Source organism: Caballeronia calidae, from assembly GCF_900044055.2.
In the GTDB taxonomy this organism is placed as follows: Bacteria; Pseudomonadota; Gammaproteobacteria; order Burkholderiales; family Burkholderiaceae; genus Caballeronia; species Caballeronia calidae.
In genome coordinates this window covers 1-57,671 of the sequence record NZ_FCOX02000044.1, presented here as the reverse complement: position 1 = coordinate 57,671, position 57,671 = coordinate 1, and the positions used below count along the sequence as shown (strand labels likewise).

Genomic DNA, 57,671 nt, shown 5'->3' with positions numbered 1-57,671 from the left:
CGGGCGCGACTTTCGATCTCCGTGGCTTCGACCAGCGCGTCAACGACCTCGACGGCGCCGGCAGCATCGCGCTCGGCGGCGCGGCGCTGACGGTGCACAGCGACGCCGATTCGGTGTTCGGCGGCGTCATCGGCGGCGCGGGCGGCCTGGGCAAGACGGGCACGGCCGCGTTGACGCTCGTCGGCGACAACACCTTCACCGGCCCGACGACGATCGCCGCGGGCACGCTGCGTCTGGGCGCGGGCGGCACGACGGGCAGCGTGCCGGGCGATATCGCCGACGATGGCGTGCTCGTCTTCGATCGCGCCGATGCGCTCGTGTACCGCGGCACGATCAGCGGCGCGGGCGATGTCGTGCAGCAAGGCGGCGGCAGCGTGACGTTGACGGGCGCGCACACCTACCGCGGCGCGACATCGGTCGATGCGGGCGCGCTCTTGCTCGCCGAGGGCGCGTCGCTCGCGAACTCGCGGCTCGTGACGGTCGCGCCGGGCGCGACTTTCGGCGGCTACGGCGCGGTGGGCGGCGCGGTCGTCAACAACGGCCTCTTCGCCGTCGCCGACGCGGCGCCGGGGTTCGCGAGCGGTCCTGCGGGCCAGTTCCGCGTGGGCGGTGCGTTCACGAACAACGGCGAGATCCGCATGAGCAGCCCGACGCCCGCGAGCACCCTCACCGTGGGCGGCAACTACACGAGCAACAACGGCCGCCTGACCTTGTCGACGGTGCTCGCCGGCGACGGGTCCGCAACCGACCGGCTCGTCGTGCACGGCGACACGGCGGGCCAGACGCGCGTGAAGGTCGAAAACGCCGGCGGCGCGGGCGCGCAGACCAGCAACGGCATCCAGATCGTGCAGGTCGACGGCCAGTCGAACGGCGTCTTCACGCTGGACGGGCGCGCGGTCGCGGGCGCCTACGAATATCGGCTGCAACAAGGCGGCGTGACGACGCCCGGCGACGGCGACTGGTATCTGCGCTCGTCATCGAACGCGCCCGGGCCCGTGCCGCGCCCCGAGCCGGGCGCTTATCTCGGTAATCAGCAGGCGGCCGCGAACATGTTCGCGATGACCTGGCACGACCGCGCGGGCTTCGCCGATCCGTTCGTCGTAGAGCCGCAGGGAAACGGCGAATCGACGGCGTGGGCGCGCACGCGCGGCGAGCACACCGACGGCAACGCGGCGGGCGGCCGCATCGGCGAGTCGACCGACATGGCGCTCGTGCAGGCGGGCATCGACGTGCTGAATCGCGTATCGAACGGACAGCGCTGGCAGGCGGGCGTGATGGCGGGCTACGGCTCCGCGACCACCGATGCGGCCGCGCAGGGCAACGGCGCGGGCGCGCGCGGCAATACCAACGGCGCGAGCGCGGGCGTCTACGCGACCTGGCGCCGCAACGCCCGGTCGGCCGAAGGCCCTTACGTCGATGGCTGGCTGCAGTACGCGCACTTCGACAACACCGTGAAAGGCGACGCGCTCAGCGGCGAGAGCTACGCGAGCCGCGTGTGGGCGGGATCGATCGAAGGCGGCTTTGCGTTCGCGCTCGGACGGACATCGACGGGAACGGTCCTGCTGGAACCCGAGCTTCAGCTGATCTACACGAACTATCACGCCGGCGACCATACCGAAAGCAACGGCACCGTCGTGCAGAGCGATAACGGCGGCAACCTTTCGACGCGCGTCGGCGTGCGGCTCTTTCACGCGGGCGCGTCGCCGCTGTCGCCGGGATGGTTGCCGTTCGTCGAGCTGAACTGGTGGCACGACACGCGCGTCGCGTCGGTCGCGTTCAATGGCGTGACGGTGTCGCAGGACGGGCCGAGGAATCGCATGGAGGTGAAACTCGGCGCGCAGGGGCAGATCGCGCAGCATTGGCGCGTCTGGGGCGATCTCGGATATCAGCAAGGCTTGGGCGGTTATCGCAGCTATCAGGGATTGCTGGGCGCGCGGTACATCTGGTGAGCCTCGCGGGCCCATGAAAAACGGGTGCGCCAGCCTGCGCGCACCCGTTTTTTGTTTCCCGCTTGACGACTGGCCGATCAGCCCGTCACCGCCCCCTTGTTGGCCGGCTGCGCGAGCGCCGCGAACTTCGCCAGCACGCCGCGGGTGTATTTCGGCGCGGGCTTCTTCCAGGCGGCGCGGCGGCGCGCGAGCTCGCCGTCATCGACGTTGAGTTGCAGCAGCAGCTTGTGCGCGTCGATGGTGATCGAATCGCCTTCCTGCACGAGCGCGATGGTCCCGCCAGCGAACGCTTCCGGCGCGACGTGGCCGACCACCATGCCCCACGTGCCGCCTGAGAAGCGCCCATCGGTGATGAACCCGACCGATTCGCCCAGCCCCTTGCCGATGATTGCCGATGTCGGCGCGAGCATCTCCGGCATGCCGGGGCCGCCTTGCGGGCCGAGATAGCGCAGCACGAGAATATCGCCGGGCTTGATCTTGTCGGCGAGAATGGCTTCCATCGCGCTCTGCTCGTCCTCGAACACGCGCGCCGGGCCGGTGATGACCGGATTCTTGAGACCCGTGATTTTCGCGACCGCGCCGTCTTCCGCGAGATTGCCGCGCAGGATCGCGAGGTGGCCTTCCTTGTAGAGCGCCTGATCGATCGGGAAGATGACCTTCTGGTCCGCGCGCGGCTTGCCCGGCACGTCCTTCAGTTCTTCCGCGATGGTGCGCCCGGTGATCGTCATGCAATCGCCGTGCAACAGGCCCGCGTCGAGCAGGATCTTCAACACCTGCGGAATGCCGCCGGCCTTGTGCAGATCCGTCGCCACATATTGACCCGACGGCTTCAGATCGCAGATGACCGGCACTTTCTTGCGCATGCGCTCGAAGTCGTCGATGCTCCATTCCACTTCCGCCGCGTGCGCGATGGCCAGATAGTGCAGCACGGCGTTGGTCGAGCCGCCCGTCGCCATGATGAGCGCGACCGCGTTCTCGATCGACTTCTTCGTGATGATGTCGCGCGGCTTCAGGTCCTTCTTCACCGCCTCGACGAGCACGCGCGCCGACTCCGCGGCGGAGTCGACCTTCTCCTGATCGGGATTGGCCATCGTCGACGAATACATCAGCGACATGCCGAGCGCCTCGAACGACGAGCTCATCGTGTTCGCCGTGTACATGCCGCCGCACGAGCCCGTGGACGGGCACGCGTTCTTCTCGACGCCCTTGAAATCCTCTTCCGACATGCGGCCCGCCGTGAACTCGCCGACCGCCTCGAACGACGACACGATCGTCAGATCCTTGCCCTTCCAGTTGCCGGGGCGGATGGTGCCGCCATACACGTAGATCGACGGCACGTTCATGCGCGCCATGCCGATCATGCCGCCGGGCATGTTCTTGTCGCAGCCGCCGATCACGACGACGCCATCCATCCATTGGCCCTGCACCGCGGTCTCGATGCAGTCCGCGATCACTTCGCGCGACACGAGCGAGTACTTCATGCCTTCCGTGCCCATCGACATGCCGTCGGAGATCGTCGGCGTGCCGAAGATCTGCGGATTCGCGTCGGACTTTTTGATCGATTCGATGGCGGCGTCGGCAAGGCGCTGCAGGCCCGCGTTGCACGGCGTGATGGTCGAGTGTCCGTTCGCGACGCCGATCATCGGCTTGTCGAAGTCTTCCTCCTTGTAGCCGAGGGCGTAATACATCGAACGGTTGGGCGAGCGCGCGACGCCCTGGGTGATGTTCTTCGAGCGGCGATTGAAGGCCATGGTGTGCTCCTTGAGGGGATGTTTTTGCTCTAGTGCAGCAAGAATGCAGCGCGCACGATATGCCTGTCCAATATATTATTCAGGGCTTACTAGGTCGCAAAACATATCAATGGAGCAGAGAAGTCCGCCCATCGAGCTGCGTCTCTTGCGCTACTTCGTGACGGTCGCCGAGGAGATGCACTTCGGCCGCGCCGCCGCGCGTCTCGCGATGACGCAGCCGCCGCTCTCGCAGGCGATCCGCGCGCTGGAAGACGCGCTCGGCGTCGCGCTCTTCGTGCGCACGAAACGGACCGTGGAGCTCACGCCCGTCGGCAAGGACCTGCTGCCGGAAGTGCGGCGCCTGCTCGCGTCCGCCGATGCGCTGCGTCCGCTCGCGCAATCGCTCGCGCGCGGCGAGGCGGGCGTGCTGTCGCTCGCGTTCGTCTCCACGGCCGATTACGGGCTCTTGCCCGCGCTGCTGCGCGATTTCGGCGCACGTTATCCCGGCGTGCGGCTGCAACTGACCGAGGCGACGAGCGACGTGCAGATCGAGGAGCTCGTCGCCGGGCGCGTCGACGCCGGCCTCGTGATTCCGCCGCTGCCGCCGCGTTATGCGACGTCGCTGTCGTATGTGGCTGTGGCGCGCGAGCCGCTCGTCATCGCGATGTCCGCCGATGCCGCGCAAGAACTGGGGCAGGGCGCGGAAGAATGGGCCGATACGCCCGTCGATCTCCACGATCTCGCCGCGGCGCCGCTCGTCGTGTTCCCGAGACGGCTCGCGCCCGGTTTGTATGACATCATCATGGGCTGCTACGGCGCGGCGGGACTCACGCCGCGCATCGGCCAGGAGGCGATCCAGATGCAGACCATCGTGAGCCTCGTGTCCGCCGGCATGGGCGTCGCGCTCGTGCCGCAGTCGCTGCGTCATCTGCGGCGCACGGGCGTCGTGTATCGTCCTCTGCGGCCGTCGGGCGGGTCGGAAACGCTCGTCGAAACCGGGCTCGTGTGGCGCGCGGCGGAAGTGAGCCCGGTGCTCGCCGGGTTCATCGACATCGTCCGTTCGCGGACTGAAAGCACCGGTTCTGTATGATTCGCCCCTGTAGTTCGCTTAAAGATCCTCCACATCAGAATGCTCATACATCCCAATTTCGATCCCGTCGCGATTCATCTCGGACCGCTCGCCGTGCGCTGGTACGGCCTCATGTACCTGGTGGCGTTCGTGTCGGCCATCGTCATCGGCCGGCTGCGTCTGCGCCTGCCCTACGTGGCTGCGCAAGGCTGGACCGTGAAGGACATCGACGACATGCTGTTCTACGGCGTCCTCGGCACGATTCTCGGCGGGCGCATCGGCTACGTGGTCTTTTACAAGGCGAGCTATTACGCGGCGCATCCGCTCGATATCTTCAAGGTCTGGGAAGGCGGCATGTCGTTTCATGGCGGCTTTCTCGGCGTGACGCTCGCGATGGTGCTGTTCGCGTATCACCGCAAGCGCACGTGGCTGCAGGTGACGGATTTCGTCGCGCCCATGGTGCCGCTCGGCCTCGCGGCGGGGCGTCTCGGCAACTTCATCAATGGCGAGCTGTGGGGCCGCGTGACGGACCCGAACGCGCCGTGGGCGATGCTCTTCCAGAGCTCGACGAACGACGATGCGATCTGGCTCTCGAAGAATCCGCAACTCGACGCGCAGTACCATCTCACGGAAATCTTCCAGCGCTATCACATGCTGCCGCGCCATCCGTCGCAGTTGTACGAGATCGCGCTCGAAGGGCTCGTGCTCTTCATCGTGATCTGGACGTTCTCGCGCAAGCAGCGGCCCGTGGGCGCGATCTCCGCGCTGTTCCTGATCGGCTATGGACTTGCGCGCTTCACGGTGGAATTCGCGCGTGAGCCGGACGATTATCTCGGCCTGCTCGCGCTCAATCTCTCGATGGGCCAATGGCTCTCGCTGCCGATGATCATCGCGGGCGTGCTGATGATGGTGTGGGCGTACAAGCGCAATCTGCGTTTGCCGCCGGAATCCGCAAAGGCCTGAGGACGTGCAGGGCGGTCGCATGCCGCCCTGCGATCTAAACGCTTAACGCCCCATCTGCACCGAACCCGACACGTCGACGGTCACGGTCGTCGTGCCGGCTTCCATCGCGATCGGCGCGGCTACCTTCGCATCGGCGCTCAGCGCGCGCGCCTGCATCATCATGACCGGGCGCGGCTGCGCGCCGCTGCGTCCGACGTTCACTTCCCGAATCGTGAAATTGCTGTAGCCGAACGCCTGCGCGGCGGTTTGCGCCTGCTTGCGGTACGAATCGATGGCTTGCGAGACGAGCTTCTGCTCGGCCGCGCGCTGCGCTTCGGGCGACAGCGAGAACGCGACGCTGCCTACTTGCATCGACGAGCTCATCTTGCCCGCGAGCTTCGACGCCGCCGCGAAATCATGCGACTCGAGCACGACTTCCGTGCGTCCGCGCCACGCGGAAATCTTGCCGTCACGATCGGTGGACGGATAAACGGTGAACGAGCCGCTCTTCGCGGTCACGCCCTCGACGCCCTTCGCCTCGCGCAACGCGGCCTCGGCGCGCTGATTGAGCGTGTTGGTGAGCGTAGAAGGATCGGCCGCTTCCTGCTCGTAGAAGAGCGTGATGTTGACGACATCCTGCGGCACTTGCGCGCTCGCCTGTGCCGATAGCGAGAGCACGCCCGATGGCTGCGGCTGCGTGATCACCGTTTGCGCGGTGGCTGCCTGAGAGAAGGTGAGCGCGGCGCCCGACATCGCGAGAAGGGCGAGTGCGGCGGCGGTTTTCTTGTTGATCATCGAAGGACTCCGAACGCCTCATGGCGTAATGCCGTCGCGTGATTCGCGACCGGATTTAGGCGGTGCCTTCGTGTCGTAAGTTCCGTGTTAGACGAGGTGCTCGGTAATAAATCGCCACTGCGCTTCGGTCACCGGCGTGATCGACAAACGATTGCCGCGCGCGAGCACCTGCATGTCCGCGAGTGCTTCATGCTCACGCAACGTCGCGAGCGCTATGAGCGGCGTCTTCCTGACGAACTTCACGTCGACCAGCATCCAGCGCGGCGTTTCCTGCGTGGACTTCGGATCGTAGTAATCGCTCTTCGGATCGAACTGCGTGGGATCGGGGTAGGCCGTCGAGCACACGCTCGCGATACCCGCGATGCCCGGCTCCGGGCAGCTCGAATGATAGAAGAGCACGCCGTCACCGATCTGCATCTGATCGCGCATGAAGTTGCGCGCCTGATAGTTGCGCACGCCCGTCCACGGCAGGGTTTTTTTCGGCGCGTGCGCGAGATGATCGATGCTCGCTTCGTCCGGTTCGGACTTCATCAGCCAGTAGCGCATGATTGTTCGCTATGCAGGATCGACGATGCTGAATCGACGATGCAAATGAAAACGGCACCGGAAAATCCGATGCCGTTTCTTGAATGAGGTCCCCGCCACGGCCGCTAGGCCGGCATCCTGAACCTGGGTTCAAGATTGGTCGCGGTAAGCAACACTTCGGGTACATCGGACTAGCGACGCGCGCGCCCATGTTGCAAGGTTCCGCAACCGTGCCAATGTAGCATTGGTTCAAGGAATATATGACCTTGGCGTACCAGGCAGGGAACCGTCACTTTACACCAATCGTTTGCCTTATGCAGCTTCTCGGCAGTGTTCGCGCGGTTTCTTTTTTCGATTGACATCGGGCCTGCGATTGACTGTTGCCCGGTGCCGTTCGCGCATCACTTACTGCGCTTCATATTGCGCGATGACCGCGCTCAACTGCTCGTTCATCGAGTGCATCGTGTGACGGATTTCCTCGGCGGGAAAGGCCTCGCCGTGACGCACGCTGTCCTGCAGCTTAAGCAATTCCGACGCCAGCGAGAGCGCCGCCATCACCGCGATGCGATCCGTGCCGCGCACGTTGCTTGCATTGCGCACCTTGTTCATCTCGGCATCGACGCGCGCGACGGCTTCGCGCAGCGCGCCTTCCGTTGCCGGCGAGCACGCGAGACGATAGGGCTGCCCGAGAATGGATACTTCGATCTGCGTGGTCGTCATGCCTTCTCTCCTTGATGATGCTCGCCGTGCAATTCCGCTTCATGCGCTTCCTGGGAATCGGCTTCGAGGAGATCGAGTTGATTGTCGGATTCGGCGTGTTGCTCCGACTTCGCACGCGGCAGCTTTTCGAGGATCGCGTTCAGGCGCACTTGTGCGTCGTCGATCTTCGCGGAGAGTGAGTCGCGTTCGGACTGCAGCGCATCGCGTTCTTCGCGCACTTGCACGAGTTCGGCCTGCACGTTTGCATAGTCGGCACGCAGCTGTTCGAGTTGTTCCTGCAGCGCCTGATGCGCCTGCTTGTGGCGCTCGCTGATCTGGATCAGCCGGCCGATATTTCCTGACAGTGATTCGAGTTCGTTGAGCATGTGCTGCGTCCTCTAAAGACCTCGCATTTTAGCGCGGTTCAACGGAGCTTCCGATAATTGTCTCGTTTCGAGACGTAACAGCATGCGATCTCGCGCTTAAACCATCGATTAAGCGCATGTCGCCTTGCATTCGTGTGCAGAAAACGCGAGCGCTGGTCATCGCTCGCGTAAGGACAGGCCGGCCGATTCTCGTTCGATTCGTGATGCGCCGCGCCAATCCGTCCGTGCCGCTTTCTTGACGGCCCCCACCCGCGCTCCTACACTTGCCGCACTTTTTGGTGCTCGCATTCGCGAATCTCGCGGATGCAGTCAAACGGGAAACAGGGAGCGAAGTCTCGAAGTCCGACCGGGACGAGCCAACCTGTGCTGCCCCCGCAACGGTAAGCGACCGCAACGCAAGTTGCAAGTCGTCTCATGCGCGTTTTTGCAGCGCGAGCGTGTCGAATTTCATCGCACGGACTCGACTGCAAGAAACGTGTCGACGCCACTGCGCACGATGCGCGGGAAGGCGAGACGATCCGTCGCCAGCCCGGATACCGGCCAAAGCTCGACGCATCGGCGCTCATCGCGCGATGCGTTCGTCGCGCATCGACCTCGCGGGGAGCGGGGCCGCGCTCATGCTCCACGGGAACGCTTCACACCATGTTTTTGTCTCTGGCCGCCATCGAAGACGGCCGCTTTCTTCGTCGCACGCTCGTTGCGGCGATCGCCGGTTTGCCGCTCGCAAGCACCGCATACGCCGCCGACGATACATCGCAAACGCTTGCGCCCATCGTCGTCACCGCGACGCGCGCGCCGCAGCCGCTCGCGGACTCCATTCCGCAGACATCGGTCTTCGACGAACAGGACATCGCCGATGCCAACGCCGACGACGCGCTCGGCCTCGTCGCGCTCGCGCCCGGCGTGCAGATCACGCGCAATGGCGGACCGGGCGCGAACTCGGGACTCTTCATACGCGGCGCGGCGTCGTCGCAATCGCTCGTGCTGATCGACGGCGTGCGGGTCGAATCGGCGTCGCTCGGCGCGGCGCAGCTGTCGCAACTGATGCTCGATCAGATCGGGCGCGTCGAGGTCGTGAACGGCAATGTGTCGGCGCTGTATGGATCGAATGCGATCGGCGGCGTCGTGCAGATCTTCACGAAGGAGGGCGGGGCGCATCCGCCGCGCTTCAATGTCGAGGCCGAATACGGCAGCTATCACACGCAGCGTCAATCGGCGGGCGTGAACGGCGCGCTCGACAAGGACGGCCGCACGACCTTCAGCCTCAACGTGTCGCGCGAGAAAACCGACGGCTTCTCGTCGATCGATCCGGATATCGCGCCCAATGCGAACCCGAACGCGAACGGCTATCTGAACGAGAGCGTCGCCGCGACGCTGCGCCACACGTTCAGCGACAAGTGGGACGCGGGCGTGCGCTTCCTGCAATCGAACGGCATCAACAGCTTCGACGATGCCTACGGCCTGCCCACCGATATCAACGAAACGCACGATCGCGTGCGTTCGGCTTCGGTGTTCGCGAACGGCAGGATCACCGACAACTGGACCACGCACTTCACGATCGCGCAGGGACAGGACCGCGCGAACATCGAGCAGAACGGCGTCTATACGAGCCGCTTCGACTCGGAGAATCATCAATACATGTGGCAGAACGATGTCCGGATCAGCGACGCGCACAAGCTGCTCTTCGGTTATGAGCATCTCGACCAGACGCTCGACTCCGATCAGTTCAGCGCGCCCGATCGTCACGTGAACTCGGTGTTCGCGGGCTATGTCGGGCGCATCGGCGCGAGCGAGTTGCAGGCGAATCTGCGTCACGACCAGTATTCCGATTTCGGCGGCGCGAACAGCTACTATCTGGGCTACGCGTACAACTTCGACGCGCACTGGAAGGCGAGCGCGAGCTATGCGGCGGCGTTCCGCGCGCCGAGCTTCGACGACCTCTACTATCCGTTCAGCGGCAATCCGTCGATCCAGCCGGAGCGCAGTCATTCGGTGGAAGCGGCGCTGCAGTACGCATCGAACGCGCTCGGCGTGATGCGCGTGACGCTCTTTCAGACGCGCTATTCGAATCTGATCGACTATGTGTCCGATGGCGGCTTCTACTATGTCGCGCAGAACGTCGGGCGCGCGAAGGTGCAGGGCATCGAGGGATCGTGGGCGGGGCATGTCGGCGCAACGGATGTGCGCGCGGGCGTGACGTTCCAGAATCCCGTCGACGAAACGAATAACGAGGAACTCACGCGCCGCGCGCGGCATTTCGCGACGTTGACGGCGCATCGCACGATCGGGCGCTGGCGCGTCGGCGGCGAATGGATCGTGAGCGGCCAGCGCAGCGATTACGATTCGACGCTCGCGGGTTATGGCATTGTGAATCTGTCGGCGCGCTATGACATCTCTAAGTCGTGGTACGCCACGGCGCGCATCGACAATCTGTTCGACAAGGACTATGAACTTGCGTACTCGTACAACACGCCACGGCGCGGCGCCTATGTCACGCTGGGCTGGCATCCGTCGTGAGCCGCGTCGTTGAGCGTCCGCGCGCGATGAACGCGAGCCGCGCCGCCGCGATCTGGATCGCGCTCGGTGTCGCCGCGTTCGTCGTGCTCGCCGCATCGCTCGCGATGGGCAGCGTCGCGGTGCCGGTATCGCGCGCGATCGGCGCGCTCTTTCGCGCGCATGCCGCGACGCCCGATCTGGCCGATGAGATCGTGCTCACCCTGCGTCTGCCGCGCGCGCTGGCCGGCTTCGCATCGGGCGCATTGCTCGCGATGGCGGGCGCGCTGCTGCAAGTGCTGTTGCGCAATCCGCTTGCCGAGCCCTACGTGCTCGGCGTGTCCGGCGGGGCCGCGACGTTCGCGCTCGCGGCGATGCTCGCATCGCTGCCGTGGTGGGGCGTCGATATCGCCGCCTGCGTGGGCGCCTTTGCATCGATCGTGCTGGTGCTCGGACTCGCGCGCGAAGACCTGTGGCAAAGCGGACAGGATGCGTCGCCCCGGCTCTTGCTGACGGGCGTCGTGATCGCATCGGGATGGGGCGCGCTGATCACGCTGATCCTGAGCATCGCGCCCGAGAACCGGCTGCGCGGCATGATCTTCTGGCTCACGGGCGATCTCAACGGCGCCGCCGCGCCGTGGCCCGCGTTGATCGCGCTCCTGGTCGCGCTCGTCGTGATCGTTCCCGCCGCGCCGCAACTGAACGTGCTCCTGCGTGGCGATACCGCCGCGCACGCGCTCGGCGTGCCGGTCGAGCGCCTGCGTCTGCGCGTGTATCTCGTCGCATCGATCGCGGCGGCGGCAGCGGTGACGACGGCCGGAACCATCGGCTTCGTCGGGCTCGTCGTGCCGCATCTGCTGCGGCTCGCCTTCGGCAACGATCAACGCATGCTCGTGCCCGCCGCCGCGCTCGCGGGCGGCCTCGCCGTGATGGCCGCCGATCTCGCCGCGCGCACCGTGATCGCGCCCGCGCAATTGCCGGTGGGCGTCGTCACGGCGCTGACCGGCGTGCCGATGTTCCTGTGGATGCTGCTGCGGAGACCGCGATGAGCCTGCATCTCGATGCCATCGTGCTTCGCGCGGGCGCGCGCACACTCATCGACGGTCTCACGCAGACGATCGAGCCGGGCGAGATGTGGTGCATCGCCGGGCCGAACGGCGCGGGCAAGACGACGCTCATCAACGTGCTCGCGGGGCTCGCGAAACCGGCATCGGGCAGCGTGTCGCTCGATGGCCGCGCGCTCCCGACATGGCGCGCGGCGGACCTCGCGCGCGCACGCGCGTTGATGCCGCAAGCCATGCACGACGCCTTCAGCGCGACCGTGCTCGATACCGTGCTGCTCAACCGCTTTCCGTATCTCACCGGCTGGGGCTGGGAGAACGAAGACGATCGCATTGCGGCTCGCGCCGCGCTCGATCTGCTCGGTCTTGCATCGTTCGCTGCGCGCGACGTGCTCACACTGTCCGGCGGCGAGCGCCAGCGCGTCGCGCTCGCCGCCGTGCTGTGCCAGAACGCGCCGCTCCTGTTGCTCGACGAACCGCTTTCGCATCTCGATCTGCATCATCAGATCGACTGCCTGCATGCGTTGCGCGACGCTGCGCGCGAGCATAAGCGCGGCGTAATCTTCTCGTGCCACGATCTGAATCTCGCGCGCCGTTTCGCGACGCATGCGCTCCTGCTCGACGGCAAAGGCGGCGCTCACGCGGGCCTCGTCGCCGACGTATTGACGCCCGAACGCGCGAGCGCGGCATTCGGCTATCCGCTCGCGCTGATCCGCGACGGCGAGCACGAAGCGCTCGTGCCTTCCATTCATCGCTCTTGAAAGGAATTTCGATGTCCACGCTCAACGACATCCCGATGCCCCGCGCGCTCGACCGCGCCCTCGAAGCCGATCTGCGCCGCATCATCGACATGAAGACGAAGCCGCCCGGCAGCCTCGGGCGGCTCGAATCCATCGCGCTGCAGATGGGCCTGATTCAACGCACGACGAAACCGCGCATCGAGCGTCCCGCGATGATCGTCTTCGCCGGCGATCACGGCATCGCGAAAGAGGGCGTGAGTGCGTTTCCGCAGGAAGTGACCGCGCAGATGGTCGCGAACTTTCTGACGGGCGGCGCGGCGATCAATGCTCTGTCGCGCTCGGTCGGCATGACGCTCGAAGTCGTCGATGCGGGCGTCGCGACGCCGATTCCCATCGATCATGGATACGAGCGCCTGTCGCTCGGGCTCGGCACGCGCAACTTCGCGCACGAGCCGGCGATGTCGCGCGACACCGCGCTCGAAGGCATCGCGCGCGGCGTGGCGCGCGTGCGGCATCACGCGTCGCTCGGCACGAATGTGATCGGCTTCGGCGAGATGGGCATCGCGAATACATCGGCGGCGGCGTGTCTGATGAGCCGCCTGTGCGATGTGTCTGTCGATGAATGCGTCGGGCGCGGCACGGGTCTCGACGATCGCGGTCTCGCGCACAAGCGCGATGTGCTGTCGAAAGCGCTCGCGTTGCATCGCGATCGAGGCGATGCCATCGACACACTCGCGGCCTTCGGCGGCTTCGAGATCGCGATGATGACGGGCGCTTATCTTGCCGCCGCGTGCGAAGGCATGACGATACTCGTCGATGGCTTCATCGCGACATCGGCGTTGCTGGTTGCATCGAAGATCGCGCCTGACGTGCTCGACTATTGCGTGTTCGCGCATGCGTCGAACGAGTCGGGGCATCGCCGCATGCTCGCGCATTTCGACGCCGCGCCGCTTCTGCAACTCGACTTGCGGCTCGGCGAAGGCACGGGCGCGGCGCTCGCGCTGCCGATCCTGCGCGCGGCCGTCGCGTTCGTCGACGAGATGGCGAGCTTCGAGTCCGCGGGCGTATCGAACAAAGCGGATTGAGATGAACCGGCCGCTCGACGAACTGCGCTACTTCTTCACCGCGCTCGGCTATTTCACGCGCGTGCCGGTGCCGCGCTGGGTCGGCTTCGAGCGTGAATACCTGAACGCGGCGGCGCGTTACTTTCCGCTCGTCGGCGCGATGGTCGGCGGCGTCGCGGCGCTCGTCTATCTCGCGGCGTTGCGCGTGTTTCCGCCGGGTGTCGCGGTGCTGCTTTCGATGGCCGCGACGCTCGTTCTCACCGGCGCATTTCATGAAGACGGCCTCGCCGATTGCGTCGATGCATTCGGCGGCGCGTACACGCGTGAAGATGCGCTGCGCATCATGCACGACTCGCGCATCGGCGCGTTCGGCGCGATTGCGATCGTGATCGCGCTGGCGCTCAAATGGCAGGCGCTCGCCGCGCTGCCGCCGCAACGCGTCGCATGGACGATGGTCGCCGCGCACGCCGCGAGCCGCGCGTTCGCGATCAGCTATCTGGTCACGCTCGACTACGTGCGCGCCGAAGGCAAGGCGAAGCCGGTTGCGCAGCGGATGAGTCTGGCGTCGTTCGCGCTGGCGCTCGGCTTCGGCTTGCCGTGGCTGTTCATGATCGACTGGAAACTGGCCTGCTTCACGATCGTCGCGTTGATCGTATTGCGCTTCGTCATCGGACGTTACTTCGTCCGACGCATCGGCGGCTATACCGGCGATTGCCTCGGCTTCGCGCAGCAGGTGTTCGAAATCGCGATCTATCTCATCGGGCTTGCATGGATCTCATCCTGATTCGACATCCGGAAGTCGCCGTCGATGCGGGCATCTGCTACGGACAAAGCGATGTGCCTCTGCGGCGCGATGTACGCGATCTGGCGAGCATGCTGAGCGCGCGCATGGAAGAGCTGAACGCGCCCGTATGTATCGACGGATGGCATACGAGTCCGTTGCAACGATGCGCCTCCATTGCACATGCGCTCGGCGCGAACGCACACATCGACGCCCGTCTCGCCGAAATGCACTTCGGTGCGTGGGAAGGCTGCGCGTGGGACACGATCGATCGCGCGCTCATCGACGCATGGGCCGCCGATATCGAGCACGCGCGTCCGCATGGCGGCGAGAGTTTCGCGCAGTTCGCGCGTCGCGTCATCGCGTGGTTCGAAGCGGCATGTGTCGATCAGCAAGCCGTGCATGTGATCGCGCATGCGGGTGTTATGCGCGTGCTGGCATCGCATCTTCTCGGCATCGCGCGCGAGAACGCATTGCAATGGCCGCTCGATTTCGGCGCGATCGCGTGGTTCAGGCGCGTGCGCGGGCAGTGGCTTCTCGTGCGCTGGAACGCCTGATCGCTTCGTGATTACTTCGGGCGCCGCTCGCGCGCCGCTTCGAGATCGCGGCAGAGTTCCGCCGCGCCCAATGCGAGACGAGGCGTGGGCCGGTTGATGAGATCGCCATCGATGCCGAAGAGATTGCCGCGCGCGACCGCCGTCAACGACGGCCAGCGCTTCCATCGCTCGAGCGCGGGCAGCGGACGGTCGGGTTTCGTCGCGCCGGGCGTCGCGGTGACGATCGCTTCGGGATTCGCCGCGAGCACGGCTTCCGTCGATATCGTCGGCACGCGCGGCTTTTCCGCCGCGAACACGTTCGCGCCGCCGCATAGCCCGATCACTTCGTCGAAGACATTGTCGCGATTGAGCGTCATCAGCGGATCGTCCCAGACCTGATAGAACACGCTGACGGACGGCCTTTGCGCATAACGCGCGCGCAGTTGCGCGATGTCGCGCGTGAACGCATCCGAAGCCGCGCGTGCTTGCTGTTGCGTGCCGAGCAGCGCACCGAGCTTGTCGATGCTCGTCGCGATATCGGCGAGATGCTTCGGCTCGCTGAAGTAGATCGGGATACCGAGCGCCTGGAGACGATCCATCTGACGCGCCGCGTTCCCATGCCGCCAGACGACGATCAGATCCGGATGCAACGCGACGATGCGCTCCAGATCGAGCGCCTTGTTGTCGCCGACGCGCGGGATCGCCTGCGCTTCCTTCGGATAGTCGCTATACGTCACCGCGCCGACGATGTGCGCGCCGCCGCCCGCCGCGAACAGCAGTTCCGTGACGTGCGGCGCGAGGCTGACGACGCGCTCGGCCGGTTTCGCGAGCGTGACGGATGCGCCGCTGTCGTCGGTGATGGTGATGGCATGCGCTCGCGCAGCGGCCAGGCCGATCAGTACCGCAATCGCACAGCGCAGCCTCACGCGCGAATCTCCCGCAGCGCACGCGACAGGCGCGCCCAATCGCCTTCCGCGCCCGGCAATCCGATGCGCAGGCTCGGCGTCATGCCGGGCAGATCGAAGAGGCGCGTCCAGATGCCGCGCAGCGCGAGCGCGTGTTGAAGTTCGGGCGCGTTCGAAGTGGGCGTCCATGCGAAGAGCGGCGTCGCGTGCACGTCGAAGCCTTGGCTCGCGATCAACGCGGCGAGACGTGCGCCGTCCTGTTGCAGGCGTTCGCGCGTTTCGCGCTGCCAGGCGGCATCGGCGAAAGCGGTTTCCACCGCGTGACGCGCCGGGCCGCTCACGGTCCACGCGCCGAGCGTATCGCGCAACGCATCGAGCATCGACGGCGCCGCGAGCACGAAGCCCGCGCGGATGCCCGCGAGCCCGAAGAACTTGCCGACCGAGCGCAGCACGATGAGCCCGTCGCGCGCGGTCTCGCTCGCCAGCGACGCCGCCGGATCGACATCGGCGAACGCTTCATCGACGATCAGCGTGCCGCCGCGCGCCGCGAGCTGCGCGTGCCAGCGCAGGAGCGTGTCGCGCGAAAGGCGCTCGGCGGTCGGGTTGTTCGGATTCGCGACGATGACGTGATCGAGCGTATCGGGCACATCGCGCGCGGCGACGTCGAGCGTTGCGATCGTGTGGCCCGCGCGCATGAATGCGGGCGCATATTCGCCGTAAGTCAGCGGCGCGACGCCCGCCGTGCCGCGACGCAACAGCGCGGGCAGCGCGCGGATCGCCGCCTGCGAGCCCGCCACCGGCAACGCGAGCGGCGCGCCGTAATGACACGCGGCGGCGTCGGCGAGACCGTCGTCGTCTTCGGGCAGGCGACGCCATGCATCGGGCGGCACGGGCGGCACCGGATAGCCGCGCGGATTGATGCCCGTCGACAGATCGAGCCAGTCATCGAAGGGAATCGCGTAGCGGCGCGCGGCTTCGCGCAGATTGCCGCCGTGTCGGATGGGATGCGCCATATCAGCCACTCGTGGTTGCGCTCAAGGCCGCGAAGATCAACAGCACCGCGAGCCACATCAACGTCGCGCGCTCGACGAGCCGCAACGCCGCGACCACATGCTTCGGGTTCGCGCTGTGGCCCGCGCCGAGCGTCGGCCGCACCTCGAGCTTGCCGTGATAGACCGCCGCGCCGCCGATCAGCACGTTCAGGCTGCCCGCGCCCGCGGCCATCACGGGGCCCGCGTTCGGGCTGTCCCACGAGCGCGCCTGCGTGCGCCAGCAGTGCCAGGCCATGTGCGTGTCGCCGGCGAGCGCGTAGGTCGCCGCCGTGAGACGCGCGGGAATGAAGTTGAGCACGTCGTCGAAGCGCGCCGCCGCCCAGCCGAAGCGCAAGTAGCGCGGTGTGCGATAGCCCCACATCGCGTCGAGCGTGTTGGCGAGGCGGAACATGAGCGCGCCCGGCCCGCCCGCGACGGCGAACCAGAAGAGCGCGCCGAAGATCGCGTCGTTGCCGTTCTCCAGCGCCGATTCCACCGCCGCGCGCGACAGGGCGTTTTCATCGGCGTGAGAGGTGTCGCGTGACACGATGCGCGAGGTCAGCGCGCGCGCGGCGTCGATATCGCCGAAGCTCAAAGCGCGCGCGATCGGCGCGATATGCTGCCGCAGGCTCTTCGCGCCGAGCGCGAACCAGAGCAGCAGCACGTGCACGAGACACGCATAGGCAAACGGCAGCACGCTGACGAGAAACCACGCGATGCCCACCGGCGGCGCAACCGCGATGAACCACGCGAGTATGCCCGCCGGGCGCGCGCGAAAGCCGGTGTTCATGCGCGCTTCGAGCCGGGTCGCGAGATTGCCGAAGCCGACGAGCGGATGACGCGCGCGCGGCTCGCCGAAGATGCGGTCGACGATCACGCCGAGCACGGCGAGCAGGGCCATCGCGTAGGCGGAGAGAAGGAGCATCGCTCGTCGATTCTCCCGTCAGCCTTTGAGCGCGAGCGGCAGGCCCGCGACCATCAGCGTCGCGCGCGTGCTCGCGGCGGCGACGCGCTGGTTCAGGCGCCCGAGTTCATCGACGTAAAGACGCGTGACCGAACCGAGCGGCACGACGCCGAGCCCGATTTCATTGCTCACGACGATGACCTTGCCGCGCGTTTCTGCAAGCGCCGCATCGAAGCGTGCGAAGGCTTCGCGCGCGCTGTCGGGCAGGACGGCCACGTCCTCGCTCGCGCTTTCCGATGTGAAAAGCAGATTGGCGAGCCACAACGTGAGGCAGTCGATCAGCACGCAATGTCCCGCGCGATCCGCCTCGTGCAATGCGTCCGCGAGATCGAGCGGCGCTTCGACGAGCGCCCAGTGCGCGGGCCTGCGCTCGCGATGAAGCCGCACGCGCGCCTCGAACTCGGCATCGCCGATGCGCGCGGTCGCGATATACGTCACGGGCAGCCCGCTTTCGGATGCAAGCCGTTCGGCGTGCGCGCTCTTGCCGGAGCGCGCGCCGCCGAGGATGAAAGTGAGATCGGGAGTCATCGCGATATTGTACTGACGGGCTAAGATAGCGCGTCGTTCTTCATGAGAATCTTCCGATGCCTTTCACGCCTCGCGGCACGCTGATGATCCAGGGCACGACGTCCGATGCCGGCAAGAGCACGCTCGTCGCGGGGCTGTGCCGTCTCGCGCGTCGCGGCGGCGTGCGCGTCGCGCCGTTCAAGCCGCAGAACATGGCGCTCAACAGCGCGGTGACCATCGATGGCGGCGAGATCGGCCGCGCGCAGGCGCTGCAGGCCGTCGCGGCGGGCGTCGACGCGCGCATCGACTTCAATCCGGTGCTGCTCAAGCCGACGAGCGATCGCGGCGCGCAGGTCATCATCCACGGTCACGCGCACGCGAACCTCGATGCGCGGGCCTATCACGCGTACAAGCGCATCGCGTTCGATGCGGTGCTCGCGTCCTACGCGCGTTTGCGCAACGAGTTCGATGCGGTGATCGTCGAGGGCGCGGGCAGTCCCGCCGAGATCAATCTGCGCGACGGCGATATCGCCAACATGGGCTTCGCCGAGCACGTCGATTGCCCGGTCGTGCTCGTCGCGGATATCGATCGCGGCGGCGTGTTCGCGCATCTCGTCGGCACGCTGGCGTGTCTGTCGGAGAGCGAGCGGGCGCGTGTTCGCGGCTTCGTCATCAACCGGTTTCGCGGGGATATCGGCCTTTTGAAGCCGGGGCTCGACTGGCTGGAAGCGCAGACGGGCAAGCCGGTGTTCGGCGTGCTGCCATATCTGCACGGGCTCACGCTCGATGCCGAAGACATGCTGCCGAGCCAGCCGCATACGCACGGCGCCATGTCCGCGCTGAAGGTCATCGTGCCCGCGCTGCCGCGCATCAGCAATCACACGGATTTCGATGCTTTGCGGGCGCATCCGCAGGTCGATTTCAGCTATGTGCGCGCGGGCGTCGCGCCGCCGTCCGCCGATCTGATCGTGCTGCCAGGCTCGAAAAGCGTGCAGCGCGATCTCGCGTGGCTGCGCGAAAACGGCTGGGATCGCGCGATCGAACGGCATCTGCGTTATGGCGGCAAGGTGCTCGGCATCTGCGGCGGCATGCAGATGCTCGGGCGCGAGATCGACGATCCGGATGGCGTCGAAGGCGCGGCGGGCTGCGTGAATGGATTGGCGCTGCTCGATTTTGCGACCGTGCTCACGCCGCGGAAGCAACTGGAGAATGTCGTGGGCGAGTTGATGATCGACGGCACGCAAGCGCCCGTGCGCGGCTACGAAATCCACATGGGCCGCACGCACGGCGCGGCGCTCGCGCGTCCTTTCGTCGCGCTGGATTCGGGACGTGTCGATGGCGCCGTGTCGGACGACGGCCAGATCGCCGCGACCTACCTGCACGGCGTCTTCGATACGCCGGAAGCCTGCGCGGCGCTGCTCGCGTGGGCGGGCGTGAAGGGCGCCGAGCCGCTCGATTATCCGGCGCTGCGCGAAGCCTCGCTCGACCGTCTGGCCGACTCTTTCGCGCAGTCGCTCGATCTGGATGCGCTTCTGGCCGCCTTCGGTCAATAGAGAATCATCTGCGTGCAACGGAACATGGCGATGAGCTTGCCGTCGCCATTCGTGACCGTCGCGTCCCACACTTGCGTGCTGCGCCCGAGATGCACGGCGCTCGCCTTCGCGATGATCTTCCCTTCGCGCGCCGTCGACACATGGTTGCTCTTCAGTTCGAGCGTCGTGAAGTTCTGCGCGTTCTCCGGCAGATGGGCGATGCACGCATAGCCGCAGCACGTATCCGCGAGACCGACGACCGTCGCCGCGTGCAGAAAGCCGTTCGGCGCGAGCAGTTCCGGACGGATCGCCAGCTCGCCGGTCAACTGGCCCTGGTCGAGCGAGATCAGTTGCACGCCGAGCAGGTCGGGCAGGCGGCCTTTCTGGCGGTTGCGGAGGAAGTCGAGCGTGACATCGGGGCGGAGCTTGGTCATGGGCGTCGTGGGAATGGAAATGGATGACTAATGCCAACTTCGGCGGCAGATTCGGCACGGCCGTTCGGCCAGCGTGCCGGATGCACCACTTTTGCCGATAATATCAACGCTCGAATCATGCACCTGTTCTCGTAAAGTCGAAATTCGTGCGCGCGCCGCATGGCAACGTGCCCGCGCGCCCAACAAAATCCAGGACACTTCATGACCGTGATCGTGGTGGCAAATCCGAAAGGCGGCGTCGGCAAAAGCACGCTCGCAACCAATCTGGCAGGGTATTTCGCGGCACAGGGCGAGTGGGTCGCGCTCGCGGATCTCGACAAGCAGCGCTCGTCGCACGCGTGGCTGTCGCTGCGCGTCGATACGCTGCCGACCATCGAGGAATGGTCGATCGACGTCGATTCACCCGGCAAGCCGCCCAAAGGTCTGGAGAAAGCCGTCGTGGATACCCCCGCCGGGGTGCACGGCAACCGCCTCTCGCTCGCGCTGGAACTGGCGGACAAGGTGATCGTGCCGCTGCAGCCGTCGATGTTCGACATCCTCGCGACGCAGGACTTCCTCGCGAAGCTCGCGAAGGAAAAGGCGGTGAGGAAAGGCGCGATCGAAGTCGGCGTGGTCGGCATGCGCGTCGATGCGCGCACGCGTTCGGCGGATCAACTGCATCGCTTCGTCGAAGGGCTGCAATTGCCCGTGCTCGGCTTTCTGCGCGATACCCAGAACTACGTGCAGCTCGCCGCGCACGGCCTGACGATCTGGGACGTGGCGAAGAGCCGCGTCGAAAAGGATCTGGAGCAGTGGGAGCCGATCATCGAGTGGGTGTCGAAGAAATGAAAAAACCGGCGTCCGCTGAGGAGTCGCCGGCTTTTTCGTTCAAGCGCAACGGGATTACGTCCAGTTCTGCGTCGGCACGTGATCGCGGCTGCCCTTGATGCGGTTGTCGTCGTCGACGAACACGAGGTTCGGCTTCCAGCCTGCCTTGATCTCCGCTTCGTCCACCTGCGCGAACGCCGCGATGATCACGAGATCGCCCAGTTGCGCGCGGCGCGCGGCCGAGCCGTTCAGCGAGATCATGCCGCTGCCGCGCTCGCCCTTGATCGCGTAAGTGGTCAGACGCTCGCCGTTGTTCACGTTCCAGATGTCGATCTGCTCGTTTTCCATCAGGTTCGCGGCGTCGAGGAGATCCTCGTCGATGGCGCACGAGCCTTCGTAGTGCAACTCGCAGTGTGTGACCGTCGCGCGGTGGATCTTCGATTTGAGCATGGTGCGCTGCATGATGCTTCCTTCCTGATTGCTTGAATTCGCTTCGGATGCTTCAGATTTCGAGGTTGTCGATGAGGCGCGTCGTGCCGAGCTTCGCGGCCGCGACCACGACGAGCGGCGCATCCGCGTCCGCCTCGCCCGGCGGCAGCAGGTTCGAGCGCTTGCGCACGCTGATGTAATCGGGCTTCCAGCCGCGTTCGGCGAGCGCGTTCATCGCGTCGCGTTCGAGCGCGGCGATATCGCGATTGCCCGACAGCACCTGCTCACGCACGCGCTGGAGTTGCGCGGCGAGCTGCGGCGCCTCGGTATGTTCGGCCTCGGACAGGAAGCGGTTGCGCGAACTGAGCGCGAGGCCGTTTTCCTCGCGCACGGTTTCCGCCGCGACGATTTCCGTCGGCAGCGCGAACTGGTGGCACATCGCGCGCACGATCATCAACTGCTGATAGTCCTTCTTGCCGAACACCGCGACGCGCGGCTGCACGCACGACATCAGCTTCATCACGACCGTGCACACGCCCGTGAAGAAGCCGGGCCGGAATTCGCCTTCGAGAATGTCGCCGAGATTGTGCGGCGGATGCACGCGATACTCCTGCGGCTCCGGATACATGTCCCTCTCGGTCGGCGCGAAGAGCACGTAGACGTTCTCTTTCTGCAGCTTTTCGATGTCGTCCTGCAGCGTGCGCGGATATTTGTCGAAGTCCTCGTTCGGACCGAACTGCAGCCGGTTCACGAAGATGCTCGCGACCACCGGATCGCCGTGCTGGCGCGCGAGGCGCATCAGCGAGAGATGGCCTTCGTGGAGATTGCCCATCGTGGGAACGAAGGCGGTTCGGTTCTGGCCGCGCAACTGGTCGCGCAATTCATGGATGGAGCTGATGACTTTCATCGAGCGGGTGTCTCCTGGCGGGCGGTCCGGACGAACCGCACGAGGCTAGGGTAAAGGAAAAGCGGGTATCTAGGCGGGAGAGTAAGCCAATCTCACGTAGATCGGCGCATAAGGCTCGGGCTGCGTGATTTCGATCAGCGATTCGCGCGACAGCTCCAGCATCGCGATGAAGTTCACCACGACCACCGGCACGCCGCGCGAGGTATCGAAAAGCTCCGTGAACTCCATGAAGCGCGCGGTCTGCAGGCGCCGCAGGATCACGCTCATGTGCTCGCGCACGGAGAGCTCCTCGCGCGAAATCTTGTGATGCTGGACGAGCTTTGCGCGCTTGATGACATCGGCCCACGCGGCGCGCAGGTCGTTCATGTCGACGTCGGGGAAGCGCTGCTCGGCGGCCTGCTCGATATAGATGTCGGCGCGCAGGAAGTCGCGGCCGAGCTGCGGCAACTGGTCGATCTTCTGCGCGGCGAGCTTCATCTGCTCGTATTCGAGCAGACGGCGCACGAGTTCGGCGCGCGGGTCTTCGGCGTCCTCGCCGGTGTCCGCTTTCTTGACCGGCAGCAGCATGCGCGACTTGATCTCGATCAGCATCGCGGCCATCAGCAGGTATTCCGACGCGAGCTCCAGATTCGACTCGCGGATCTGGTCGACGTAACCGAGGTATTGCGCGGTGACATCCGCCATCGGGATGTCGAGCACGTTGAAGTTCTGCTTGCGGATGAGGTAGAGCAGCAGGTCGAGCGGGCCTTCGAACGCCTCGAGAAAGATCTCGAGCGCATCGGGCGGGATGTACAGGTCGGTGGGCAGCTTCCACAGCGGCTCGCCGTACAGATGCGCGATCGCGACGCCGTCGATGGTATCGGGCGTGGAATCCGTCGCGGGCGCGGCGAGCGCCACCGTGCGGTCTTCCCGTGGTTCGTCGCGCTTCGGCTCGTGAGAGGAATGCGCGGACGAATGCGGCTCGTGGCCCGCTGCGCTCACGTTCAGAAGTTCTGGTAGTAGACGTAGGACGTCTGCTTCACGCGCGCTTTCTGCTGCTCGGTGCGCTCGTCGAGGTCGATCGGCTGCTTGTCCCACAGAAGCGCACGGCCGCGGCGCTGTTCTTCTTCCAGCGACGGCTTTTGCTCTTTCAGCTGATTGATGAACTGGGTGATATCCGACTGATACATGATCCGGCTTCCGTTGGGTCGAGGCTTGCTCGTGTGACGAGGAGGGCGAGCGGCGGTCCGCATTTCGCCTGTGCGCCGCAATTTTACCGCAAGCGTGCGGCGGCAACGCACGCGAGCGCGTTCCGCGCGCATCGAAAGGTGCACGCGCGTGCAGGTTTCGCGGAACCCGGCAGGCGTCGAGCCGTCCAAAGGCGCACGTCCGGCGCACCGTGCGCCGCTTTTGCGGCGTCCGCGCGTGCCGTTGTGGTGAAATAGCGCCTGCGCCCGATTGCGCGGCGACTGCATTCTTTTCGTTTGAATCCCAATTGTTCCGATGCCGGAGGTCACGTTTGGCGGGGCGTTCGTTTGATCCGCTGCGCGCGTTGCGCGTGAAGCCGCTTGGCCCGAGACGCTTGCCGGCCGTGCTCGCCGCATTCATCGCGTTCGGCTTCTCCGCGCCCGCTTTCGCGAAATACGACGTCGATATCGACGCGCCGCGCAGCGTGAAGAAGCTGCTCAAGGAGAACCTCGACCTCGCGCGCTTCGCGAAGCGCGACGACGTGAGCGACGACCAGTTCCAGTTCCTCGTCACCGCCGCGCCGAAGGACGTGCGCGATCTCGTCGCGACGGAAGGCTATTTCACGCCGGTCGTGCGCACCGACGTCACGACCGTCGACGACAAGCGCAATGTCAAGGTGAGCGTCGATCCCGGCCCGCGCACGATGATTGCCTCGGTGCAGCTTCAATTCACGGGTGCGGTGACGACCGAGGACCGCGCGCAGGAGAACGCCGCGCGTTTCGCTTTTTCGGTGAATGAAGGCGATCCTTTCACGCAGAGCGGCTGGGACGACGCGAAGAACGCGGCGCTGAAGGCGCTGCGGTCGAAGCGCTATCTCGGCGCGAAGATCGTCCGCTCGCAGGCGCGCATCAATCCGCGCGCGCATCTCGCCGATCTTTCGGTGACTTTCGACAGCGGTCCGACCTTCACGCTCGGCAAGCTCGACGTGAGTGGTCCGAAGCGCTATCCCGGCTGGATCATCGATCACGTGAATCCGATCCGGGAAGGCGAGATCTACAGCGTCGCGCGCGTGAACGAACTGCAGCGCCAGATCCAGAACACGCCGTACTACGCGAGCGTCGCGATCGACGCGGACAACGACGTCAACAAGCCGCTCGACACGCCGCTGCACGTGAAGGTCAGCGAGTATCCGTTCCACAGCATCCGCTACGGCGTGGGCTACGCGACGGACACGGGTTTTCATATCCAGGGCGCCTACAGCTATCTCAACACGTTCGGCGCGGCGTATCCGTTCACGATTTCCGGTCGCCTCGACCAGACGCAGCAGTACGGCCGCGTGCAGCTCGCGATGCCGCCCGATTCGCACGGCTGGGTCAACGCCGTGTTCGCTTCGTACACGATCACCGATGTCTCGGACACCAACATCTATAGCGCGCGTGTCGGCGTGCAGCGTTCGCGTTCGCGGCAGAACATCGACACGAGCTTTTCGCTCACGTTCTACGACGACCGGCTGACGCAGAACGAGCCGAATCCGTCGACGGCGCGCGCGCTCGTGCCCGCGTGGACGTGGGTCCGGCGCAACGTCGACGATCCGCTCTTTCCGCGCCGCGGCAACATCGTCCGGGCAGAAGCCGGCTTCGCCGTGAAAGGCGTGATGACCGACCAGACGTTTGCCCGCCTGTACACCAATGCGGCGCAATATGTGCCGCTCAGCAAGAACGACTTGCTCGTGTTTCGCGCGGAATTCGGCGGCGTGTTCACGAGCGGGCCGTCGAGCGGCGTGCCGGCATCGCTCTTGTTTCGTGCGGGCGGCGCGAACTCGGTGCGCGGCTACAGTTATCTGAGCATCGGCAATAACGTGGCGGGCTCGATCCTGCCGACCAAGTACATGGTGACCGGCAGCAGCGAATATCAGCACTGGTTCACGCGCGACTGGGGCGGCGCGGTGTTCTTCGACATCGGCACCGCGACCGACACCTGGAGCGAACGCGTGTTCCAGCCGGGCGTGGGCGTCGGCGCGCGCTGGCGCAGTCCGGTCGGCCCGGTCAACGTGGACGTGGCTTACGGGCTGAAGAACAAGAGCGTCAAGCCGTATCTGACGCTCGGCATCGCGTTCTGATGCGCGTGAGAACGAAGAGGGACATTGATTCGGCATGACGGACTCGACCAAGCAAGCGGACGCTGAAGCCCCGCCTCCCGGCAACGAAGGCGGCGGCGACGGCGACGCGAAGAAGACGCCGCCGCGCAGGAGCGGCTGGCGGCGCCTCGCGCGCTGGATCGGCGGGTTCGTGCTCGTGCTCGTGCTGATCGTCGGGCTCGCGGTCGGCGGCGTGTTCTACGTGCTGACGACCGAGCGCGGCACGCGTTACGCATGGGACGCGGCGACCTCGCTCCTCAAGGGGCAGCTGACCGGCAAGCTCGACGGCGGCGCGATCGCGACCGGCCTGCAATTGCGCGACGTCCACTGGAAGGACGGCACGGGCACGGATATCGCGGTGGACAGCGTGTCGGGCCGCTGGGCGCTCACGCGCGAGCCGCTGCGCTTCACGATCGACTATCTGCATGTCGGGACGATCGACGCGCGCATCGCGCCGTCGAACGAGCCGAGCAAGAAGACCGAGCTGCCGCAGGAATTGCGCATCCCGATCCAGCTCGCGATCAACGATCTGTCCGTCGGGAAGCTGCGGCTGCATGAGGGCACCACGACGACCGAGTTCTCGCGCCTGCTGTTCAACGGCCGCAGCGACGGCCGGCATCATGAAGCCACGGTGCAGCGTCTCGACACGCCGTTCGGCGCGGTGACGGCGGCGGCGAAGCTCGACGGCGGCGCGCGGCCGTTTCCGCTTTCCGGCGACGTGGGCTATGCCGGCAAGGTCAACGGCGAAGCGGTGAACGTGAGCGCGCGGGTCTCCGGGTCGCTCGAAGACCTGATCGCGGACGTCGACGCGAGCGGCATGAAGCTGAAGGGCCAGGCGCACGTCGAAGCGCTGCCGTTCGCCGATGTGCCGCTCAAATCCGCGCTCGTCACCTTCGATCACGTGAATCCGCAGGCATTCAGCCCGAGCGCGCCCGAGGCCGATCTCGCCGTGCGCGCCGAAGTGAAGCCCGTCGCGGGCGCGGACCCGAAGGCGTTCGTCGTGAGCGGGCCGGTGTCGATCGTGAACGCGAAGCCCGGTTCCCTCGACAAGAAGCTGCTGCCGCTCATCGATGCCCGTGCGAACGTGCGGCTCGACGCGTCGGAGCAAAGCATCACCGATCTCAACGTGCGGCTTCTGAAGAGCGCGACGGTGACGGGCGGCGGCGCGCTCGCGGGCGGGAACGGCAAGTTCGACCTGAAGGTGGCGAAGCTCGATCTGAACGCGATCGAGCCGACCTTGCGCCCGACGGATTTCGCCGGTCCGGTCGGCATCGTGCTCGCGGGCGACACGCAGAGCATCACGGCCGATCTGAACGACCCGAAAGCGGCGATCCGCGCGCAGGCGAAAGTCAAGCTCGATCCGAAGCAAACCTCGCTCGACGACGTCAAGCTGACGGTCGGCAAGGGCCGCGTCGAACTGAACGGCGCGCTGAAGAAGGACGCCAATTCGAGCTACGACCTGAAGGCCAAGATCGTCGACTTCAACCCGCTTCTGTTGCAGCAGCAGTTGATTGCGCCGAAGCCCGCGCCGGTGAAGAAGGGCGCGTCGAACCAGCCTGCCGCGCCGCCGCGCGTCGTGGAGGCGCGCGTGAACGGCACGCTGGCCGCATCGGGCCAGCTCGCGCCGACGCTCACGACCAAAGCGACCTTCAAGCTCACCGACAGCATGTACGACAACCTGCCGCTCACGGGCGAGGGCACCGTGCAGGTTGCGGGCACGCGCCTCTTGCCGAGCAAGGCATCGCTTTCGGTGGCGGGCAACGACGTCGATCTGAACGGCAGTTTCGGCGCGCCCGGCGACCGCTTGCGCTTCAAGGTCGATGCGCCCGCGCTCGAACGGCTCGGCTTCGGCATCACGGGCACGGTGAAGGCGGACGGCGATCTGACCGGCTCGATCGCGCATCCGAACGTCGCGGCGAACTATCAGGCCGACGACGTCGTGTTCGGCGCGAATCGGCTGGGTCACGCGGAAGGCCGGGCCGATATCCGCGACGGCGCGAACGGCGCGCTCGTCTTCACGCTGAAAGCGCGCGACGCGAGCACGGAAGGCGTCGACATCGCGAATCTCGATGCGAACCTGAACGGCACGCGCGCGCATCACACGCTCGATGTGACCGCGACCGGCAAGGTCCGCGGCCAGCCGGTGAACCTCGCGCTCGGCGCCAACGGCAAGTTCACCGATGCGCCCGACGGCCCGCACTGGGACGGATCGATCACGAAGCTCTCGAACAAGGGCACGCCGTCGCTCAATCTCCAGTCCCCGCTTTCAGTGAGCTACGGGCCGAAGCGCCTCGTGCTCGGCGCGACGCGGCTCGTCGCGGAAGGCGCGGTGCTGAATCTGAAGTCGTTCGCGATGGAGAACGGCCGCCTGCAATCGGCGGGCACGCTCACGAACGTGTCGGTGCCGCATCTGCTCGAAGTGCGCCGGGAGCTGACCGGCGCGGAGCCGCCGATCCGCACGGACCTCGACTTCGACGGCGACTGGAACTTCGCCCTCGGCGCGACGGCGACGGGCTACGCGCAGATCAAGCGCCGCGACGGCGATGTGACGATCGACGGCACGCGCGGCGTCGCGGCGCTCGGCATCACGGATGTCACCGCGCGCGCGGACTTCACCAACGGCAACCGCCTGAACGCGTCGCTGCGGGCGCAGGCGAGCCGCATCGGCGTGATCGATGCCAACGTGCACACGACGCTCGTGAATCGCGACGGCATGCTGACCATCGACGACAATGCGCCGCTCACCGGCGCGATCGACGCGAATGTTCCCGAACTGCGCACGACGGGCGGCCTGCTCGGCGCGAACTATCTGCTCGGGGGCAGGATTGCGCTCAAGCTCGTGATCGCGGGCATTGTGGCGAAGCCGAATCTCTCGGGGATGCTGACCGGCGACAATATATCCGCGACGGTCGTCGACCAGGGCGTGCAACTGAAGGACGGCATCATTCGCATCGCGCTGTCGGAGAATCTCGTCGATTTACAGCGCGTGGAGTTTCACGGCGCGAGCGGCACGCTGCGCGCGACCGGCAAGGTGCGGCTCGACCAGCAGCAGCCGGATCTGACGGCGAGCATCATCGCGGACAAGCTGGAGTTGTTCGCGTCGCCGGACCGCGAGCTGATGCTCACCGGCAGCGCGACTATCGCGAACGCGGGGCTGCAGGGCGGCATGGCGATCGACGGCAAGTTCACGGTCGATCATGCGCTCTTCGATCTGCCGGAGTCGTCCGCGCCCTCGCTCGGCGACGATGTCGTGATCGAGCGCCCCGACGGCACGATCAAGGGCGGCAACCAGCAGCTGACGGCGACGACCGGAAAGCCGGTCGGGCCGTTCACGCCGCGCGCGAACATCGACATCAATCTCGGCCAGCGCTTCCGCTTCAAGGGCGCGGGCGCGGATCTCGGCCTCGCGGGCACCATCACGGCGACGAGCGCGCCGAACATGCCGCTGCGCGCGGTCGGCAACGTGCGCGTGACGCCCGGTTCCACCTATACCGCGTTCGGGCGCAAGCTCAACATCGAGAACGGCTTCTTCACGTTCAATGGACCGGTGGCGAATCCGGGCCTCAACATCCTCGCGATGCGGCGCAATCAGGAAGTCGAGGCCGGCGTGCAGGTGACGGGCACGGTGCAGGCGCCCGTCGCGAAGCTGATATCCGAGCCGAACGTGCCCGACAACGAGAAGCTCTCGTGGCTGCTCTTCGGACACGGCACCGATCAGGGCAACAACGTCGGCCAGCAGAGCGCGATGACGAGCGCGCTGGCGCTGCTCGGCAGCACGAGCGGCAAGCGTATTGCGCAGACGTTCGGGCTCGACGAATTCACGATCGGCTCGAGCGAGGTCGGGCTGACCGATCCGCAAGTCGTGATGCTCTCGAAAGCGATCAACGAGCGGCTCGTGCTCGGGTATGAGCAGGGATTGCAATCGGCGAGCAACGCGATCAAGGCGACGCTGAATCTGTCGCGCTTCTGGTCGGTGACGGCGTATGGCGGGACGTATCAGGGCGTCGATCTGTCTTATACGCGGCGATTCAATTCGTGGGCGCGGCTGTTTTCGTCGTCTCCTTCGTCTTCGTCTTCATCCTCGTCGGATGCGGCTGCGCGGGACGCGGGGGATTGAGGCGAGTGGGCGCGGCGTGGCGGCGTCGGCATCCTGACTGTCGCAGTGCTTGTGCCTTTCAGAGTATTAGTAGGGCGCCTTGCTTCCTGCTTTCATATACTGCCTCGTCGTTCGGAGAATATGACGAACGATTGAGGCATCCAAACTTGCCTGAACTCTTTGCGGCGATGCGTGTCAGGCCGCGGTTGTGCTTCGGATCGACTGTAAGTTACGGAAAATCCAAAAGATATAGGAATCCAAATCAATGAGAAACATTGCTCTTCTCACGCTGATGGCGGCAGTTGGAATGACGAGTGTGGCGGCGTACGCAGCACCATCGGGAAATGGCGGCGGTACGATCACCTTCTATGGCCAGGCAATCCCGCCTACATGCGAGGTCAATCCCGGTAGCAGCGGAAGCTTCTCGGTGGCGCTGCCTATCATGTCTACGAAATCTCTGAGCACTGCGGGAGCTACAGCAGGTGCGACAGGATTCACCATCTCACTGACGAGCTGTGCGGCGGACGGGACGCGCGTGCGAACGATGTGGGAGTACGGCCGAACTACGTCTGCGAGTGGCACGCTGAAGAACGACGGTACAGCGACTGGAATCGAGATTCAGCTTGTCGATTGGAACAGTGGCTCGCCCAACGTCATGGACCTGAGCAAGGCTGACGGTGCGCAGAACTCCCAAAGCGTGGCACTGGTGAACGGCGAAGCTAATCTGCGATATGCCGCTCAGTACTATTCGCCTACCGGCAACACGACGGGCGGATCGATTGAAACTTCTGTTCAATACTCGCTCACATATGAATGATCTAGACGGCGTCCATGGATGCCCGTGACATGTCGATATGCCGGGCATCGATCAAGCGCGCTCTGCCCCGGCTGTGATCTGTCAGTTTGGATTGTTCCAGGAAAAAGCTGTGAAAAGTCAGATTTGTATTGCCATTAAACAGGCATTAATGTTCCGCCTTTAAGAATTTTAGTAAAGGCCGAATAGCAAAGTATTTTCTATAATGCGGCCTCGCTTTCGTGCGGGCGAAGATTCGCTCAATGCCGATAGCGCTGATTTCGCAACTACCTACGGACGCGCCTCGGATTCCAGGCCTTCGATTGTCGATTCGCTGCCGAAATTCCGGAAGTTAGTGTGATTTAAGCGAATTTTCCAGACAATAAGAATCTTCGTGCATACGAGCGTTGTTCGCATTCATATAATTCGGGTTCCTTATCAATAAGAATTCTTCGCTAAAAGTATCGACGATTCGGAGCTGGACTCGAGAGTGTCGAGACAAGCCGGACGGTCCGATTTCCGTCGTCTGCGGGGTTGTATTTTGATTTGGTGTGTTATTTCAATAATCAGGAGTAAATAATGAGAAAGATTGCTATCTCGGCGATCGCTGCGGCAATGGGCTTTGCAAGCGTTTCGGCATACGCCGACGCTCCCAACGGTGGGTTGCTCACCATCAATGGTGAACTCACGGCGCAAACCTGCGATGTGAGCGGCGAGGGTCAGGGCAATAACTTCACGGTTACGTTGCCGACTCTGTCGGCTGCAGCCTTCCAAAGCGCAGGCAAGTCTGGTGGTAGCACCGGCTTCAAAATCGCGCTCACCAACTGCATGCCGGACACGGGTAACGTGCGCACGTTCTGGGAATACGGCGTCAACACGCTGGCGGACGGCAATCTCAAGAACAACGGCACTGCGACGAATATCGAAGTGCAATTGGTCGACTTCAACGGCGGCGCGACCGTTATGGACGTGAGCAAGAGTGACGGCTCGCAGAACTCGAAAACTGTGGCCATTGCTAGCGGCACGGCGAGCCTTCAATACGCGGCTCAATACTACACGCCGGCTGGTGGTGCCACTCCGGGTAGCGTGACCACGAACGTTACTTACTCGATGTCTTACCAGTAAGCATCTATGTGAGAGGAATGGTGCTTCGGCACCATTCTCCATTGGGAAAGCTAAGGAAGAACCGAGTGCCATGGACTTGCCTCGTAACGCTTGTTCTGCTGGCCTTAGTCCATATCGACTGATTCTTCCTGAGTTGTCCTTGCCGGAGTGAATCGGGCGAAGCCGCACTTTTTTGTGCTCCGCTGTGACCGCTTGGACCCGTTTACATGCACGTCGCTGGTTGTCGAATCACATTCTTTGATTGTCTGTCATGAATTCCCGAAAGATTATCCTCAACGTATTGGCCGTGGGTTTTCTGGCCATAGGTCTTATGCTGTCTTTTACGAGCCGTGCCTCGGTCGTCATCGCGGGTACGCGTGTGATTTACAAGGCTACAGATAGCGAAGTCACCGTCAAGCTGTCCAATGTAGGAAAGAGTCCGGCGCTTACGCAGGTATGGTTCGACAAGGGTGATCCGAAGGTCGATCCGAGTAAGCTCGATCTGCCATTTATTCTTACGCCGGCGATTGCGCGCATCGATCCGACGAAGTCGCAGACCATTCGCATTTCTTATACGGGCGAACCGATGCCTCAGGATCGCGAGAGCCTGTTGTGGTTCAACCTGCTCGAAGTGCCGCCCAAGCCCACCGAAGCCGAGGCCGGTCCGAATTACGTTCAACTGGCTTTTCGCTCGCGTTTGAAGTTTTTCTTCCGTCCGGCAGGGCTGCAGGGCAAGTCGGATGATGCACCGGACAAGCTTACGTGGCACTTGACTACGGAAAAGGGTAAAGCGTCCCTTCAGGTATCCAATCCTACGCCTTATCACGTCACGATCATCTCCGCCCAGATTGGTGAGGGTGCCTCCGCGCCGAAGTTCGACGAGGGCGACATGGTGCCTCCCGGTGGCCAGATTTCGCTGCCCCTGTCGGCGGCGGCTTCGGTAAATGGAAAGGTCTTGTTCACGACGCTGAACGATTACGGCGGTCCTGCCAAGCACGAAGCGTCGCTGCAGTAAGCGCGGTCGTGCACGCGGTCCGATCGATCAATTAAACCAGCGAGCCCGGAAATCGCAGGCCTGAAAAAGCTGATTCGAAAGTCGTCAGATTGACGACCCTCCGTCTCTCGCCACATCACTGTATTCCGTGGTCGCAAGCCAGAAGGTTTCGACTCCAATGCCCGCTCGCATTGGCAGGGACCGGCTTCGCCTGTGAATTCGGCTCAAAATGAAGAATATTCGTTACTCAAAATCGAACTCGAAGGCGGTCAACGCTGATCTGCTGTCGCTGAGTCAGGCGAGTGTCGCCGTGTTTCTCGCTTTCGCCGCCGCTCACGCGAAAGCAGAGGAGGCTCCGGTTGCGCATGCGTCCGTGCACTCGGGAGCCGCATCGGCCGCGGATGCAGTCGCTGCGGACGAAAAAAGTCCGGCAGCTTCGGGCGAGGGCAGCGCAGAGTCCGTCGTGCCTGTGCCCTTGACGCTGGGGGCGCAAGCGGCGAAACCGAATTCGACGGATCTGGCCGCGTCTGACACGGTCCCGGCTGTGGCCGTGCCGGCAGAGCCCGTGAACGTCCAGTTCAACTCGCAATTCCTCGCCGGCAGCGGTGCTACGGATCTCGACATCAGTCGCTTCAACAAGGGCAATCTCGCGCCCGCCGGCAACTATCGCGCCGCGCTGTACGTCAATCAGACATGGATCGGCACGACCGACGTCACGCTGCGCGAAGTGAACGGCCCAGGAAAGACTGCGCAGCCGGTGTTCGACCGCGATCTGCTCATGCGCATGGGCGTCGATATCACGCATCTCAGCGAGGCCGCCCAGGCAAAGCTCGATGATGCGGATGGCCATGGCGCGGTGCCGCTGAACGACCTGATTCCGCAGGCAACCGCCACATTCGATATGGGCGAACAGCGTCTCGATGTCAGCGTGCCCCAGGCGATGATGAGCCGGAACGCGCGTGGCTGGGTCGACCCGAAGTTTTGGGACGATGGCATTCCCGCCGCCGTGGTCCAGTACAACGGCAACGTCTATCACTCGAGCGCTAGCGGCTTCTCGAACACGCAGAGCTACCTCGGCCTGGCTGCGGGTGTCAACATCGGTCCGTGGCGCTTCCGGTACAACGGCAACGTCACCAATACGTCGGGCTCGGGCACACACGTGCAGAGCATGCAGACGTATCTCCAACGTTCCTTTGCGCCGATCAAGAGCCAGCTCACCGTTGGCGATTCGTACACGGACGGCAGGATCTTCGACTCGTTCGGCGTGCGCGGTGCGCAGATCGGCACGGACGACCGGATGTATCCCGAATCGGAGCGCGGCTACGCACCGACCGTGCGCGGCATCGCGAACACGAACGCGAAGGTTCAGGTCAAGCAGAGCGGCAACATCATCTATGAGATCACCGTTCCGCCGGGGCCGTTCGAACTGAGCGATCTTTACCCGACCGGCTACGGCGGTGACCTGCAGGTGATCGTGACCGAGGCGGATGGCAGTCAGCATACGTCGGTGCTTCCGTATGCCGCACCGGTCAATGCGCTGCGTGACGGACGTTGGCGATACAGCCTCGCGGCCGGCCTGTACCGAAATACGAGTCTCAGCAGTGCGCCGTTCGTCTTCGAGGCCAACCTGACGCACGGTCTGAATAACTTCGTCACCTTGTATGGTGGCGCGATCATCGCTGAGAACTACTTCTCAGCGGCGGCCGGCGCTGCGCTGAACACGCCGATCGGCGCGTTCGGCTTTGACGTCACGCAGGCCAATGCGAGCCGCGCGAACATGCAGAGCCACAACGGGCAAAGCTTGCGGCTTTCGTATTCGCGCACCTTCACACCGACCAGCACGGATGTGACGCTTGCGGCGTATCGCTATTCGACGAGCGGCTTCCTGAACTTCCAGGATGCGATGACGCTCCGTGATCTTTCCATGCGCGGCATCGCGACCCTGGATCAGGGCATCCAGAAGGGTCGCCTGCAGGTCACGGTGAACCAGAACCTCAGCCAGTACGGCTCGCTTTATCTCTCGGGGTTTACGCAGAACTACTGGAACCGGTCAGGCCGTGATACCTCGTTCCAGATCGGCTACAACACGAACATCCGTCGAGTGGGCCTGGGCGTGTCGGCGTCGCGCGAGCTCGATGCGAGCTCGTCACGCTGGAGCAACCGGTACATGGTCAACCTGACCATTCCGCTGGATCTCGGTGCGACCATCGCCAATACGATGACGAGCTACTCGCACGATACGCGGGACGGCAGCAATCAAATTCAGGAGACGTTCAGCGGAGCGGCGGGCAAGAACTACGAGTTCAATTACGGCGTCACGGCAGGGTACCAGTGGGGTGGCAACCAGAACGGTTCCAGTATCAATGCGAACGCGGGGTATCTGTCGCCGTACACGCAACTACGTGCCAACGTCGGTCACGCCAACGGTTACACGCAGGTCGGCGGTGGACTATCGGGCTCGATCGTCGCTTACGACGGTGGCGTCGTGTTGTCGCCGCAAACGGGTGACACGCTCGCGATCGTCGAGGCCAAGGATGCAGTCGGCGCACGCGTGGCCAGTTCGCCGGGCGTGCGCGTGGATGGCCGCGGTCACGCGCTGATTACGGGCATGGAACCGTATTCGATGAACACCGTGGAGATCGACACGAAGGGCCTGCCGTTGGGCGTTCAGCTGAAGTCAACGGAGCAGCACTTCGCGCCGACCGCCGGCTCGGTGGTGCGCGTCAAGTTCGACACGGAGAACCGCGGCCAGGCAGTGGTCATCCGCGTGCACCAATCGAATGGCGAAATGGTGCCGTTCGGCGCCGATGTGGTCGATCCCGAAGGCAAGATCGTCGGTACGGTTGCCCAGGGCAGTCGCGCAATGTTCTATATGAAGCAGCCGCAGGCCGACTTCGCGTTGAAGTGGGGCGACGGTGCAAACCAGAGCTGCAAGGTGCGATACGACCTTCCCGCAGCTTCGAAAACCGCGTCAGCATCGACACTGTTTGCAGAAACGATCTGCCAATGAACACGCGGCAGCCATCACTCGGAAATTGAAAATGACTTGGATTGGATTGGCGCGGATCGCGCGCCGGTTTGGAGTAGCACTGCTTCTGCTGACGATCGCTTCAGGCGCATCGGCTGCCTGCATGCGGGGCGGGGACGGTAGCGCATTTTTGCTTTCTTTGCCGGCAACGGTGTCGGTAGCACGTGATCTGGCGCCCGGTAGCTTGCTTACTAACTGGGTCCAGTCACCCCAGAGCACGGATTTATGGGAGTGCAATGGAGGTACTGGAAACGGCGGCGTACGAAGCATCGTCGGCGACAGTTTCAACACGAACTCTGGCCAAACATACAACGGTCTTACCGTCTGGAATACCAACGTTCCCGGCGTCGGCCTCGTTGTCCAGGCCCGCTATTACTTCACCCCCAGTGCCCCCTGTGCATACCCAGGCGGCTGGTCTTCACCGTGGGTCAGCATAAGAAACATTTGGTATGGGCAAGTCTGCGCCACCCCAGCCACTCCGATGACGGGTCCGTCCGGCTCGCAGATTTCCGTGGCGCTCGTGAAGACGGGTACCGTGGCGCAAACCGGAGTTATCTCCGGTACGGTGGGGAGGGCTGCTCCCGTCGAAGGACAGGCGGCCGGCACGGCGCTGGAGAGTCTGGCTGTCACCTACGACATCTCGGCCGTCACCATCGTGCCGATGACCTGCACAACACCGGATGTCCACGTACGTATGGGTACGCCCCTCGTGGCGGATGTCGATCAAGCACGGAACAATAACGTTCCGTTCAACATCGAGTTCAATGACTGCCCGGCGGGGGCAATCGTCACTGGCACTGCCTCTGGAATGATCAGCACTGTGAAGTATCAGATCGTGCCAACGAACGGGACGGCAGCGACGGACATCGCGAAACTTGACAACGTTCAGTCTTCCGCTGGCGGAGTGGGCGTGCAGTTGCTCACTGCAGGAGGAACCGTATACCCATTGTCGACGTCGCCATGGCGGGATCTGAGCCAGTTCAACGGGTCGGTGGGCGGCAGTTATGTCGTTCCGATGATGGCACGCTACGCCAAGACGGGCACGGTTACGCCCGGAAAGGCGAATGCCACGATGACCATGTATGTCCTGTATCAATGATGCATCAATCGTGCACTGAGCCACGGGTCACCCTTGACAGCGGAAACTGGCGACGCTCTCAAGAAAGTTGGGCCAGCCTTTTTACGGAACATCAAGTCATGCGTATTTTCAAGAAAGCACTTTTTGGCATTCTCGTTGCGACAGCTGCCGGATCGGCATTCGCGGTAGCTCCGGACGCGTACCTCTATTTCGAGGGCGATATTCTTCCAGCGTCTTGTACCGTGGATACCACAACCGCGAATCAGACCATTCAACTGGGCAGCGTGACCGTCAGCAACTTCACCGGCACGACGAGTAACCCTGCAGCATTCAACCTGAAGCTGACCAACTGCTCAGCCGGCGCCAAGGTATCGATGACGATTACCGGCACGATGGATACGGTCGCGAGTGTGTTGAAGAATACGGGTGCGGCCCAGCAGGTGGGTGTGCAATTGCTGACTGCGAGCAGTGTAGGCGCGACCACTGGCACACCCTTTACACTCAACAGCGCGACCAATATGGGCACGGTGGACGCATCCAACTCCATGACTATCCCGATGGTCGCGCAGTTCTACAAGCTCGGTGCGTTGACGGCCGGCTCGGTGAACGCGTCGGCGACCGTCGCATTCACGTACAACTGACGGCAGCCGCTACTCGCCGGTGCCGCACAGGCCCGGCATCGCCAAAAGAAGAAAAGCACGCCTCGCAGCGTGCTTTTTCTTTGGGGCCGAGGCGCCGGAGCGCCCCAGGACTGCGGGCTTACTTCACCCGCATTCCCGCCTTCGCGCCGCTATGCGGTTCGAGAATATAAAGCCCCGGCTCGGCCTTCTCATCCGTCGCCGATGCCGCCAGCACCATCCCTTCCGAGAGGCCGAACTTCATCTTGCGCGGCGCGAGATTCACCACCATCACGGTGAACTTGCCGATCAGATCCTGCGGCTGATACGCCGATTTGATGCCCGAGAACACGTTCCGGGTCTTGTCCTCGCCGACATCGAGCGTCAGCTGCAGCAGCTTGTCCGAGCCTTCTACTGCCTTGCAATCGACGATCTTCGCGATGCGCAGATCGACCTTCGCAAAGTCATCGATGGAAATGACGCCCGATTCTGCCTCCTTCTTCGCCGTGGCTTTGACCGGAGCCGGAGCAGCAGCCTCAGCTCCCGGTTGCAGCGATTCGCGGTTCGCAGCCAGCAAGGCTTCGATCTGCTTCGGATCGACACGCGTCGTCAGATGCTTGTACGCGTTGATCGCGCTGGCCGACGACAGCGGCTTCGTCGCATCGGCCCAGACGAGCGGCGCAATGCCGAGGAACGATTCGACCGACTCGGCGAGCTTCGGCAACACCGGCTTCAGCGCGAGCGACAACAGGCGGAACGCTTCGAGGCTCACGCTGCAGGTTTCATGCAGCGCGACGGCATTCGCCGGGTCTTTCGCCTGGTCCCACGGCTTCGCGGTATCCACATAGGCGTTGACGGCGTCGGCGAGCTCCATCGTCGTGCGCAGCGCGCGGCCGTATTCGCGCGACTCGTAGAAACCGGCGATCTGCGGAATCGTCGAGCGCAGTTGTTCGAGCAGCGGGTGATTCATCGCGCTGTCCTGCACGCGGCCGTCGAAGCGCTTGATCAGGAAGCCCGCCGCGCGGCTCGCGATGTTCACATACTTGCCGACGAGATCGCTGTTCACGCGCGCCTGGAAGTCGTCGAGGTTCAGGTCGATGTCTTCCATGGTGCTGTTCAGCTTCGCCGCGAAGTAGTAGCGCAGCCACTCGGGATTGAGGCCCGTGTCGATCACGCTCTGCGCGGTGATGAACGTGCCGCGCGACTTCGACATCTTCGCGCCGTCGACGGTGAGGAAGCCGTGCGCAAATACGTTCGTCGGCGTGCGATGACCGGAGAATTCGAGCATCGCCGGCCAGAACAGCGTGTGGAAGTACAGGATGTCCTTGCCGATGAAGTGATATTGCTCGGCCTTCGAGCCGGGCTTCACCCATTCATCGAAATTCACGCCGACGCGATCCGCGAGATTCTTGAAACTCGCGTAATAGCCGACCGGCGCATCGACCCAGACATAGAAATACTTGCCCGGCGCCCCCGGAATCTCGAAGCCGAAGTAGGGCGAATCGCGCGAAATGTCCCAATCGGCGAGCTTGGCTTCGCCCTTGTCGCCGAGCCACTCACGCATCTTGTTCGTGGCTTCCGGCTGCGCGAGGCCGCTCACCCAGCCGCGCAGGAATTGCTCGCAACGCGGATCGGAGAGCTTGAAGAAATAATGCGTCGATGTCTTGCGGATAGGCGTCGCGCCCGATACCACCGAATACGGATTGATGAGTTCGGTCGGTTGATACGTCGAGCCGCAGACTTCGCAGTTGTCGCCGTATTGGTCCTTCGCGCCGCACTTCGGACACTCGCCCTTGATGAAGCGGTCCGGCAGGAACATTTCCTTGACCGGATCGTACGCCTGCTCGATGTCGCGCGCCTCGATCAGCCCCGCTTGCTGAAGCGCGCCATAGATCGAGTTGCAGAGGACGCGGTTTTCCTCGGCATCGGTCGAATAGTAGTTGTCGAACGAGATGCCGAAGCTGTCGAAGTCGCGCTTGTGCTCTTTCCAGACGCGCTCGATCAGTGCTTTGGGCGTGATGCCTTCCTTCTCGGCGCGCAGCATGACCGGCGTGCCGTGGGTGTCGTCCGCGCCGACGTAATAGACCTCGTGGCCATGCATTCGCAGCGTCCGAACCCAGATATCCGTCTGAATGTATTCGACCATGTGGCCGATATGAATCTGACCGTTTGCATAAGGCAACGCGGACGTGACGAGGATCTGGCGGCGGCCGTTCTGAACGGCAGGCGCGGCGGCGGCAGTGGCGGAAATCGGTGCTGACATAAAGGCGCGGCCCGGTGGGAGTGGCTCGAAGTGATTGAAAAAAAGCGGAATATCGATTCTAGCAGGGCAAGGGAAGCGGCCGGGGTGATGCGTTGGCCGAGGCGTCGCCGCGGAACGGTGATGAAAATCGACCGCCCAAAAAAAACCGGGGTCCAATTGGGCCCCGGAGCAACAACGACAAGAGGAGAATGGCAGGCAATGGCATCGCCATCCACCTACCGTAAGGACAGACAGCACCGCCGCGCCCAAGTTTCAAAAATTTTCAGGCGATTTGCCGGCGCTCGGCCTCTGCCTCGGTCGCCGTCATGGCGACGGCGACTTTCCCCTTCAAATCAAGTGCTTTACTGGCTTTGACCCGGCTGCGCGGTCGCGCGCAGGTAGATCTCCACGCGACGGTTCTGCGCACGGCCGGCTTCCGTCGAATTGTCGGCGATCGGCTGGTTCTGGCCCATGCCCTGCGACGACAGACGCTGCGCCGGGATGCCGTGCGTTGCGATGTACGAAGCCACGCTCTGCGCGCGATTCTGCGACAGCGTCTGGTTGTACGCCGGCTGACCCGTGTTATCCGTATGGCCGATGACGTTCGCGATCAGCTCCGGATGCTGCTGCATCGTCTGCGTGACGGAATTCAGCACCGGATCGAACGACGGCTTGATCGCGTAGCTGTTCGTGTCGAACGAGATCGAGTTGGGGATGTTCACCTTCAGCGAGCCGTCCTGCTGCTCGGTCACTTGCGTGCCCGTGCCCTTCGAGTCGCCCGAAATCTTGTTCTTGATGTTCTGCCAGTTGTAGCCGGTGATGCCGCCGACCGCCGCGCCCGTGGCTGCGCCGATCGCCGCGCCCTTGCCGCCGCCGAAAATGGCGCCGATGCCCGCGCCGGTTGCAGCGCCGACGCCGGTGCCGACCGCCGCGTTGGTGCCTTGCTGCGTCGCGCAGCCGGCGACGAGGGCGCCGGCGACGGCGAACACGGACAGACGGGTCAAGAACTTGATATTCATCTTCGATCTCCTATGAATCGACAAGCGGTTCGGCGATGCGCCGACAGTGCGAAAGGGTCTTCGGACGAGCTTCCGGGCGAGCCTCTACAATATTGAGAAAGACGCCCGGTGACACGATGCGATGCGTCCCCGGAAAGATTTGCAGCGGCATAGTGCAATGCACACGGGCCGTGCGCAATGGCGTTAACAATTCCTTTCAATTTCTTCAGTTTGTTGCAGTGCGCCTCGGGCTCTTAGCAACTACTGTTCCATGGAGTTTCGATGAGTATTGACCGCGCGAAGATCGACATCGCACTCGCCACACTGACCGATCCCAACACCAACCGCAAGTTCGTCGACACCAAGAGTATTCGCAATGTGTCCGTCGAAAGTGCGAACGTCGCGGTGAACGTGGTGCTCGGCTATCCGGCGAAAACGCAGTTCGGGGCGATCCGCGAACTGGTGGACAGCGCGCTGCGCCAGGTGCCGGGCGTCGCGAATGTGACCGTGGACGTCTCGTCGCAGGTCGTCGCGCATGCGGTGCAGCGCGGCGTCAAACTCCTGCCGAACGTCAAGAACATCATCGCGGTGGCATCGGGCAAGGGCGGCGTCGGCAAGAGCACGACGGCCGCGAATCTCGCGCTCGCGCTGGCGGCGGAAGGCGCATCGGTCGGCATGCTCGACGCGGACATCTACGGTCCCTCGCTGCCGATGATGCTCGGCATCACCGGCCGCCCCGAGTCGCCCGACAATCAGACGATGAACCCGCTCACGGGCCACGGCATCCAGGCGAATTCCATTGGTTTTCTGATCGAGCAGGACAATCCGATGGTCTGGCGCGGCCCGATGGTCACGTCCGCGCTCGAACAGTTGCTGCGCCAGACCAACTGGAAGGACCTCGATTACCTCATCGTCGACATGCCGCCGGGCACGGGCGACATTCAGCTCACGCTGTCGCAGAAGGTGCCGGTGACGGGCGCGGTGATCGTGACGACGCCGCAGGACATCGCGCTGCTCGACGCGAAGAAAGGCCTGAAGATGTTCGAGAAGGTCGGCATTCCGATTCTCGGCATCGTCGAGAACATGAGCACGCATATCTGCTCGAACTGCGGCCACGAGGAGCACATCTTCGGCGCGGGCGGCGGCGAGCGCATGGCGAAGGAGTACGGCGTCGAGATTCTCGGCCAGTTGCCGCTCGATATCGCCATTCGCGAGCGCACCGACGCGGGCCAGCCGACGGTCGTATCGCAGCCGGAGAGCCGCATCGCCGAGACGTATCGGGCGATCGCGCGGCGCGTCGCGATCTCGATCGCCGAACGTCAGCGCGACATGACCTCGAAGTTCCCGAGCATCGTCGTGCAGAACACCTGATCCAGCGCATTCGATCGAATCTTCGCGAGCCTTGTGCGATGCGGCTCGCGGTATCATGTCGCCTTCGATGCGCGGCAGCGCGGACGCACTGGGCGTCCGCGGGCCGCCGAGAGGATCGCATGAGACACAGATTCGACGGGAGGGCGCTTCACGCCTTGATCGCGACGGCCGCTTGCAGCGTCATGCTGAGCGGTTGCGGCCTCATCTTCCAGAATCACGAGAAACGCGCGGACGCGGTGCTGAAGCCCACGACCGGCAACGCGACGCGGGGCACCGTCACGCTGATCGAGCGCGCGGACGGCGTGCAAGTGTCCTATAGCCTCACCGACATGCCGCCGAACAGCGAGCACGCGCTGACCGTGCACGAGCGCGGCGACTGCATCGCCGTCAACGGTCCGGACGCGAGCCCCGTGTTCGCGCTTCCGGCCGAGCGCAGGAAGCCGGGCGCGCGGCTCGAGGGCGAACTGGGCAATATCCGCGCGGACGCGACCGGCTCGGCCACGGGCTTCATCGTTGCAACGGACGTCTCGCTCGACGGCGTGCGCTCGGTCATTTCCCGCGCCATCATGCTGCACCGCGAAGCCCTGGACCCGTACGCGAGCGCGCCGCATAACGTGGGCCCGGCGCTCGCTTGCGGCGTCATCCGCCGCTAGGCGTCATGGCCGTGCGCGTCGCGCCTGACGCCGCGGCTCAATCGCGTAAAATACGCGCTTTCGTTTGGCCCGCGCGGCGAGCACGCCGCCCGAGGCCATGCCCCGTTTCACCGCAGGCGGCGGTCGCGAGACCGAGCCGTTCACCGTTGAGTAGCGTCCCCCTATGAGCATCAAGTCCGACAAGTGGATTCGCCGCATGGCCGAAGAGCACCGCATGATCGAGCCGTTCGTGCGCGATCAGGTGCGCGTGACCGAGGACGGCCGCAAGATCGTGAGCTACGGCACGTCGAGCTACGGCTACGACATCCGCGTCGCGGACGAATTCAAGATCTTCACGAACATCAATTCCACGATCGTCGATCCGAAGGCTTTCGATGAGAAATCCTTCGTCGACTTCAAGGGCGATGTCTGCATCATTCCGCCGAATTCTTTCGCGCTCGCCCGCACGGTCGAGTATTTCCGCATTCCGCGCTCGTGCCTGACCGTGTGCCTCGGCAAGTCCACGTATGCGCGCTGCGGGATCATCGTCAACGTGACGCCGTTCGAGCCGGAATGGGAAGGCTATGTCACGCTCGAATTCTCGAATACGACACCTTTGCCTGCCAAAATCTACGCGAACGAGGGCGTCGCCCAGGTCCTGTTCTTCGAAAGCGATGAAATGTGCGAGACGTCGTACGCGGATCGCGGCGGGAAGTATCAAGGACAGCACGGCGTGACGCTGCCGAAAACCTGATCGTCGCCGCGCTTTAAGAACCGCACACGGCAAACGCTTGTCGAAAGACCGCTGGCCTCCGGATTGCATCCGAGCCAGCGGTCGTTCCATTTGGAGATTCGCCTCATGAAGTTCCGCTTCCCCGTCGTCATCATCGACGAAGACTTTCGCTCCGAGAACATCTCGGGTTCCGGCATCCGGGCGCTTGCCGAGGCGATCGAGAAAGAAGGCGCCGAAGTCCTCGGCCTGACGAGCTACGGCGATCTCGCCGCGTTCGCGCAGCAGTCGAGCCGCGCGTCGTGTTTCATTTTGTCGATCGATGACGACGAACTGCTGCCTTACGCGGACAACGTCGTCGTGGAAGGCGACACGCCGGAACTGGCATCGGCCATCGTCGCATTGCGCGCGTTCATCAACGCCGTGCGCCGCCGCAATGCCGATATCCCGATCTTCCTGTACGGCGAAACGCGCACCTCGCGCCACCTGCCGAACGACATCCTGCGCGAGCTGCACGGCTTCATCCACATGTTCGAGGACACGCCGGAGTTCGTCGCGCGCCATGTGATCCGCGAAGCGAAGGTGTATCTCGATGCGCTCGCGCCGCCGTTCTTCAAGGAGCTCGTGCAGTACGCGGACGAAGGCTCGTATTCGTGGCACTGTCCGGGTCACTCGGGCGGCGTCGCGTTCCTCAAGAATCCGCTCGGACAGATGTTCCACCAGTTCTTCGGCGAGAACATGCTGCGCGCGGACGTCTGCAACGCGGTGGAGGAACTCGGCCAATTGCTCGATCACACCGGCCCGGTCGCGGCGTCGGAGCGCAACGCGGCGCGCATCTTCGGTGCGGATCATCTCTTTTTCGTGACCAACGGCACGTCGACGTCGAACAAGATCGTGTGGCACGCCACCGTTGCGCCGGGCGATATCGTGCTGGTGGATCGCAACTGCCACAAGTCGATCCTGCACGCGATCACGATGACCGGCGCGATTCCGGTGTTCCTCACGCCGACGCGTAATCACTTCGGCATCATCGGGCCGATTCCGCGCGACGAATTCAAGCCTGAGAACATCCGCAAGAAGATCGAGGCGAATCCGTTCGCGCGCGAGGCGCTCGCGAAGAACCCGAAGGTCAAGCCGCGCATCCTGACGATCACGCAGAGCACGTATGACGGCGTGATCTACAACGTCGAGATGATCAAGGATCTGCTCGGCGACCTGCTCGACACGCTGCACTTCGACGAAGCCTGGCTGCCGCACGCCGAGTTCCACTCGTTCTATCAGGACATGCACGCGATCGGCGCGGGCCGGCCGCGCACGGGCGCGCTCGTGTTCGCGACGCACTCCACGCACAAACTGCTCGCCGGCATTTCGCAGGCGTCGCAGATTCTCGTGCAGGACAGCGAGAACAGCACGTTCGACCGCCATCGTTTCAACGAGGCGTATCTGATGCACACGTCGACGTCGCCGCAATACGCGATCATCGCGTCGTGCGACGTCGCTGCCGCGATGATGGAAGCGCCGGGCGGCGAGGCGCTCGTGGAGGAATCGATCGCGGAAGCGCTCGACTTCCGCCGCGCGATGCGCAAGGTCGATGACGAATACGGCGACGACTGGTTCTTCAAGGTCTGGGGCCCGGATGCGCTGGCGGAAGAGGGCATCGGCGACCGCGAGGACTGGATACTGAAGCCCAACGACCGCTGGCACGGCTTCGGCGCGCTCGCGGAAGGCTTCAACATGCTCGATCCGATCAAGGCGACCATCATCACGCCGGGACTCGACGTGGACGGCGAGTTCGGCGAGTCGGGCATTCCGGCCGCGATCGTCACGAAGTATCTGGCGGAGCACGGGATCATCGTGGAGAAGACGGGGCTTTACTCGTTCTTCATCATGTTCACGATCGGCATCACGAAGGGCCGCTGGAATTCGATGGTCACCGAGCTCCAGCAATTCAAGGACGACTACGACAACAACCAGCCGCTGTGGCGCGTGCTGCCGGAGTTCGTCGCGCAGCATCCGTCGTATGAGCGCATCGGCCTGCGCGATCTGTGCGAGCAGATTCACAGCGTCTATCGCGCGAACAACATCGCGCGCCTGACCACGGAGATGTATCTGTCGAGCATGGAGCCGGCGATGAAGCCGTCCGAAGCCTTCGCCAAGCTCGCGCACCGCGAGATCGATCGCGTGCCTATCGACGAGCTGGAAGGGCGCGTCACGTCGATCCTTCTGACGCCGTATCCGCCGGGCATTCCGTTGCTGATTCCGGGCGAGCGTTTCAATCGCACGATCGTCGACTATCTGCGTTTCGCGCGCGAGTTCAACGAGCGCTTCCCGGGTTTCCACACGGATATCCACGGGCTCGTCGGCGAGATGATCAACGGACGCATCGAGTATTTCGTCGACTGCGTGCGGGGTTGATTGCGGCGGCGACGTTCGGCTTGCTGAATAGCGGATTCAGAAGCCGATGGTGGCCGTGATGGTGTCGTGATAATGCCCCGCGGCCTTGCCCGGCTGCGGCGGCACCTGGCCATACACCGTGAACGTCTGCGCGGCGCCCGTGCCGACCCCCTGCGCCACCGCCGTGCCGTTCGTGCCGTCTCCCCAGATCTGGACGCGCGCGGCATCGGAATAGATCTGATAGTCGATCGTTTCCGCGCCGCCTTCCGTGCGCGCGAGCTTGCGTGCCGCGATGGTGCCGCCTTGGGTCGTCCCTCCGTCCAGCGCGACCGTAAACGACGTGCCCGACACGCACGTCACTCTCACCCGGCTGGTGGCCACCAGCGCCTGATCGAGCAAGGTCGTATCGGCGAAGGCCAGCGGCGTCGCCGAGATGTTGCAGTTGGTGCCGACCGTCGCGCTCACATTGAACGGCGCCGGCTGCGACGGCGTGGTCGCGGTGCTGCAATCGGGCGGTGTGCCGGTGTATCCCACATAGACAAAAAAAGTATCGGCGGCGGAGAACGTGTGCGTGTAGGTGCCTGCCGGCACCTTCTGTCTCGGGGGGATGCGTCCGTAAAACGGTTCCTGCGCCCAGATCTTCCCGCTCGAGTGAACCGGAAGGTCGAGGATATAGGGCACCGTGCCGGGATTGAGCACCGATCCCCAGACATTGACGTGATCGGGGTCGACGTAAAGGTTGTAATTGATCGTCGCACCGGATGGCCCGGTCAGCTTCCGGTCCTCGATCGTGCTTATGTTCAGGCACATGCGGACCATCGGCGTCGAGTAGCCGCTGCAGTAGATGATGACCGCGCCAACGACGTCCGCGGGTTCGTTGCCGAGCGTGTTGATCGTGCCGAAGTCGGTGTAGCCGACGGAGAACGAGCAGGTCTGGCCGCGTGCCGCGCATGTCCACGCCAGCATCGCGCCCGTCAGCGTGAGCACGATCATGCCTTTGCCGAGTAGTCGCATCGTCCGGTCTCCTCACTTGTCGTCCTGCTGGCGCGGCGTCGTCGCGCAGACGAATGGTCCGATCTGCGGCAAATCCCTCGCCGACGCAGGATCGAACGGCACTCGCGCGGAGCAGTCCGTGCCGCGCCCGCGAATCCGCACGTCGTTGGACGGGTTCAACTGGCTGAAGAACGCGACGCCGTCATAGCCGAGTACGGCCGTTTCTCCCGTCGTGGCGTGGGTCGCCACCGCCCCCGGAGGGAGCGGCGCTCCCTGGCTGTCGACGAAACTCACGGACGCACCCAGATAGCGCGACATCCCGAAGTGCGCGAGCACCCCCGAGCGCCGTTCGGGCGCGACGTTGAGCCGGGTGGTGTCGATGCGGGCGTCGGCGGGCAGCGCGAGCGGGTCGATCGCGATCTGATTGCGCTGATACGACGTCAGGTCGGGGACGAGCAGATAGCCGCGCGCGTTGGTTGCGCCAACCGGCCGGTTTTCCTGGCTCACGGGCACGTTGGCCACGCCGTCCGTCGAGACCAGCGCGAAACCGTCGGTGATGGTGCGCGAGGGCAGCACCGTGCCGTCCATGATCGCGAACGCGCCGGTCGCTTCGGCGGTGCCGGTCGTCGTGCCATTGAAGCGCTGTGCCGTCGCCTGGAATTCGCCGAAACTCGTGCGATAGTTCGCACCCGCGAACGCGTGCCGATAGTCGGCGCCCGCACCTGCCTGCACCGACCAGCCCCAGCCGCCGCTGAAGTCGGCGGGGCGCGAGGCGGTGAGATCCAGCGTCGTCTGGCCGCCCGACTGCGCGACCGTCTTGCTGACCGATATGTCGTGGCCGAGCGCCAGCGTGATGCCGATCGATCCGCCCCACACATCCTTCTGCAGGAAGTCGCGGTAGACGGTGGCGAACAGCGACCAGCGCTTGCCGAACTGCGCGTTGTAGGCGAGCGTCACGACGCGCGCGTGCCCCGAGAAGCTGTCTTCCGAATCGATATAGCTCACCGTCGCCGATTGCGCCCGCAGGATCGCTACCGACGTCGTCACCTGATACACATGCTGAAACAGCGATGTGCCCGAGAGCGCCGCGACATCGCGATAGCCGTCGCTCGCATGCGTGGCCTGCATCGAGAAAGAGAAGCGCGGACCGATGTACTGATAGCCGCCGCTCAGGAGCGCGCCCGTCATCCCGCCGATTCTGCTTCCCGCCGAGGCGAGCGAGATCGCGCCATAGTGACTCAGGCCGATCACGGCGCCGGCGCCGGCGTTCGCGAGTCCCTGACCGCCTTCCGTATGCGCCTGCAGCGTGAGCCAGTCCGCGACGCCGTAACTCAGCGTGCCGCTGTACACCGGCGAGCTTTCGTAGACGAACGAGCGCAAGGTGTAGTCGTCGCGCAGGAAGCCCGCCTCGGCGGAATAGTTGAGCAGGCCTTTCGAGAGCAGCGTGGCGTTGATATAGAGCGGCACGCTCGTCGTGACGCGGCGCCCGAGCGCATCCGTCACGACGACCTGCGCGACGCCCGCGCCGGTCAGGCTGGGTGCCTGCGCGATCTGAAACGGGCCCGGCGCGACCTCGCCGCTGTATTGCCGCAATCCGTTGATGTACAGATCGACGGCGGAGGGCACGGCGGCCGATCCGGTGAACATCGGCAAGGGAAAGGTGATGAGGTCCGGCCGCAAGCTGAAGTCGCGCTGTATCTGGACGCCACCGAAGCGCACGGAGCGGGACCACGGCAACGAACTCGAGATCGCGTCGCCGACGGTCAGCGTGAACAGCCTGGCGGGATTCGAAAACGTCCAGTTGGTATCGAGCCGCGTATAGCGGTTCGAATCGCCACCCGCGTTCAGATACGTGCCTGTGTTGTCGAAGACGCCGAACGGCGTGAACAGGCGCTGCTCGCTCCACACACCGAGATTGTCCTCATGTTCGTCGCCGTACTGACGCGTGTAGGCGACGTCGTAGTTGAGCACGAAGCCCGTGCCGGGCGTCGCTTTCGGCGTGGGCGGCAGCGTGTAGCCGATCTGCCGGACAGTCTGGCGCGCTTGCGTCACGTCGAGAATCGCTTGCTGCCGCGCCGACGAGTAGGTGGCGTGCAACCCGGGAATCGACGCGAGCGCGAGCCAGCCGTCGGCGTCCGGCTTCAGATCGTTCACGCGAATACCGGCTGCTTCGAGCGTGTGCGGTTCGGCATACAACTGGCCGTGGCGCAGCTCGAAATCCGAGGGCTCGCCGAGACTCGTCTGATTCACGACGATTTCGAGCACAAGTCGCTGAATCGATTCCCGAGGCTCGTCGGGCGGGGCCACGCCCGGCGCGCCGCCCAGACTCGGCAATGCGGCGGGTGAGCCGCCGGTGATGTCGACTTGCGCGATGGCCGCTTCCGACATCGCCATCAGCAGGATGCCATTGCGCAGCGTCCGGCCCAACCTTGCGCGTGCGCCGGCGCGCGGCGCATCCCGGGCATCGAGGGCGGACGTAGCCATGCCTGTCGCGGTTTCGGGTGCTCACTGCTCGTTGCCGTCCGTGAGCGACTCGGTGATGCTGTTGCCGTTGACGGTCGCGGTGACATCGGCCGACTTGCCGCGCAATGCGCGAGCGGCATCGGGTAGCGACCACGCTCGCGCGCGGTCAGGCAACACGTAGCCGAGCAGTCCGGCCGCCACCGTGATGTCCGACGCGCCGCTCTTCAGCGAAACGGCACTCAGCTGTGCATGGACGGTCCCGCTGTTGGTCACGCGCAGATACGGTTTGCCGTTCTTTTCGACGATGCTCCATTGCAGCTTCGGCCGTGCCGCTTCCCCGGCGGGCGTAACGAACAGCGGCACCGAGTAGCGAAAGCGAAATTGAATGGCGGTGCCCGTGCCCGTGCCCGTGTCGCTGGCCGGGAGTTCGTCGACCAGCAGACGGTATGCGCGCTCCTGCTGCACGGGCGCATTGCTCGCGCGCATCACGCGGATGACCTGAAGTCCGCCCGCGGGCACTTGCGCGATCGGCGGGCTCGCGATGATCTCGCGCGTCGGCGTGAGACGGTCCTGCTCATCGGCCTGATCCCAGACGAACGCGCGCACCTGAGCGTGAATGGGTTGATCGCCGGCGTTCGTGAGGTTGACGACCTTGCCGTTTTCCGTACCCGTCAGCTGGATCGAAACCGGGGCGATCTGCAATGAAACGGCATGCGAAGCCGTGCATTGCAGGAAAAGAAACACCGCGCAGGCGCGCGGTAGCGAGCTTTGCATTGCCGGTCTCCTTCGCATTCCCGACAATCCAATTGATAGAGCTTTATGGCCCGAGAGGCAAGCATCCCGCGCGACGCGGGATGCACGAAAGATTCGCTCAACGACACAATCAGAAGACGACGGTGGCGGTGATGGTCGACGAATACGCACCCGGCGCCGGCGTGTCTTGCGTCGGCACCCGGCCATAGACCGTGTGGGTCTGTTCGCCGCCGGTGCCCGTGCCGGAGACCGTGTCGGTGTCGGTGGTCATGCCCCAGAGTTGCGTGCGTGCCGCGTCGCGATACAGATTGAACGAGACCGACGCGTCGCCGGCCGCATTGCTCATCTTGCGTTGCGAAACAGTCGAGCCGCTCGCGGAGCCCGCATCGAGCGCGACATTGTAGGGCGTGCCCTTGGTGCAGGAGACCGACAGATTGCCGCTCTGGTCGAGGTTCTTGTCGAGGATGCCGGTGCTGCCGAAATTCAGCGGATTGGCGGCCATGGAGCAGTCGTTCTCGACGGTCAGCGTCACGTCGAACGTCGCCGTCTTGCTGCCTGCGAAGGCGCTCGGAGAGGCAACGGCGCCCAGCATGGCGGCGCTTGCAACGAGGGCGATGACGGCGGTTTTCTTGAACAGGTTGCGCATGCGGTTTCACTCCTGATTTCACATGGATGGTGACGCTGACCGGCTAGCCGGATGATTGCAGTGCGTCGATGTGTCCACATGATAGAAAGCGCGCGCTCGGAAGCGAATAGGGCGGTTCTTAATTGAGATAGCAAAAGGCGCCGTTTCGCTTTCCTGTATTGTGATGGGCGGATTATCGAGATGTTGACTCGGGATCGTCCGGATAAGGAAACGGCCTTCGGATGAAGGCCGTTTCGTCGGGTGCTGCCGCTGTTCGGGCAGTGGGTTCAGATCAACCCTTCGGCCTTCATCGCGGCCTGCACGCCGGGACGCGCGCCGACACGCGCCTGATACGCGACGAGCGCGGGCCACTTGCCCAGATCGAGATCGATGTGCTTTGCCCATCCGAGCACGGTGAAGAGATACGCATCGCCGATGCTGAATTCGTTGCCGAGCAGGAATTGCTTGTCATCGACCTGTTGCGCGACGTAGGCGAGACGGCGCTCGAGATTGGCCATCGCGGCGGCTTTCCAGTCGCTGCTTGCGGCCGGATTGAAGAACGGCGAGAAGTTCTTGTGCAGTTCCGTGCCGATGAACGTGAGCCAGCCTTGCAGACGATAGCGTGCCATGGCGTCGTTGAGCGGCGCGAGATGCTTCGCCGGAACCTGGTCCGCGATGTATTGCATGATCGCCGGGCCTTCGGTAAGCAGCTCGCCGTTGTCGAGCAGCAGCGCGGGCACGTAGCCCTTCGCGTTGATTTTGGTGAAATCCGCACCGCTCGCGGTGACCTTGGTCTTGAGGTCGACGGTTTCGGTTTCGTAAGGAAGCCCGGATTCTTCGAGGGCGATGTGCGATGCGAGGGAACAGGCGCCTGCCTTGTAGAACAGTTTCAAAACATAATCTCCAGGATGAATCGGACACGATTATGAACGATGTCGTGTGCGCGCCGCATCCGCTGTCACGAAACTATCTGTGTCGTAGGGCGAAAGATGGGATTCGACCGAATCGCCGCAGTTTCAAGGCAGCGAATCGACCGATGTCAGTCGAGGATGAAATCGCGCGGCGGTGTGAGCGGCTTCGGCGGCATCGCGAACGCCGGGTCCGCCGCCATATCGTGCAGCGCGACCTCGATGGTCTCGCACATCGCATTGAGCGCGAGATCGTTCTCTTCGAGCCCGAACGGATCCTCGATCTGCGCGGCGATCGCTTCGAGCGCCATGAACGCATACGCAACGAGCAGCGCGAACAGCGGTGTGAGCAGACCCGCGCCATCGACGAGCCCGAAGGGCAGCATCACGCAGAAGAGATAGATCGTGCGATGGATCATCACCGAGTATGAGAACGGCAGCGGCGTGGTCGCGATGCGTTCGCATCCGCCGATCACGTCCGACAGCGCGTTCAGATTGTGCTGCATCGCGAGCATGGCGTAGCCGTCGAGCGCGCCTTCGCGCTTGCGCTGTGCGACCCATTCGCCGAGCCAGACGAGAATCGACGCAGGCCGGTACGTTGCCGCACTCACGCGCGCGTACAACTCGGCTGGCAAGCGCGGTGAAAGATCGGCGAGCGCATCGGTGCCGCGCAACTGATGCCGCAGCGCGTGCGCCAGTCCGCCCAAAGCCGCGAGAAAGTGCCGCGTTTGCACCGGATCGCGCGGATCGGGCAATGACAACACTTGCTGCGCCAGCGCACGCGACGTGTTGAGCAACGATCCCCACAACTTGCGGCCTTCCCACCAGCGCTCGTAACTCGCGCTGTTGCGAAACCCCAGAAACACCGCGAGCGCGATGCCGACGAGCGCGAACGGCGGCGTGCCGAGCCCGATCGGATAGTGGCGCATGTGATCGTGCATGAAGATAGCCGCCACCGACAGCGCGAAGATCAGCGCGAGACGCGGCAGCAGTTGCGGCAGCACGGAACCGCGCCACACGAACAGCAGCCGGAACCAGTTCAGTCGGGGGCGGATGATCATATCTCGGGCGTCGGGCGAATCGGAATCGTGAATGATCGACATGATAAGGGAGCTTGTCGATTCACGGAAACGTCGCGCTGGTTTGTCACGGCATGACACGCGACTGATGCGGGGAACGAAACGCGCCATTGGGTTGTCTGCACGCGCATGTTCGTGCTGGCTCATACCCGGATGGGAACGTAGAATGAAAGCGGCTTTCCGCAGACAACATCTGATTGATTAGGAAGCCGTAATAAATAAACGGATTGATCGTTTGAATCCGTTTTTGGCGTGCGACGTATAACCATTTTGAATTGCGAGGCATCGGCAGGGCGTGTGCGATGTCGCGTCAACAAGCGAAGAGGAATTTCATGATCGCAGTCGGTCGCAGTGTACTCATGGTGCTGGTTCCATTGGTCGTGCCGTGTGCCGTATCGGCGCACGGCACCATGGAAACCCCCATCAGCCGCGTTTATTCGTGTTATCTCGAAGGGCCGGAAAGTCCCAAGTCAGCCGCATGCCAGGCGGCAGTAGCCGTGGCTGGTCCGTCGTTTCTGTACGACTGGGCTGGCGTGAATCAGCTTCCCGACGGCAATCACAAGGCTTTCGTGCCGGATGGTCATTTGTGCAGCGCTGGCAAGACCAACTACTACGGTCTCGATCTCGCTCGCAATGACTGGCCGGCGACCTCCATTTCAGCGGATCTGAGCGGCAACTACACCTTCGTCTGGCTCGCCACTGCGCCGCACGTGACACGCTATTTCCAGATATTTATGACGTCGGATGGCTATGACTTCAATCAACCGCTGAAATGGTCCGATCTCGATAGCAAGCCGTTTTGCGAAGTGAACAGCGTCGCGCTCGACAACGGCCGATACAAGATTCAATGCAAGCTGCCCCCGGGCAAGACCGGCCGGCGCATTCTCTACACGATCTGGCAGCGCAACGACAGCGCCGAAGCGTTCTATGCGTGCAGCGATGTGAACATCAACGGCGTGAAAACCACCTGGCGCGAATTGCGTCCGCTGCCGACATCGGCGCAGGATCAGCCGTCCGGTATGAAGATCACCCTGCGCGTGTTCGACCCCGACGGGCACGATCTCGAATCGATCAGCTATGTCGTGACCCCGCAGACCACGGCCGCCGCCGACTGGGTGTATGCGATGGCGCAAAAGGTCAATACGGACTCGAAGCGCGTGCGTGTCGGGCTGATCGACAACAATGGGAACATCGTTCCGCAGAAGGACGTGTCGGCGAATCGAATCTACGTCGATGGTCCGACGGACTACAACTTCATGATGGACTATACGGGCGCACCGGCGCCGGCTCCGGGACCAGCCCCGGCACCGACCCCGACCCCGACACCTGCACCCGCTCCCGCGCCGACACCCACTCCCACTCCGACACCCACGCCCGCACCCACGCCAACGCCAACGCCCGCGCCAACTCCGACTCCGACTCCGACTCCAACTCCCGCACCCACGCCGAGCACCGGCGGAGCATGCGCGGTCAGCTGGCAGGCGGGCACGACTTACCGCGCCCAGGAGCAGGTCTCGGCCAATGGCCACAACTACAGCGCACGCTGGGAGAACGGCGACGATCCTTCGCGCAATTCGGGCGACGGCAAGGCGTGGCAGGACCTCGGCGCGTGTTCGGGCCAGACCGTGCTGACGTGCGCGCCGGCGTGGAGCGCGAGCAAGACCTACGCGAATGCCGGGACGAGCGTCAGCTATAACGGCATGAACTATCGCAACAAGTGGTGGAGCGCGAACGTCGATCCGGTTACGAATTCGGACGGCGCCTGGGAGAAGGTCGGCCCCTGCAAGTGAGCGCGGCGGCGCGGGCGAGGCTTACTCCTGTGCGCGAAAGCGCCCGCGCCGGATCCACTTCGTGGCGATCCATTTTTCGCCTTCCTCGACGGGCGTGCCGGCATGAAGGGTCTTCGGATCGCTCTGTCCGAGTTCGTTGACGTACTCGAAATAGAGCGCGCAGCCGCGCCGCGGATGAATGGCGAGGCCGATCTCCGGAAACGTCGTGTCGCCGCCTCGTTGCACTTCGTTGAGATACAAGATGACCGTCGCGATGCGCTGGCCGCCGCGCTGCATGTGATGCCGGCTGCCGGCCTGTTCCTCGGGAAAGTAATCGTAGTGCGGGCGATATTCGCCGCCGATGTCATAGCGCAGGATATGCAGGTCCTCGCCGTTCTCGACGGGATGCCGGAACAGTTCCGCGAGCCTGCGATCGATCGTATCGACGAGCAAGTCCGTCGATGCGTTGACGAACGCGCCTTCGCTCTTGCGTTCCTGGATGGTGATCTCGTTGCCCGAGTCGGGGTCGACGACGGACGAGCGCTGCACGCGCGCCCGGCCGATCTCGATCAGCCGGTCGCATTCGTCGTGAGTCAGCACGTCGGCGACGAGCGCGACGACCGGCTGCTCGCAGCTGAAAAGCTTGGGCGATTCCCGATCGCCGGCGTTGAGGACGCGGCCCGGCGGCAGCATCGGCTTGCCGTACACGTAGTCGGGCGAAGCTTCGTCGTCCGGATCGGACGCGTCGCCCGTGAGATGACGCGCCAGGATCAGGCGCGCAGTGTTGGGAGGGAACGCGGCGGCGATCATCGCGTCGATCAGCGATTGATGCGTGCATCCGCGGCGAATGTTGTCGTCGAGCCAGCTCTTCCATGCGACATCGAAACGGGGATTCGTGCTCATAGCGGCCTTGCGAGGATGACGTGAAGTAATTGACGGAAAGCGCGAACGGAAAGGCAATAGGCATTCATGGAAGCACAAAAGCGCGTGGATCACAACGATGAGCGTGAAACGACACGAGGCGCGATGCGCGTGCACGGCGCATATCGATTTCTCCTGGCATCGCGCGCAAGGCGATCTATGCTTCGTTCAGGCGCGCATGCCTCGTTGGCGTGCGCCGCCGGCTCCCGGATGTTCTGTGCAATGCGAAGCAAACGCCGATCGATCGCCATGCTGCTCGTATCCGCATGCGTGATGCTCTGCCATCGCGCGGAGGCGGCATCGATGCTCCGATGCGAATCCGAAGACAGTTCGGTCACTTATGTCAGCCAGCGAATCGATCACGCGACATGCAGCCGCGTGAACATGAACTGGCAGTGGACATCGCGCGCTGCTTCGTCCGCCGTTGCGCCGGAGGTGCGCGCGGGCGCGTCCGCGTCCGCGCCGCCCGCCGCGATGCCGCGTGCGGTCGCGCTCAGGCGGCGCGAAGCCACGGCCCGCATCTACACCTACGTCGAGGACGGCGTGCGGCACTATTTCACGCGCGAGCCGCGCGGCGTTGCAGCCGGCGTATCGGTGATCGAGCTGCATTTCATCGAGACGTGCAATCTGTGCACGAGCGCCACCGACGTGAACATCGGCGCGCTCGCGCTCGACACGCGTGCGTACGGACGCGAGATCGACGCGGCGGCCGCCTCGTTCGGCGTCGACAGCGCACTGGTGCGCGCCGTGATCCACGCCGAATCGGCGTACCGGTCCAACGCGGTCTCGCGCGCGGGCGCGCAGGGACTCATGCAGCTGATGCCGGCGACCGCCTCGCGCTTCAACGTCGGCGATCCGTTCGACGCGGCGCAGAATATCCGCGGCGGCGTGCAATATCTGGCGTTGCTGATGAGGCGCTTCGGCGGCGATCTCGATCGCACGCTCGCCGCGTACAACAGCGGCGAGGCGACGGTCGACCGGTACAACGGCGTGCCGCCCTACAGCGAAACGCGCCTCTACGTCTCGCGCGTGAAGATGCTGGCCGACCGTTACCGCATCGGCCGGTGAAGCATCGGCCGATGAAGCAGCGGCACGGCAGACCTATTTCGTGTTGTCGATCACCACCTGACCGTTGTACTCGACCTTGCCGCGGAAGAAGTAATCCGTGCACGCCTTGTAGTCGCCGGCCTGAATGAGCGAGAAGGGCATCTGATAGTCGACGACCTTGCATCCGGTGACGGGCTTGCCGTTCGCCCACGAATAGTCCTTGTCCAGATAGGCCTTGACCGCGCCCGCCGAGCCTTCGTTGAAGCCGCGCATGTTGGCGCAGCCGAGCGGTTCGTCGGGCGGAATCGTGACGCCGAGCTCGCGCGCCATCTCCTTGTACGCATTGATGCGGTTGGTGACCTGCGGCTGTTCGGCGCCGCCCTTGCCGCATTCGATGCCGCCGTTGATGATGAACACCGTCGCGCCGAAGCCCGGCTTCATGTTGTTGCCGAGATCGACGGCATTGGGTTTCCACGTGCCGTCGATGGCCCAGGTCATCGGCGGCTTCGGCGTCTGCGGCGTCACGGCGAACCAGACCGCCGACGCGAAGTTCAGCCACGTGTCGGCGACGCGTCCGGGATCGTCGAGCAGCACGTTGGGATCGCCGTACAGCGCCGCCGAGAACGGGCCGAAGTTGTAGTTCCACGACAGTTGCTTCGCGCCGCGCCCGAAGTAGTCGAGATACTTTCCCGACGCGTTCTGCGCGCACGGATAGAAGACCCAGTTGGTCGCGTGCGAGCCGGGAATGCACTGCTGATACGCGCCGACGGCCGAGCCTTCCTGATAGCCCGATTCGCGCAGGAACCACAGCGCCTGCTGCCAGAACGGAATCGGCGTGTCCTGCGGCATCTTCGTCAGCACCGCGTTGTTGTGCGTCGGATAGCCCGAGCGGACCTGCGCGGGCGTGAGCGATGGCCAGTTCGCGCCGGTCTCCTGCGTGAAGTGCGCGAACGAGGTGGCGAGCAGCTTCCGGCAGATGGCGAGCGCATCGCGTCCGTCGGTGTAGTCGCCGCAATAGGCGGGGAACTTCGCGATGCCGCGCAGGAAGTTGACGTACGAGTACTTCGTGTCGCGCACCGGGAAGAGCTGATCGAACTTCTGCTCGTTGACGATCGACTCGACGCGCTTCACGTTCGACGGATTGGCGGCGCGTCCGGGCACGACCGCGTCGACGTCGGCGTCGGGAAGCACGCGCAAGGCGTCGCGCATCAGCGTGATCTGACCGTTGGTCTGGTCGACGAGCTGCTTCTCCGCGGCGTTGAACTGCGCGGTCGTCGGATAACCCGCGGGTTCGGGGATGTAGGTGATCTTCGGCTTGTACGAGGCGGGCGTGGGGGTGGGGGTTGGCGTTGGCGTCGGAGTTGGCGTCGGAGTTGGCGTCGGCGTCGGAGTTGGCGTCGGCGTCGGCGTCGGGGTTGGCGTTGGCGTTGGCGTTGGCGTTGGCGT

At 64.1% G+C, this 57,671-nt stretch carries 49 protein-coding genes, 1 other RNA gene and 1 riboswitch (1 of these 51 running past the window's edge); of the genes, 25 read left to right on the top strand and 25 right to left on the bottom strand.

What is annotated here, in order from left to right; all coding sequences use genetic code 11:
- Window positions 1-1,949, top strand: the final stretch of a protein-coding gene (locus AWB78_RS30025; protein ID WP_198399381.1) for an autotransporter outer membrane beta-barrel domain-containing protein. Its footprint begins 3,151 nt before the window's first position; only the last 1,949 of its 5,100 coding nucleotides appear in the window; its start codon lies beyond the left edge, outside the window; its stop codon occupies window positions 1,947-1,949.
- A 77-nt stretch (window positions 1,950-2,026) separates the two neighbouring features.
- Here AWB78_RS30025 and ilvD read toward each other — a convergent pair whose 3' ends face one another.
- Window positions 2,027-3,700, bottom strand: a complete 1,674-nt coding sequence (ilvD, locus tag AWB78_RS30020) for a dihydroxy-acid dehydratase (protein WP_062610145.1) — start codon at window positions 3,698-3,700, stop codon at window positions 2,027-2,029.
- 109 nt (window positions 3,701-3,809) lie between these two features.
- On the opposite strand from ilvD, the gene AWB78_RS30015 reads away from it, so the two are divergent.
- The gene (locus AWB78_RS30015; RefSeq protein WP_062610143.1) at window positions 3,810-4,769 is read left to right on the top strand and encodes a LysR substrate-binding domain-containing protein; all 960 of its coding nucleotides are present in this window, start codon (window positions 3,810-3,812) and stop codon (window positions 4,767-4,769) included.
- Window positions 4,770-4,808: 39 nt separating this feature from the next.
- Complete coding sequence (lgt, locus tag AWB78_RS30010) at window positions 4,809-5,711, top strand: prolipoprotein diacylglyceryl transferase (RefSeq protein WP_062610140.1); 903 nt, start codon at window positions 4,809-4,811, stop codon at window positions 5,709-5,711.
- 42 nt (window positions 5,712-5,753) lie between these two features.
- On the opposite strand, the gene AWB78_RS30005 is transcribed toward lgt, so the two are convergent.
- The 5 genes from AWB78_RS30005 to AWB78_RS29985 form a co-directional block, all read right to left on the bottom strand.
- Complete coding sequence (locus AWB78_RS30005; RefSeq protein ID WP_232477939.1) at window positions 5,754-6,485, bottom strand: SIMPL domain-containing protein; 732 nt, start codon at window positions 6,483-6,485, stop codon at window positions 5,754-5,756.
- Between the two features lie 87 nt (window positions 6,486-6,572).
- Window positions 6,573-7,031, bottom strand: a complete 459-nt coding sequence (locus tag AWB78_RS30000) for an EVE domain-containing protein (protein ID WP_062610137.1) — start codon at window positions 7,029-7,031, stop codon at window positions 6,573-6,575.
- Between the two features lie 85 nt (window positions 7,032-7,116).
- A non-coding RNA gene (gene ssrS / locus AWB78_RS29995) (6S RNA) lies at window positions 7,117-7,298 on the bottom strand.
- A gap of 117 nt (window positions 7,299-7,415) precedes the next feature.
- Window positions 7,416-7,730 (bottom strand): cell division protein ZapA, encoded by a 315-nt coding sequence (locus AWB78_RS29990; RefSeq protein WP_062610135.1) that lies wholly within the window; start codon window positions 7,728-7,730, stop codon window positions 7,416-7,418.
- Complete coding sequence (locus AWB78_RS29985) at window positions 7,727-8,095, bottom strand: hypothetical protein (RefSeq protein WP_062610133.1); 369 nt, start codon at window positions 8,093-8,095, stop codon at window positions 7,727-7,729. Before AWB78_RS29985 ends, AWB78_RS29990 begins: the two co-directional genes overlap by 4 nt.
- 259 nt (window positions 8,096-8,354) lie before the next feature.
- Window positions 8,355-8,654, top strand: a riboswitch (cobalamin riboswitch).
- Between the two features lie 83 nt (window positions 8,655-8,737).
- On the opposite strand from AWB78_RS29985, the gene AWB78_RS29980 reads away from it, so the two are divergent.
- The 6 genes from AWB78_RS29980 to cobC are packed head-to-tail and all read left to right on the top strand — an operon-like array spanning window position 8,738 to window position 14,791.
- A complete protein-coding gene (locus tag AWB78_RS29980) occupies window positions 8,738-10,612 on the top strand; it encodes a TonB-dependent receptor domain-containing protein (protein ID WP_062610131.1) in 1,875 nt (624 codons plus the stop codon).
- Between the two features lie 26 nt (window positions 10,613-10,638).
- Entirely contained in the window at window positions 10,639-11,637 is a 999-nt protein-coding gene (locus tag AWB78_RS29975) for a FecCD family ABC transporter permease (RefSeq protein WP_062610181.1), read from the top strand.
- Window positions 11,634-12,410 carry an ABC transporter ATP-binding protein gene (locus tag AWB78_RS29970; protein ID WP_062610129.1) on the top strand — a complete coding sequence of 259 codons (777 nt, stop codon included), beginning with the start codon at window positions 11,634-11,636 and terminating at the stop codon, window positions 12,408-12,410. The genes AWB78_RS29975 and AWB78_RS29970 overlap by 4 nt, the downstream gene beginning before the upstream one ends.
- An 11-nt stretch (window positions 12,411-12,421) precedes the next feature.
- A complete protein-coding gene (gene cobT, locus AWB78_RS29965; protein ID WP_062610127.1) occupies window positions 12,422-13,474 on the top strand; it encodes a nicotinate-nucleotide--dimethylbenzimidazole phosphoribosyltransferase in 1,053 nt (350 codons plus the stop codon).
- A 1-nt stretch (window position 13,475) separates the two neighbouring features.
- Window positions 13,476-14,237 (top strand): adenosylcobinamide-GDP ribazoletransferase, encoded by a 762-nt coding sequence (locus tag AWB78_RS29960; RefSeq protein ID WP_062610125.1) that lies wholly within the window; start codon window positions 13,476-13,478, stop codon window positions 14,235-14,237.
- Entirely contained in the window at window positions 14,222-14,791 is a 570-nt protein-coding gene (cobC, locus tag AWB78_RS29955) for an alpha-ribazole phosphatase (RefSeq protein WP_062610123.1), read from the top strand. The genes AWB78_RS29960 and cobC overlap by 16 nt, the downstream gene beginning before the upstream one ends.
- An 11-nt stretch (window positions 14,792-14,802) precedes the next feature.
- On the opposite strand, the gene AWB78_RS29950 is transcribed toward cobC, so the two are convergent.
- The 4 genes from AWB78_RS29950 to cobU are packed head-to-tail and all read right to left on the bottom strand — an operon-like array spanning window position 14,803 to window position 18,198.
- Entirely contained in the window at window positions 14,803-15,696 is an 894-nt protein-coding gene (locus AWB78_RS29950; RefSeq protein ID WP_062610178.1) for a cobalamin-binding protein, read from the bottom strand.
- Entirely contained in the window at window positions 15,693-16,688 is a 996-nt protein-coding gene (cobD, locus tag AWB78_RS29945; RefSeq protein ID WP_096031866.1) for a threonine-phosphate decarboxylase CobD, read from the bottom strand. The genes AWB78_RS29950 and cobD overlap by 4 nt, the downstream gene beginning before the upstream one ends.
- A 1-nt stretch (window position 16,689) precedes the next feature.
- Window positions 16,690-17,631, bottom strand: a complete 942-nt coding sequence (gene cbiB, locus AWB78_RS29940) for an adenosylcobinamide-phosphate synthase CbiB (RefSeq protein WP_062610119.1) — start codon at window positions 17,629-17,631, stop codon at window positions 16,690-16,692.
- Between the two features lie 18 nt (window positions 17,632-17,649).
- On the bottom strand, window positions 17,650-18,198 hold the full coding sequence (gene cobU, locus AWB78_RS29935; protein WP_062610118.1) for a bifunctional adenosylcobinamide kinase/adenosylcobinamide-phosphate guanylyltransferase: 549 nt from the start codon (window positions 18,196-18,198) through the stop codon (window positions 17,650-17,652).
- A 56-nt stretch (window positions 18,199-18,254) separates the two neighbouring features.
- On the opposite strand from cobU, the gene AWB78_RS29930 reads away from it, so the two are divergent.
- The gene (locus AWB78_RS29930; RefSeq protein ID WP_062610116.1) at window positions 18,255-19,730 is read left to right on the top strand and encodes a cobyric acid synthase; all 1,476 of its coding nucleotides are present in this window, start codon (window positions 18,255-18,257) and stop codon (window positions 19,728-19,730) included.
- Here AWB78_RS29930 and AWB78_RS29925 read toward each other — a convergent pair.
- Window positions 19,724-20,143 carry a PaaI family thioesterase gene (locus AWB78_RS29925; RefSeq protein ID WP_062610114.1) on the bottom strand — a complete coding sequence of 140 codons (420 nt, stop codon included), beginning with the start codon at window positions 20,141-20,143 and terminating at the stop codon, window positions 19,724-19,726. The two genes, AWB78_RS29930 and AWB78_RS29925, sit on opposite strands and share 7 nt — an antisense overlap.
- A gap of 201 nt (window positions 20,144-20,344) precedes the next feature.
- On the opposite strand from AWB78_RS29925, the gene AWB78_RS29920 reads away from it, so the two are divergent.
- On the top strand, window positions 20,345-20,971 hold the full coding sequence (locus tag AWB78_RS29920) for a ParA family protein (protein ID WP_062610112.1): 627 nt from the start codon (window positions 20,345-20,347) through the stop codon (window positions 20,969-20,971).
- Between the two features lie 54 nt (window positions 20,972-21,025).
- Here the strand turns inward: AWB78_RS29920 and panD are convergent, their stop codons facing one another.
- The 4 genes from panD to AWB78_RS29900 all read right to left on the bottom strand — a co-directional run bounded on the left by panD (window position 21,026) and on the right by AWB78_RS29900 (window position 23,458).
- Window positions 21,026-21,412 (bottom strand): aspartate 1-decarboxylase, encoded by a 387-nt coding sequence (gene panD / locus AWB78_RS29915; protein WP_062610110.1) that lies wholly within the window; start codon window positions 21,410-21,412, stop codon window positions 21,026-21,028.
- A 40-nt stretch (window positions 21,413-21,452) separates the two neighbouring features.
- Complete coding sequence (gene panC / locus AWB78_RS29910; protein ID WP_062610108.1) at window positions 21,453-22,286, bottom strand: pantoate--beta-alanine ligase; 834 nt, start codon at window positions 22,284-22,286, stop codon at window positions 21,453-21,455.
- A 69-nt stretch (window positions 22,287-22,355) separates the two neighbouring features.
- Window positions 22,356-23,183 (bottom strand): segregation and condensation protein A, encoded by an 828-nt coding sequence (locus AWB78_RS29905; protein WP_062610175.1) that lies wholly within the window; start codon window positions 23,181-23,183, stop codon window positions 22,356-22,358.
- An 86-nt stretch (window positions 23,184-23,269) separates the two neighbouring features.
- A complete protein-coding gene (locus AWB78_RS29900; protein WP_198399382.1) occupies window positions 23,270-23,458 on the bottom strand; it encodes a DUF3460 family protein in 189 nt (62 codons plus the stop codon).
- Window positions 23,459-23,823: 365 nt separating this feature from the next.
- On the opposite strand from AWB78_RS29900, the gene AWB78_RS29895 reads away from it, so the two are divergent.
- From AWB78_RS29895 to AWB78_RS29860, 8 genes are all read left to right on the top strand, one after another.
- On the top strand, window positions 23,824-25,572 hold the full coding sequence (locus AWB78_RS29895; protein WP_232477940.1) for an autotransporter assembly complex protein TamA: 1,749 nt from the start codon (window positions 23,824-23,826) through the stop codon (window positions 25,570-25,572).
- A 34-nt stretch (window positions 25,573-25,606) separates the two neighbouring features.
- Window positions 25,607-29,707 (top strand): translocation/assembly module TamB domain-containing protein, encoded by a 4,101-nt coding sequence (locus AWB78_RS29890; RefSeq protein WP_062610103.1) that lies wholly within the window; start codon window positions 25,607-25,609, stop codon window positions 29,705-29,707.
- Window positions 29,708-29,951: 244 nt separating this feature from the next.
- Window positions 29,952-30,503, top strand: a complete 552-nt coding sequence (locus AWB78_RS29885; RefSeq protein ID WP_062610101.1) for a fimbrial protein — start codon at window positions 29,952-29,954, stop codon at window positions 30,501-30,503.
- A gap of 555 nt (window positions 30,504-31,058) precedes the next feature.
- Complete coding sequence (locus AWB78_RS29880; RefSeq protein WP_062610100.1) at window positions 31,059-31,604, top strand: fimbrial protein; 546 nt, start codon at window positions 31,059-31,061, stop codon at window positions 31,602-31,604.
- A gap of 250 nt (window positions 31,605-31,854) precedes the next feature.
- Complete coding sequence (locus AWB78_RS29875; protein ID WP_062610098.1) at window positions 31,855-32,598, top strand: fimbria/pilus periplasmic chaperone; 744 nt, start codon at window positions 31,855-31,857, stop codon at window positions 32,596-32,598.
- 544 nt (window positions 32,599-33,142) lie between these two features.
- Window positions 33,143-35,587 carry a fimbria/pilus outer membrane usher protein gene (locus tag AWB78_RS29870; protein WP_232477938.1) on the top strand — a complete coding sequence of 815 codons (2,445 nt, stop codon included), beginning with the start codon at window positions 33,143-33,145 and terminating at the stop codon, window positions 35,585-35,587.
- A gap of 499 nt (window positions 35,588-36,086) precedes the next feature.
- The gene (locus AWB78_RS46845; RefSeq protein ID WP_157697667.1) at window positions 36,087-36,704 is read left to right on the top strand and encodes a fimbrial protein; all 618 of its coding nucleotides are present in this window, start codon (window positions 36,087-36,089) and stop codon (window positions 36,702-36,704) included.
- A 98-nt stretch (window positions 36,705-36,802) separates the two neighbouring features.
- Complete coding sequence (locus AWB78_RS29860) at window positions 36,803-37,324, top strand: fimbrial protein (protein ID WP_062610094.1); 522 nt, start codon at window positions 36,803-36,805, stop codon at window positions 37,322-37,324.
- Between the two features lie 118 nt (window positions 37,325-37,442).
- Here the strand turns inward: AWB78_RS29860 and metG are convergent, their stop codons facing one another.
- Complete coding sequence (gene metG, locus AWB78_RS29855) at window positions 37,443-39,563, bottom strand: methionine--tRNA ligase (protein WP_062610092.1); 2,121 nt, start codon at window positions 39,561-39,563, stop codon at window positions 37,443-37,445.
- A gap of 341 nt (window positions 39,564-39,904) precedes the next feature.
- Window positions 39,905-40,561: a YiaD family glycine zipper/OmpA-like lipoprotein gene (locus AWB78_RS29850; RefSeq protein WP_062610090.1), complete on the bottom strand. Its 657-nt coding sequence runs from the start codon at window positions 40,559-40,561 to the stop codon at window positions 39,905-39,907.
- Window positions 40,562-40,822: 261 nt separating this feature from the next.
- Between AWB78_RS29850 and apbC the strand changes: the two genes are divergently transcribed.
- The 4 genes from apbC to AWB78_RS29830 all read left to right on the top strand — a co-directional run bounded on the left by apbC (window position 40,823) and on the right by AWB78_RS29830 (window position 45,688).
- Entirely contained in the window at window positions 40,823-41,911 is a 1,089-nt protein-coding gene (gene apbC, locus AWB78_RS29845; RefSeq protein ID WP_062610088.1) for an iron-sulfur cluster carrier protein ApbC, read from the top strand.
- A gap of 119 nt (window positions 41,912-42,030) precedes the next feature.
- Window positions 42,031-42,564 (top strand): superoxide dismutase family protein, encoded by a 534-nt coding sequence (locus tag AWB78_RS29840; protein WP_062610086.1) that lies wholly within the window; start codon window positions 42,031-42,033, stop codon window positions 42,562-42,564.
- 163 nt (window positions 42,565-42,727) lie between these two features.
- Window positions 42,728-43,297, top strand: a complete 570-nt coding sequence (gene dcd, locus AWB78_RS29835; RefSeq protein WP_062610084.1) for a dCTP deaminase — start codon at window positions 42,728-42,730, stop codon at window positions 43,295-43,297.
- 105 nt (window positions 43,298-43,402) lie between these two features.
- Window positions 43,403-45,688 (top strand): arginine/lysine/ornithine decarboxylase, encoded by a 2,286-nt coding sequence (locus AWB78_RS29830; protein WP_062610082.1) that lies wholly within the window; start codon window positions 43,403-43,405, stop codon window positions 45,686-45,688.
- A 36-nt stretch (window positions 45,689-45,724) separates the two neighbouring features.
- Here the strand turns inward: AWB78_RS29830 and AWB78_RS29825 are convergent, their stop codons facing one another.
- From AWB78_RS29825 to AWB78_RS29800, 6 genes are all read right to left on the bottom strand, one after another.
- A complete protein-coding gene (locus AWB78_RS29825) occupies window positions 45,725-46,681 on the bottom strand; it encodes a Csu type fimbrial protein (RefSeq protein ID WP_062610080.1) in 957 nt (318 codons plus the stop codon).
- Between the two features lie 12 nt (window positions 46,682-46,693).
- Window positions 46,694-49,144, bottom strand: a complete 2,451-nt coding sequence (locus tag AWB78_RS29820; RefSeq protein ID WP_062610078.1) for a fimbria/pilus outer membrane usher protein — start codon at window positions 49,142-49,144, stop codon at window positions 46,694-46,696.
- A gap of 21 nt (window positions 49,145-49,165) precedes the next feature.
- Window positions 49,166-49,897: a fimbrial biogenesis chaperone gene (locus tag AWB78_RS29815; protein WP_062610076.1), complete on the bottom strand. Its 732-nt coding sequence runs from the start codon at window positions 49,895-49,897 to the stop codon at window positions 49,166-49,168.
- A gap of 109 nt (window positions 49,898-50,006) precedes the next feature.
- Window positions 50,007-50,522: a Csu type fimbrial protein gene (locus tag AWB78_RS29810; protein WP_062610074.1), complete on the bottom strand. Its 516-nt coding sequence runs from the start codon at window positions 50,520-50,522 to the stop codon at window positions 50,007-50,009.
- 266 nt (window positions 50,523-50,788) lie between these two features.
- On the bottom strand, window positions 50,789-51,394 hold the full coding sequence (gene gstA, locus AWB78_RS29805; RefSeq protein WP_062610071.1) for a glutathione transferase GstA: 606 nt from the start codon (window positions 51,392-51,394) through the stop codon (window positions 50,789-50,791).
- Between the two features lie 146 nt (window positions 51,395-51,540).
- A complete protein-coding gene (locus AWB78_RS29800; RefSeq protein WP_062610170.1) occupies window positions 51,541-52,470 on the bottom strand; it encodes a bestrophin family protein in 930 nt (309 codons plus the stop codon).
- Window positions 52,471-52,898: 428 nt separating this feature from the next.
- On the opposite strand from AWB78_RS29800, the gene AWB78_RS45385 reads away from it, so the two are divergent.
- Window positions 52,899-54,278 carry a lytic polysaccharide monooxygenase gene (locus AWB78_RS45385; RefSeq protein WP_198399380.1) on the top strand — a complete coding sequence of 460 codons (1,380 nt, stop codon included), beginning with the start codon at window positions 52,899-52,901 and terminating at the stop codon, window positions 54,276-54,278.
- A gap of 21 nt (window positions 54,279-54,299) precedes the next feature.
- Here AWB78_RS45385 and AWB78_RS29790 read toward each other — a convergent pair whose 3' ends face one another.
- Entirely contained in the window at window positions 54,300-55,160 is an 861-nt protein-coding gene (locus AWB78_RS29790) for a 2OG-Fe(II) oxygenase (RefSeq protein ID WP_062610067.1), read from the bottom strand.
- Between the two features lie 267 nt (window positions 55,161-55,427).
- On the opposite strand from AWB78_RS29790, the gene AWB78_RS29785 reads away from it, so the two are divergent.
- Window positions 55,428-56,246 carry a lytic transglycosylase domain-containing protein gene (locus AWB78_RS29785; protein WP_062610168.1) on the top strand — a complete coding sequence of 273 codons (819 nt, stop codon included), beginning with the start codon at window positions 55,428-55,430 and terminating at the stop codon, window positions 56,244-56,246.
- Between the two features lie 33 nt (window positions 56,247-56,279).
- Here the strand turns inward: AWB78_RS29785 and AWB78_RS29780 are convergent.
- Window positions 56,280-57,671: chitinase (locus tag AWB78_RS29780; protein WP_062610166.1), on the bottom strand; the 1,392-nt coding region annotated here is incomplete at its 5' end.

Excerpts from the sequence above, each read along its gene's own strand:
- ilvD (WP_062610145.1), bottom strand. The coding sequence starts at position 3,700 with ATGGCCTTCAATCGCCGCTCGAAGAACATCACCCAGGGCGTCGCGCGC.
- AWB78_RS30015 (WP_062610143.1), top strand. The coding sequence starts at position 3,810 with ATGGAGCAGAGAAGTCCGCCCATCGAGCTGCGTCTCTTGCGCTACTTC.
- lgt (WP_062610140.1), top strand. The coding sequence starts at position 4,809 with ATGCTCATACATCCCAATTTCGATCCCGTCGCGATTCATCTCGGACCG.
- AWB78_RS30005 (WP_232477939.1), bottom strand. The coding sequence starts at position 6,485 with ATGATCAACAAGAAAACCGCCGCCGCACTCGCCCTTCTCGCGATGTCG.
- AWB78_RS30000 (WP_062610137.1), bottom strand. The coding sequence starts at position 7,031 with ATGCGCTACTGGCTGATGAAGTCCGAACCGGACGAAGCGAGCATCGAT.
- AWB78_RS29990 (WP_062610135.1), bottom strand. The coding sequence starts at position 7,730 with ATGACGACCACGCAGATCGAAGTATCCATTCTCGGGCAGCCCTATCGT.
- AWB78_RS29985 (WP_062610133.1), bottom strand. The coding sequence starts at position 8,095 with ATGCTCAACGAACTCGAATCACTGTCAGGAAATATCGGCCGGCTGATC.
- AWB78_RS29980 (WP_062610131.1), top strand. The coding sequence starts at position 8,738 with ATGTTTTTGTCTCTGGCCGCCATCGAAGACGGCCGCTTTCTTCGTCGC.
- AWB78_RS29975 (WP_062610181.1), top strand. The coding sequence starts at position 10,639 with ATGAACGCGAGCCGCGCCGCCGCGATCTGGATCGCGCTCGGTGTCGCC.
- AWB78_RS29970 (WP_062610129.1), top strand. The coding sequence starts at position 11,634 with ATGAGCCTGCATCTCGATGCCATCGTGCTTCGCGCGGGCGCGCGCACA.
- cobT (WP_062610127.1), top strand. The coding sequence starts at position 12,422 with ATGTCCACGCTCAACGACATCCCGATGCCCCGCGCGCTCGACCGCGCC.
- AWB78_RS29960 (WP_062610125.1), top strand. The coding sequence starts at position 13,476 with ATGAACCGGCCGCTCGACGAACTGCGCTACTTCTTCACCGCGCTCGGC.
- cobC (WP_062610123.1), top strand. The coding sequence starts at position 14,222 with ATGGATCTCATCCTGATTCGACATCCGGAAGTCGCCGTCGATGCGGGC.
- cobD (WP_096031866.1), bottom strand. The coding sequence starts at position 16,688 with ATGGCGCATCCCATCCGACACGGCGGCAATCTGCGCGAAGCCGCGCGC.
- cbiB (WP_062610119.1), bottom strand. The coding sequence starts at position 17,631 with ATGCTCCTTCTCTCCGCCTACGCGATGGCCCTGCTCGCCGTGCTCGGC.
- cobU (WP_062610118.1), bottom strand. The coding sequence starts at position 18,198 with ATGACTCCCGATCTCACTTTCATCCTCGGCGGCGCGCGCTCCGGCAAG.
- AWB78_RS29930 (WP_062610116.1), top strand. The coding sequence starts at position 18,255 with ATGCCTTTCACGCCTCGCGGCACGCTGATGATCCAGGGCACGACGTCC.
- AWB78_RS29925 (WP_062610114.1), bottom strand. The coding sequence starts at position 20,143 with ATGACCAAGCTCCGCCCCGATGTCACGCTCGACTTCCTCCGCAACCGC.
- AWB78_RS29920 (WP_062610112.1), top strand. The coding sequence starts at position 20,345 with ATGACCGTGATCGTGGTGGCAAATCCGAAAGGCGGCGTCGGCAAAAGC.
- panD (WP_062610110.1), bottom strand. The coding sequence starts at position 21,412 with ATGCAGCGCACCATGCTCAAATCGAAGATCCACCGCGCGACGGTCACA.
- panC (WP_062610108.1), bottom strand. The coding sequence starts at position 22,286 with ATGAAAGTCATCAGCTCCATCCATGAATTGCGCGACCAGTTGCGCGGC.
- AWB78_RS29890 (WP_062610103.1), top strand. The coding sequence starts at position 25,607 with ATGACGGACTCGACCAAGCAAGCGGACGCTGAAGCCCCGCCTCCCGGC.
- AWB78_RS29885 (WP_062610101.1), top strand. The coding sequence starts at position 29,952 with ATGAGAAACATTGCTCTTCTCACGCTGATGGCGGCAGTTGGAATGACG.
- AWB78_RS29880 (WP_062610100.1), top strand. The coding sequence starts at position 31,059 with ATGAGAAAGATTGCTATCTCGGCGATCGCTGCGGCAATGGGCTTTGCA.
- AWB78_RS29875 (WP_062610098.1), top strand. The coding sequence starts at position 31,855 with ATGAATTCCCGAAAGATTATCCTCAACGTATTGGCCGTGGGTTTTCTG.
- AWB78_RS46845 (WP_157697667.1), top strand. The coding sequence starts at position 36,087 with ATGACGGGTCCGTCCGGCTCGCAGATTTCCGTGGCGCTCGTGAAGACG.
- AWB78_RS29860 (WP_062610094.1), top strand. The coding sequence starts at position 36,803 with ATGCGTATTTTCAAGAAAGCACTTTTTGGCATTCTCGTTGCGACAGCT.
- metG (WP_062610092.1), bottom strand. The coding sequence starts at position 39,563 with ATGTCAGCACCGATTTCCGCCACTGCCGCCGCCGCGCCTGCCGTTCAG.
- AWB78_RS29850 (WP_062610090.1), bottom strand. The coding sequence starts at position 40,561 with ATGAATATCAAGTTCTTGACCCGTCTGTCCGTGTTCGCCGTCGCCGGC.
- apbC (WP_062610088.1), top strand. The coding sequence starts at position 40,823 with ATGAGTATTGACCGCGCGAAGATCGACATCGCACTCGCCACACTGACC.
- AWB78_RS29840 (WP_062610086.1), top strand. The coding sequence starts at position 42,031 with ATGAGACACAGATTCGACGGGAGGGCGCTTCACGCCTTGATCGCGACG.
- dcd (WP_062610084.1), top strand. The coding sequence starts at position 42,728 with ATGAGCATCAAGTCCGACAAGTGGATTCGCCGCATGGCCGAAGAGCAC.
- AWB78_RS29830 (WP_062610082.1), top strand. The coding sequence starts at position 43,403 with ATGAAGTTCCGCTTCCCCGTCGTCATCATCGACGAAGACTTTCGCTCC.
- AWB78_RS29825 (WP_062610080.1), bottom strand. The coding sequence starts at position 46,681 with ATGCGACTACTCGGCAAAGGCATGATCGTGCTCACGCTGACGGGCGCG.
- AWB78_RS29820 (WP_062610078.1), bottom strand. The coding sequence starts at position 49,144 with ATGGCTACGTCCGCCCTCGATGCCCGGGATGCGCCGCGCGCCGGCGCA.
- AWB78_RS29815 (WP_062610076.1), bottom strand. The coding sequence starts at position 49,897 with ATGCAAAGCTCGCTACCGCGCGCCTGCGCGGTGTTTCTTTTCCTGCAA.
- AWB78_RS29810 (WP_062610074.1), bottom strand. The coding sequence starts at position 50,522 with ATGCGCAACCTGTTCAAGAAAACCGCCGTCATCGCCCTCGTTGCAAGC.
- AWB78_RS29800 (WP_062610170.1), bottom strand. The coding sequence starts at position 52,470 with ATGATCATCCGCCCCCGACTGAACTGGTTCCGGCTGCTGTTCGTGTGG.
- AWB78_RS45385 (WP_198399380.1), top strand. The coding sequence starts at position 52,899 with ATGGAAACCCCCATCAGCCGCGTTTATTCGTGTTATCTCGAAGGGCCG.
- AWB78_RS29790 (WP_062610067.1), bottom strand. The coding sequence starts at position 55,160 with ATGAGCACGAATCCCCGTTTCGATGTCGCATGGAAGAGCTGGCTCGAC.
- AWB78_RS29785 (WP_062610168.1), top strand. The coding sequence starts at position 55,428 with ATGCTGCTCGTATCCGCATGCGTGATGCTCTGCCATCGCGCGGAGGCG.